Here is a 55,231-nt window from a genome sequence, read left to right on the forward strand (position 1 = left end):
GGCGGCAGTTCACCCTCGGGAAGGTCGAAGGCGGCCACCGCCTCCTTGAACTCGGCGTAGGCCTGGTCGAGTTGGTCGGCGTCGTACGGGTCCCCGCCGAGTCGGCGCATGGTGGCCACGCACTCGAAGAGCGTCAGCAGCACCCACGCCCTGGTCCCGGCGTCCCGGGCGTCATAGGGCCGCCCGTCCGGCCCTGTCCCCCGGATCCGCTTGTGCGCCCGGTCCAGCCGCGCGATCTCCCGCCGCAGCGTCTCCGCGTCCTGGTAGAACAGCCGCCGCCCGCTCCCCAGTGTGTGCTCCACCCGCCGCCACGGGTGCGCCCGGTACGTCGAGTGCTCCGCCATCCCGGCCCCGACCACCGGATCCGCCGCCTGCAGCACCAACAGCCGCCACGCGACCAGGGCGATCCGCCACTCTGAGAGGTCACGCCTGAACGACGCCCCGGGCTCAGCCACGGCGCTCGCCGGTGATCTCCGGCCCGATCACGAAACCCTTGGCCGGGCCCTCGGGGATCACGGCCTCCTTGCCGTAGGGGACTCGGGTCGAGGAGGCGTACGCACCGCGCTCGCGGTCGGGCTCGGTGAGGACGGTGACGGCACCGCCGTCGTCGTAGTCGTCGATGATCACGTACACCGGGATGCCGGCGCGGGCGTAGGCACGGTGCTTGAGGACGTGGTCACGCTTGCGGTTGTCGGCACCGGGCGAGACGGTCTCGACGACCAGCGGTACACCGGATGCCAGGAGCCCCAAGCCTTCGGGGTGCTCGATCTCGTCGACGTCGTCGGGCACGACGAAGACATTCGGAATGAGCACCTTGAGACCGGCGATGACGTTGCCGTCCTGCGCCGGCCCGTAGCCGGAATCCCTCAGATGGTCACAAAGGGCCCGTCCCAGTCGCCTGTTGACAGTGAAGTGACGGGTGCCGCCGGTGGGTGACAACGTGATCGTCCCCTCGATGATCTCCGCGCGAAAGCCCTCTGGCACGTCCATGGACTTCCATGTCTGCCACAGCAACTGGTCCAGGTTCACGACGGTCACCTCAGCAACGAGCGCGCTCACGGGGACACCCCTCTTCCCGTCCAGTGTGGTCAGCCCGTGCGAGTCCGCACAAGCAACGGCAGCACGGTCGCACACGACCGGGGGGCCGGTCGGGTGATCGGCGATCGGTTCACTCGATCGGGGCGTTTGGGGCCCGGAAACGCCGGAACCGCAGGGCGGCCGGGAGGTGGCCGGCCCTGCGGTTCCGGGTGGTCGCGGTGCGGTGCGGTTCGCGGCCTCCTCCCGAGCGGACGCGAACCGGGTGGATCAGGAGGTGGAGCGGGTGGCCGACTTGCGGCGGGAGACGTAGAGGGCGGCGACGCCGAGGCTGATGGCGAGGCCGGAGCCAAGGGCCAGGTACGGGGTGGCCGGGCCGGCACCGGTCGCGGCGAGCTCGGTGGTCGAGCCGGTGGTCGAACCGGTGGTGACCGCCTGCGAGGTGGTCGCGGTGGTCGAGTCGGTCGAGGTCGCCGCCCGGTTCGAGGTGGTGGCGGCCGAGTCCTTGGTGGTGTCCGAGGCCGGGGTGACGGTGGTCGGCTGCTCGACGGGCTTCTGCACCGGCTGCTGCACCGGCTTCTCGACCGGCTTCTCCACGGGCTTCTCGACCGGCTGCTCCACCGGCTTCGAGGCGGCCGCCTTCGCGTCCGCGAGCGCCTTGTCGGCGGCGGTCTTGGTGGCCAGCGCGGTCCTGGTGGCCTCCTGCGCGTCGAAGATCCGCCGGAACGCCTCGACCTTGGCGTCGTCCAACGCCTTGGCGGCCGCGGTCACGGCGGCCTTGGCCTTCTCGTCCGCGGCGATGGCCGCGTTGGCGACGTCGAACGCCTTCAGCATCCGCTCCTTGGCCCCGGGAAGGTCCTCCTCCTTGGCGGAGCCGTACGCCCGAGCCGCGTCCTCGGCCTCCTTGTTGGCGGCGTCCTTGGCGGTGGCGGCCTTCGCCGCGGCGGCCTTGGCCTCCTGGTACGTGCTCAGGTAGGGCTCCGGCTTGTCCAGGAAGGCGGAGACCTCGGCCCTGACCTTGGCCTCGCCGGCCACGGCGGCCTCGTAGGCCTTGGCCGCGTCGGCGGCGGCTTTCTCCAGCTCGGCGATCGAGCTGTCGTTCCCGGTCTGCGCCGCCGGAGCCGATGCCGCGAAGGCGGGTGCCGCGGAGACCATCGCTGCGGGCGAGATCACGGCGGCGATGACGGCGGCCGAGACCAGCGAGCGGCGGAGTTTCACGATGACCCCTTTCGGGTCGGAAAGAAAGCAAAGGCCTTGGTCCGGACGGGTCGTCACGGCCAGGCGGTGCTGATCATAGGCAGACGCTTTCTTTACGCTCCATGCCGGTTTCCGGCAATGATCGCGCCCTCGAATTTCCTGGTCCGCAGCAGAATTGACGAGTCGACAATTCTCCGGGACGGGGCGCTCAGAACGGCCGGTCGCAGTTGTTGGGCAGTTCGACCCGGAACGTCGCGCCCTCGCCGGGCGCGGTGTCCAGGCTGAGGGTCCCGCCGTGCGCGCGGGTGAGGGCGGTGGCGATGGCGAGGCCGAGGCCGGCGCCGCCGCCCTTGTCGCGGCTGCGCGAGGCGTCGACCCGGAAGAAGCGGTCGAAGACCCGCTGGGCCTGCTCCTCCGTGAGGCCCGGGCCGGTGTCGGCGACCTCCAGCAGGCAGACGCCGCCGGGCCCGGCGCCCACCCCGATCCGCACCGGGGTGCCGGCCGGGGTGTGCTTGACCGCGTTGCCGACCAGGTTGGTCACCACCTGCCGCAGCCGTGCCTCGTCGCCGAGGACGGGCGCCGCGCCGGGCGCGCCCGTGCCGGAGGGGCCGGTGAGCGCGACGGGCCGGCTGGGGTCGAGCGCGGTGAGGTCGTGCAGGGCGTCGGCGGCGAGGGTGCGCAGGTCCATCGGGGCGAGGTCGAGCGGGCGTTCCTCGTCCAGCCGGGCGAGCACCAGCAGGTCCTCGACCAGGGCGCCCATCCGGTCGGCCTCGCTCTCGATCCGGGTCATGGTGCGCTTGACGTCCGCCTCAGTGGGCAGCGCGCCCATCCGGTACAGCTCGGCGAAGCCGCGGATCCCGGCCAGCGGGGTGCGCAGCTCGTGCGAGGCGTCGGCGACGAAGCGCCGCATCCGGGCCTCGGACTCGGCGCGGGCCGCGAAGGCCGCCTCGATCTGGGTGAGCATCCCGTTGAGCGCGACCGACAGCCGTCCGACCTCCGTGCCCGGGGAGAGTTCGGGCATCCGGTGCGACAGCTCGCCGGCCGCGATCCGCTCGGCGCCCTCCTCGATCCGCCGCAGCGGCCGCAGCCCGGCCCGTACCGCGAAGAAGCCGAGGGCGGCGATCAGCAGCAGGACGGCGCCGCCGATGGCCAGGAAGGAGGTGCGCAGCTTGCCGAGGGTGGCGTCGATGTCCTCGCGGGAGACGGCGACCATGACGTGGGTCGGGGTGGCCGTCGGGGAGGCGTACGCGTTGGCGCCGACGGCCGGACCGCGGGGGGCCTGGAGCGGCAGCACCAGCACCCGCCAGCGGTGCTCGCCGCGCTGGTCGGGCAGGTCGAAGGGGACGTCGGGGGCGGTCCGCGCCGGGTCCAGGCCGGCCAGCTGCGGCGCCGGGTCGGTGTCCGCGACGGGCTGGCGCATCACCGCCTGGACCTTGCCGTCCGCGGAGAGGTACTGCACCAGGTACTGGCTGGGCAGCATGATCCGCCGGCCGGTGACGGCGGGCCGGCCGGGGTTGGGGGTGGACACCTGGGCCGGGGGCTTGCGGGACAGCGGCAGCCCGTACCGCTGGAGCTGCTCGTCGAGCTGCTCCACCAGCTGGCTCCGGACGGTGCCGACGACGAAGCCGTCGCTGACCGCGAGGCCGGTGGTGACCAGCGCCAGTGCGAGCACCAGCAGCCGGGCGCGCAGCGACAGCCGTGAGGTGAACCGGGCGAACACGTGCGGCGGTACCGGTCAGCCCTGCGGGGGGCGGCGCAGTGCGTAGCCGATGCCGCGCACGGTGTGGATCAGCTTGGGGCCGTGCGCCGGGCCGGAGTCGAGCTTGCGGCGCAGGTAGGAGATGTACGACTCGACGATGGAGAGGTCGCCGCCGAAGTCGTAGGCCCAGACGTGGTCGAGGATCTGCGCCTTGGAGACCACCCGGCCGACGTTGGCCATCAGGTAGTGCAGGAGCTTGAACTCGGTCGGGGAGAGCGAGACCGGGGTGCCGCTGCGGGTGACCTCGTGGGCGACCGGGTCGAGGCTGAGGTCGGCGACGACCAGGCGGCCGTCCTCGGCGGGCCCGCCGGCCCGGCGCAGGATGGCGCGGATCCGGGCGATCAGCTCTTCGAGGCTGAACGGCTTGGTGACGTAGTCGTCCGCGCCCGCGGCGAGGCCCTGGACCTTGTCGCCGACGCCGTCCTTGGCGGTGAGGAAGAGCACCGGCAGGTGGTCGCCGGGGTGCCCGTGCGCCGGCCCGGCTATCTGGCCGCGGCTGGTGCGCTCGCGCAGCTTCTCGACGACGGTGAAGCCGTCGAGGTCGGGGAGCATCACGTCGAGCACGACCAGGTCGGGGCGCTCGGCCGCGATCAGTTCGAGCGCCTCGGTGCCGCTGGCGGCGGAGGCGACCCGGAAGCCGGAGAAGCGCAGCGAGGCGGAGAGCAGTTCGCGGATGTTGGGCTCGTCGTCCACGACGAGCAGGAACGCCTCGCCCTGGCCCCCGGCCACCGTGGAGCCGCCTGGTGTGGTGACAGTGCCTTGCACGGGGCTTCGGCCTCCCGGTCGGACGATGACGTTCAGCATGAGGCTAGCTCTCGGAGGCTACGCGGCATGGATGAATGTTGGATTAACACCTTATCGGTCGGTTTTGCGACGACAAGGCCATAGCGGGGCGCTCGGTGGTGTGCGGACGGGCGTGAACACGCCCGGTGCGCCCCCGGACAACAGTGCCCGCCCCTGCCCGGTCGCCGGTATGACCTGGCTCACTCCCCCGCGCCCGGAGCCCCGACCGGCGGGTGCAGGTCGGCCCACGGACGGAGCTTCTCCGGGTTGCGCACCGCCCAGATGTGGGTGATCCGGTCGTCGGCGATCCGGAAGGCGATCACCGTGACCGTGACGCCGCCCTGCCGGGCGACCAGGCCGGGCAGGCCGTTGACGGTGCACTCCAGCAGCGTCGTCGCGGGCGCCAGGCGGGCGATCTCCAGGTAGGCGCGGGCGATCCGTTCGTTCCCCGACAGCGGGTGCGGCAGGGCGCCGACCAGGCCGCCGCTGTCGGCGATCACGGTGGCGCCGGGATCGAGCACGCCCATCAGCGACCTCAGGTCCTTCGCCTCCCACGCCCGTTTGAACTCCCGCACCACGGCCGCCTGCGCGCCCGTCGGCACCGCCGGGGCCTGCGCGACGCGGATCCGGCGGCGGGCCGAGGTGGCCAGCTGGCGGCAGGCGGCCGGCGAGCGGCCGACGATCGCGGCCACCTCGGCGAAGGGGTACCGGAAGACGTCGTGCAGGACGAAGGCGACGCGTTCGGCCGGCGTCATGGACTCCAGGACGACGAGGAAGGCCATGCTGACCGACTCGTCCAGGGTGATCCGGTCCGCCGGGTCCGCCGCCGCGGTCGTCGCGGCGGACGTCCACTCCCGGCCCTCCGGCAGCGGCTCGGGGATCCACTCGCCCACGTAGCGCTCCCGCCGCACTCTGGCCGAGCCGAGGACGTTGAGGCAGATCCGGCTGGCGACCGTCGTCAGCCAGCCGCCGGGGGAGCCGATCGCCTCCCGCTCCCGCCGGGGCATCGCGTACCAGCGGGCGTAGGTCTCCTGCACCACGTCCTCGGCGTCGGCCAGCGAGCCGAGCAGCCGGTACGCAAGATTGATCAACCGCCGCCGCTCGCCCATGATCGCGCCCGGACCCTCGTCCCGCACCGGCCCCCGCCCCTTCGCCTCGTCGTCGGACTCCTCACCCATCTGACAGGACCGCGCAGCGGAATGTGACGCCTTTGCCGTCACCTCACATCCCGGACCGCTGTCCTGTCGTACCGCTCGAAGGCGAACAACCGAGACGGAGGAACCCGATGGACGACTTCCGAGCGACCGCCGACCTGGTCGAGATCCAGGCGCTGCAGGCCGAGTTCACCGATGCCGTGATGATGCGCGACCGCTCCCGGCTCTCGCGGCTGTTCACCCCCGACGGCGCGCTGCGGATGCCGAACGTCCCGGTCGAGCTGGTCGGCCGCGAGCAGATCCGCGTCGGGGGCGAGAAGCTGCAGGAGCAGTGGGACTTCTTCGTCCAGAACACCCACCCGGGCGCGATCCGGATCGACGGCGACACCGCGACCGGTCGCGCTTACCTGTTCGAGCTCGCCCGTCTGAAGAACGGCTTCCAGGGGCTCAACCACGCCGTCTACCACGACCGTTACCGGCGCACCGAGGACGGCTGGCGGATCACCGAGCGGGTCTACGAGGTGCGGTACCTCGACACCACCCCGCTGACCGGCTCGGCGCCGGAGTCGCCCCGGGTGTCGTTCACCGACCCGGCCCCGGCCGAGCGGCTGGAGCGGGCGGCGGCCGCCCTGACGGCCAACGGCTTCACCGTCGAGGTCCTGGACGGCCTCCCCGCCGCGCGCGCCCGGGTCGACGAGCTGATCCCGGAGGGCGCGGGCGTCTTCACCGGCGCCAGCGAGACCCTCCGGCTCGCCGGCATCGACGAGGACGTCAACGCCGGCATCCGCTACCGGGCGGTCAAGCCGCGGGTGACGGCCATGGACCGGGCCACCGAGGGCGACGGCATCCGGCGGGCGGTCGCCACGCCCGACGTCGTGCTGGGCAGCGTCGCCGCCGTCACCGAGACCGGCTCGCTCGTCGTGGCCTCCGGCACCGGCAGCCAGCTGCCCGCCTACGCGGGCGGCGCCGGCCGGGCGATCTGGGTCGTCGGCGCGCAGAAGGTGGTCCCCGACCTGCCGACCGCCCTGCGCCGGGTCGAGGAGCACGCGCTGCCGCTGGAGTCCGCCCGGGCCGAGGCCGCGTACGGGCACCCCAGCGCCGTCAGCCAGCTCCTGGTCCTCAACGCGCCCGCCCGGATGACCCCGGGCACCGTCCTGCTCCTGCGCGAGGCCGTCGGCTACTGACCGGGCCCCGCAGCAATCGGCCTGTACGCCGGGTTCTGTCTCCCGAGTACCGCACCGGCGCAGGAAGTCGGCCGGGCCGGCTTCCTGCGCCGGGCCCTACGGCTCCAGCCGGTGCGGCCCCCGGAAGAGGAAGGTCGCCTCGCGGATCGACGGCAGGCCGAGGGCGAGCATCAGCAGCCGGCCGAGGCCGAGACCGAGACCGCCGTGCGGCGGGGTGCCGTAGCGGAAGCAGTCCAGGTAGCCGGAGAGCGGCCCGGTGTCCATGCCCTTCTCGTGGGCCTGCGCGACCAGCCGGTCGTACCGGTGCTCGCGCTGGGCGCCGGTGGTGATCTCCACGCCCTTCCACAGCAGGTCGAAGGACTCGGTGACGGTCGGGTCGTCCTCCGGTCGCAGGTGGTAGAACGGCCGCACGGAGGCCGGGAACCGGGTGACGAAGACGAACTGGTGCCCGGTCTCCTCGGCGATCAGGGCGCACAGCGTCCGCTCGCCCTCGGGGTCGAGGTCGTCCTTGACGCCCTCCGGGTCCCAGCCGGTGGCGCGGAGCCGGGCCAGCGCGTCGGCCATCGTGATCCGCGGGAACGGCAGTTCCGGTACGACGACCTCCGTGCCGAAGTGCTCGGCGATCGCCCCGCCGTGTCGCTCGGCCACGGCGGCGAGGACACGGTGCAGCATCCGCTCCTCGAAGGCCATCACGTCCTCGACGCCGTCGATCCAGGCGATCTCGACGTCGACGCCGGTGAACTCGGTGGCGTGCCGGGAGGTGAAGGACGGCTCGGCCCGGAACACCGGCCCGATCTCGAAGACCCTGTCGATGCCGCCGGCGATCGCCATCTGCTTGTAGAACTGCGGCGACTGGGCGAGGTAGGCCGTCCGGCCGAAGTAGCCGACCTCGAACACCTCGGCGCCGGACTCGGAGGCCGTGCCCATCAGCTTCGGCGTGTGCAGCTCGGTGAACCCCTCTTCGGCGGTCACCTCGCGCATCGCCCGCTCGACGGTGGTCTGGACGTCGAACACCAGGTGCTGGGCGGGGCGCCGGATGTCGAGGAAGCGCCAGTCCAGGCGCTGGTCGATGCCGGTCTTCTCGTCGATCGGCAGCTTCGGCTCGGCGAGCGAGACGATCTCCACGCGGGACGGGACGATCTCCAGACCGCCGAGCTTGACCTGCGGGTTCGCGACCACCTTGCCGGTGATCTTCACCGCGGACTCCGGCGTGACCTGCTCGAACGCGGCCTCGATGACGTCGCCGTCGCCACCGCGCGGGTGGGTGACCTGGACGAGGCCGGTGTGGTCGCGGACCAGGACGAACTGGATCCGCCGCTGCAGCCGCAGCGTGTTCACCCAGCCGTAGACGGTGACCGTCTCCTCGATGCGCGCGTGGAGGTCAGCGACGAGGGTGCGCGTCATGGCGGCAACTCCCTGGGTTGCGGGCGCGTTGGTCGCGCCGACGACGAGCGGTAAACGGCCGCTCGGGGGAACGCGCCCACCATAGACGGTCAAGATCGCGGAAGTCGCCCGGTTTTCCGGCGGTACCCTCCCGGCGGCTCGGGACGGTACGGCCTCCTCAGCCCATGCCGAACGAGTCGTGGACCGGGCGCACCTCCACCGCCACGACGTGGAAGTCGAGGACCCGCGCGGCGATCTCCCGCGCCCGCTCCGGGTTCGCGCAGTCGATCACGTAGTAGGCGGTCAGGTGCTCGGCCGCCGCCGCGAAGGGCCCGGCCGTGGCGGTCGCCCCGTCCGGTGCCTGCGACCCGTCCGACCCGTCCGACCCGTCCGACCCGTCCGAACCGCCGCCGTTCCGGCGGAGCGTGGTCGTGTCCGTCGGATACGCCAGCCCCGCGCCGTTCAGCATCTCGCCCGAGCCCTCCAGGTCCCGGTGGAGCGCCTCGTGCCGCCGGAACACGTCCGCCCGCTGCTCGGTGGTCATCGCCGCGGTCGCCGCCGGATCGGCGTACATCAGCACCATGAACCTCATGGCGCGATCCTCGCACCGGAACGCCCGGGTTCCGCGGCTCACCGCACCGGTGGCCCGACGGTCGGATGCGCACCGCGGGCGCGGCTGCCCGGGGTGGTGGCGGTCCCTCGCGTGGGTGGGCACGAGGGGCCGCGGGGGCGGACGGCCCGGGGGCGCGGGTCAGAGGGTCCAGTCGAGGACGGTGCCGTCCGGGGCGGTGTAGCCGATGCGCTGGACGTCCGGACCGGCTTCGAGGGTGAACCACTCGCGGCGAGGGCGGTTGTGGGCGAGCCAGCTCTTGTGGGCGGCGTCGACGTCCCCGGGGGCCGCGAGGGCGTGGAGGCCCGCCCAGAAGGAGAAGCCGGGGTCGTCCAGGACGCGCGGGTCGGCCTCCGGGGCCGCCGGTGCGGGCGCCCCGCCGGGGTGCAGCGGCGCGAGGGCGGCCGGGCGGGGGAGGAAGCGGCCGACCGCACGACCGTCGGGCAGCCTGGTGAGTCGGGCGACCGCGCCGCCGATCGGGACGACGATGAGTCCGCCCGGCGCGCACTGGTCGAGCCAGGCCCGGGGGACGCGGCGGACCTCGCCGGTGGCGATGATCCGGTCGTACGGCGCGGCGGCCGGGTGCCCGTCCACGCCGTCGGCCCGGACGACGGACGGTGCCAGGCCGGACTCGGCCAGGCGGGCGCGGGCGGTGTCGACCGGACGCTCGGTGCGGTCGGTCGAGGTGACGGCGGCCGCGCCGGCGAGGTGGCAGAGCAGGGCCGTCTGGTAGCCGGTGCCGGTCCCGATCTCCAGCACCCGGTCGCCGGGGCGGACGTCCAGCGCGTCGAGCACGTCGGCCAGCAGGCTCGGCAGGGCCGCGGCCGACGTGGCGACTCCGCCGCGCAGGCCGCCCGGCGCGGCGTCCTCCGCGTGCACGCCGTCGATCCCGGTCACCAGCGCCCGGTCGGCGTACACCTCCCGCAGCCAGGAGTCGTCGCCGAAGTCGTCGGCGCGCCACGGCAGATGGAGGCCGCGCTCCTCGCGGTAGAACACCGGGACGAACGGGTGCCGCGGCACCGTGAGGAACGCCTCGACCACCCGGGCGGACAGCCTGGTGCTTCCGCGCTCGATCTCGGAGGCCAAGTCGACCATGGCGCAAAGGAGTTGCTCGTCGGTGTGGAGAACGGTCGGCATGCCCGGTCGGCCCTTTCGTACTCGCGGTCACGGACGTCGGGGCAGACCGGTCAGGTGCTCGACGAAGACCGTCCGGCCGTTTTGCTTTCCCCCGCGACCGGCGCCCCCGATGCTCCCGAAGACGTGAACAGATGGTCAAGACTTGTGAATGGAGGAAATGCTGAATTCGCGGGGCCGGGCGGTCGGTTCGCGTTTCGGGTCTCAGCCGAAGACGGCCGTCGGCTCACCGGTGTACCAGGTGTTGTCGATGCGGAGCCGGCGGATGACCCAGCGGTCACCGTCCCGTACGAGGTCGACCTCGTACGGGTTCTTCAGCAGGGCGTGGGTGCCCCGGTCTGCGGTGAGCAGGTGCTGGGCCTCCACCAGGGCGGTGAGCCGGGCGGTGTCGCCGTCGACGGTGATCCGCGGGTTGGTGACCTGGTGGGTGGTGTCCACCCGGCCGGCGAACATCGCCAGGATGGTGGTGACGATGGTGTCCCGCCCGGACATCAGCGGCGGCTCGGCGCCCCACTTGGCGGCGGCCGGGCGGAAGTCCAGCTCGGCGTCGGCGGCGAAGGCCGAGGCGAACAGCGCCTCGTCCTTGAGGTCCTGTCCCAGGCCGAATCGGTACATCGCGTCGATGATCTCCGCGCGGTCCCTGAGCTCCGCGACGACCGCGGCGGTGTCGTGGGCGGGGGCGGTCAGGGCGCGGTCCCGGGTGACGTCCATGATGTCCTCCTGTGGGGAGCGGTGGGGGCGTGCTGGCGACGCCCTCGATCCTGCGTCGCGCCTGACACGGCATCAACGCGCTCCTGCGCAACGATCGTGAAGTCCCGGTTGACGATGGAGGGGTGGGTGCGCATGCTGGAGCGCCACGAGCTGGAGGCCTTCCTGACGCTCGCCGAGGAACTGCACTTCGGCCGCACCGCCGAGCGGCTGCACGTCTCCACGGCCCGGGTCAGCCAGACGATCGCCAAGCTGGAGCGCCGGATCGGCGTCCCGCTGTTCCACCGCACCAGCCGCCGGGTGGAACTGTCCTCGGTGGGGCGGCAGTTGCAGGCGGAGGTCCGGCCCGCCTGGGAGCTGATCACCGAGGCGTTCGGGCGGGCCGTCGAGGCCGGACGAGGCCTGACCGGGCTGCTGCGGGTCGCCTTCGACGGGCCGGCGGCGGGCCAGCTGCTGGTCGGCGCCGCCCGGGTGTTCCGCGACCGGCACCCGGACTGCGACGTCCGGATCCGCGAGGCGCACCTGCCGGACGTCCTGCCGTGGCTGCGCGCCGGAGAGGTGGACCTGGCGCTGACCGGCCGCCCGGTGCACGCCGAGGGCGTCGCCGAGGGTCCGGTGCTGGTACGGGAGCCCCGCATGCTCGCCGTACCGGCCGGGCACGCCTTCGCCCGCCGCACGGCCGTCTCCGTCGAGGACCTCGCCCGGGTGACCGTGCTGCAGCTCCCCGAGAGCGTGCCGGACTCCCTGCGCGACGACCTCGCGCCGCGCCGGACACCCGCCGGGAAGCCCGTCACGCCCGGCCCGTCGGCCGCGACGCTCAACGAGGCGCTGACCCTGGTCGGCGCGGGCGAGGGCGTCTTCGCCGTCGGCGCCCACGTGCGGCGCTACTTCGCCCGCCCCGACGTCGTCTACGTGCCCTTCGAGGACGCCGCTCCGGTCGAGTGGGGCCTGGTGTGGCTCGCCGAGGGCGCCACCGCCCGCGTCCGGGCCTTCGGCGAGGCCGCCCTCGCCATGGTGCAGGAGCACGCCCCCTGAGCGGTCCGTGGGAAGTCGGCCGGGCCGACTTCCCACGCCGCAGGCGGCTTCCTCAGGACTGCGCCGGCGTGCCGATCGCCCGCGGCCGGCCGGACCACAGCACCGAGCCGAGCAGCATCGCGCCGGGCAGGATCCCGGCGACGACCGCGATCACGGCGACGGGGGCGTCGCAGGCGGCCAGCACCAGGCCGACGACACCGCAGGCCGCCATCCCCGCGGCGAGGACGTGCAGTGCGGGCCTGCGCCAGACGGCCGCGAGGCCGAAGAAGTGCACACCGACCACGAAGGCGATCCACGCGACGCTCGCACGGGGGGTGTGCAGCGCGTTGGAGATCACGAACAGTCCGACCGCGAGGGCCAGCCCCTCGACCGCCACCACGTACCAGTAGCGCCGCCCGAAGCCCGTGCCGCTCGGCGGTCCGCCGTCGCCGACGGCCGCGGCGTCGGTGGTGATGGCGGTGGCGGCGGCAGTAGGCACGGCGGCACGGCCGGCGAACACGATCCGGACGAACGCGAGGATGGCGAGCACCCGCAGCGGAGCGCCGAGGGCGGTCGGCAGGGCCCCCGCGTTCATCTGGACGAAGGCGAGGCCGAAACCGCCGCCGATGAGCCTGCTGACCTGATCTTTTGTCATGATCGTCAGATCTACAGCATGAAGATCATCCCGCATAGCGGGTTCCCGGACTTCCGCCGCTGTCGGCCATCAGGGTCAAGGACGACCCCGCCTTGCTCACCCGCTGGCGTGCCTCGTGAAGCGGCCGAGCCCGTTCGGGCTGAAGTGGTGACACCATTCCCACCCGCCCGGAGAGAACCCCATGAAGATTTCCCGCACGGCGACCGCCACGGCCGCCGCCGTCGCCCTGATCACCGTGGTGTGCGGCGGCTGCTCCAGCAGCACCAAGACGACGACCACGGCGACCACCTCACCCGCGGCGAGCCCCACGGCGACGTCCACGGCGGGCGCCACCGGCAGCCCGACCGCCACGTCGACCTCGACGGAGAGCCCGAGCCCCACCGCCGGAGCCACCGGCGCGGCCGTGGTCGGGGCCGCCACCGTCGGCAAGTTCCAGAACGTCCTGGTCGACTCCCAGGGCAGGACGCTCTACCTGTTCGAGGCGGACACCTCGCCCACCTCGACCTGCTACGACGCCTGCGCCACCGCCTGGCCGCCCCTGCTGACCACCGGCACCCCCACCGCCACCGGCGGTGCCGACCAGGCCAAGATCACCACCACCGCCCGCAAGGACGGCACCTCCCAGGTCGTCTACAACGGCCACCCGCTCTACTACTTCGAGGGCGACACGGCGAAGGGCGACGCCAACGGCCAGGAGTCCAGCGCCTTCGGTGCCAAGTGGTACGTGGTCAACGTCTCGGGCAACAAGGTCGAGGGCGACTGAGCGAATGGCTGACGCCGAACGGCCGTCCCGTCCCCGGCGGCGGGCCCCCGGCCTCCTGTGGGCGCTCCTGCCGGTGGCGGTGACGGCCGGGCTCTTCTGGTACGGCCGGGCGCACACCCCCGACTACACGAGCAGCCTCTTCGGCCGTCGCTACGACGACGCCAACCAGCTCAAGGCCCAGCTCGGCACCGCCCTGCTGGGCCTGGCGGTGGTCCAGCTCCTGCTGGCGCTGTGGATGTACGGCCGGCTGCCGGGCGCGGGCGCCGCGCCCCGCCCGGTCCGGACCGGGCACCGGGTGGTCGGCCTGGGGGCGTTCCTGCTCTCCCTCCCGATCGCCTACCACTGCATCACCGCCTACGGCGTGCAGCTGACGGACAGTCGGATCGCCCTGCACTCGTTCGCCGGGTGCTTCCTCTACGGCGCGTTCGTCGCCAAGGTCATCGTGGTCCGCCACCGCCGCGTGCCGGGCTGGGCCCTGCCCGTCGCAGGTGGCGCGCTGGTCGTCCTGATCGCCCTGCTCTGGTACAGCGCGGCGCTCTGGTACCTCGACGGGGACCACGTGCCCGGCCTGTGAAACCGCCGGCGGCCCCTCGCGAGGAGCGCGGGGCCGCCGGACCGTTCAGCTCTGCCGGGGGAACGCGGAGGTGCGGGTGAGGACCGCGACCGCGACCAGGGCGAGGGCGGAGAGCCCCTGGAGGACGGCGTACCAGGGCGGGCAGAGGCCGGGAATCAGGTCGACGCCGATGAGCGCCAGCGGCATGATCGTCGAGACGGTGCGGAGCCGGTCGAAGTCCCGGTGGGAGCCCTCGGCGGCCCGGTCGGCGAGCCGCAGGAGGAGCGGGGTGACCGCGAGGAGGATCACGCCGCGGAACCACATGAACGAGGTCGCCTCGTGCCCGGTGGACGCCATCACGGCGACCGTTGCGAGGATGACGGCGCTGACGGCGCCGAAGAGCGTGATGCACTTCTTCACCACGGTGAAGCTGTCCCGGGTGGTGGTGGTCGCCATGGTGCTGTTCCCTCCGTGTCGTTGTGGGAACGACGCTACGGAGTGGAGCCGGGCCCCGGTACGGGTCTGGCCCCACCGGCGGGTGGGGCCGGCCACACTCCTCGGGCCGACCCTGCGGGCGCCGGGGGGGTGGTGGTCGGACCGGCACCGCGCCGAGCACGCGCGGAGGCCCTCGACCAGGGAAGGGACGAGGGCCTCGCGCGCGTCAGGCGGGTAAAGGGTCAGCCGCCGGACGGGTTCCTGGGGGCGCCGCCACCGCCACCGGCACCGCCACCGCCGAAGCCACCGCCGCCGAAGCCACCGGCGGCCGCGCCGCCTTCGACGAGCTGGCTGGCGGTGTAACCACCGTTGGCGTCGGGGGTGCCGACGACGGTCACGCTCTGGCCGGGCTGCAGGTCGGCGACCTTGCCCTCCTTGTTGAGCTGGACCTTCGTCGCGTCGCCGGTGGTGATCTTGACGGTGTTTCCGTTGGCGTCGGTCAGGTAGACCGTGGTGCCGTCGACGGCCTTGACCGTGCCCCGGGTGAGACCGGCCTGGCCGCCGCCCTGGCCCTGACCGCCCTGGCCCTGACCGCCCTGGCCGGTCCCGCGGCGGGAACCGTTCTGCCCACCGCCCTGCCCGTACCCGCCCTGGCCGCCCTGGCCCTGACCGCCGTACCCGCCGCCCCCCGCGGGACGCTGGGCACCGGCGGCCGCCGCCGCGGGCCGGGCGGACTTGCCGGCGGAGGAACCGTTGCTCTGCTCGTACCAGACCCCGCCCGCGAACGCGCCGGTGGCGATCACGCCGCCGGCCAGCACCAGGCTGAGCCAGGGCAGCTTCCGCCGGGGCGGCGCGGCCAGCTCGGCGCTCACATCACGGGCGTCCGGCGGGGTGGAGAGCAGGGCGACCTGCTCGGCCGGGGTACTGCTGACCGTGGCGATCTCTTTGCTCATGGGTTGGAGTCCTACTCGTGCCGGAGGGCGTCGATCGGCCGCAGGGAGGCGGCCCGGTTGGCGGGGTAGCTGCCGAAGAACAGCCCGATGGCGACGGCGATGCCGAACGCGCCGAGCACCGATTCGGGGATCACCACCGGCTTGATGCCGACGATGCTGAAGTGCGAGCCGACCATGCCGGCCGCCACGCCCAACCCCGCGCCGATCACCGACAGCAGCGTCGACTCGGTCAGGAACTGCCCGAGGATGACCGCGCGCGGCGCACCGAGCGCCTTGCGGATGCCGATCTCACGCGTCCGCTCGGTGACCGTCACCAGCATGATGTTGGTGATCCCGATCCCGCCGACGAGCAGCGAGATCGCCGCCACCGCGCCGAGCAGCACGGTGAACGTCTTGGTGGTGCTCTCGCGCGCCGTGAGCAGCGAGGCCTGGTTGGTGATCCGGAAGTCGGCCTTGCTCGGGTCGGCGATCGCGTGCGACGCGAGCAGCACCCGGGTGATCTCCGACTGGGCCGCCGTGGTCGAGTCCGCGGAGGCGGCCTGCACCAGGATCTGGTTCACCGTGCCGAAGCCGGTGAAGGCGTTCTGCACCGTCGGCAGCGGGGCGATGACCACGTCGTCCGGGTCGGTGAAGCCGCTGCCGCCCTTGGCCTGCAGCACGCCGACCACGGTGAACGGCGTGCCGCCGAGGACGATCTGCTTGCCGACCGGGTCCTCGGCGTCGAACAGCTGCTTCGCCGTGGTGGCGCCGAGCACGGCGACCTTGCGCGAGCCGAGCACGTCGTCGTTGGTGAAGTACTCGCCCTTCGCGACCTTCTGGTTGGAGGTCTCGAAGTACGCCGGGTAGGTGCCGACGATCGAGCCGGGGCTGTACGAGATGTTCCCGTACAGCGCCGAGCCGGTGGTCGTGACGACCGGGGCCACCGACTTGATCGCCGCGGGGTCGGCGTCGTTCGCCAGCGCCTTGGCGTCGGCGACGGTGAGCTTCTTGACCGAGGACGCGGCCCGGGCGCCGCCCGCCGCCGAACCGGAGCTGACGGTCAGCGAGTTGGTGCCGAGCGAGGTGATCGAGTCCTTGACCGCGACCGACGAGCCGTTGCCGACCGCCAGCAGCAGGATCACCGAGGCGACGCCGATCAGCACGCCGAGCATGGTGAGCGCCGAGCGAACCTTGTTGGCGGCCAGGCCGCCGACCGCGAAGCGGAGTGTCTGCCAGAGGATCACGCGGGCACTCCCAGGTCACGAAGGGCGGGTGGCGGCCCCTCCACCGGAGCCTGCCGGACGTCGCTCACGATCTGCCCGTCGACCAGCCGCAGCACCCGCTTGGCGTGCCGGGCGACCTCGTCCTCGTGGGTGATCAGGACGACCGTGCGGCCGGTGGCGTTGAGCCCGTCGATCAGGCCCAGCACCTCCTCCGTGGAGCGGCTGTCGAGGTTTCCGGTCGGCTCGTCTGCGAGCAGCATCGCGGGGGCGGTGACCAGGGCCCGCGCCACCGCGACGCGCTGCTGCTGGCCGCCGGAGAGCTCGTTGGGCTTGTGCCCGGAGCGCTCGCCGAGGCCGACCAGGGAGAGCGCGGCCAGGGCGCGGCGGCGCCGCTCGGCGGCCCGGACGCCCGCGTAGGCGAGCGGCAGCTCGACCTGGGCGAGGGCGGTGGTGCGCGGGATCAGGTTGAAGGACTGGAAGACGAAGCCGATCTTGCGGTTGCGCACCAGCGAGAGCTGCTGCTCGTCCAGGTGGCCGACGTCGACGCCGTCCAGCAGGTAGCGGCCGGAGGTCGGGACGTCGAGGCAGCCGAGGATGTTCATCAGGGTGGACTTGCCGGATCCCGAGCTGCCCATCACGGCGACGAAGTCGCCCTGCTCGATGTCCAGGCTGACGCCCTGCGGTGCGCCGGTCTCCGGGTCGTCCGGGCCGCGCAGCGCGTGCACGGTGGCGTCGCCGTGCCCGTACGACTTGGTGAGCCGGCGGATCCGGATCACCGGCACGGGCGTCGCGGGGACGCGCTTGTCGATGACGTGACGCATGCTCAGCCCTTACCGCCCCGGCCGCCCCCGCCGCCGCCACCGGCACCGCCCGCACCGCCGCCGCCAGGGAAGACCCCGGCGCCGCCGCCGGCACCGCCGCGGTTGCCGCCGGCGCCCGGGAAGGAGCCGTTCGGGAAGCCGTTGCTGCCGCTGGTGGTGGGGAGTTCGACCTTGTCGCCCTCCTTCAGCCCGGAGACCACCTGGACGGTGCTGTCGCCCTCGACGCCGACCCCGACGGTGACCCGCTCGGTGGCGCCGTTCTCGTGCACCACCGTCGCGGTGCGGGAGGCGCCGGTGCCCGACAGGGCGGAGGTGGGCAGCGAGAGCGCGTTGTCGGCCTCGCCGGTGATCACCTGGACGGTGGCGCTGAGGCCGGTGCGCAGCGCGCTGGTGTCGCCGCTCAGCTGCAGGGTGGCGCCGTACTGGACGGCGGAGGAGCCGGCCGCGCCGCCGGACCCGCTGCTGCTGGGCAGCGAACTGACCGACAGGACGGTCGCGTTGAGCTTGGTGTCGGACTGCGCGTTCAGCGTGACGGTGGCCGCCTCGCCCTTCTTCAGCTTGAGCGAGTCGAGCTCGGAGAAGTTCGCGGTGACCTGCATGCCGGTCGGGTTGGTGAGCACGATGAATCCGCTGGGGGAGCTCGAACCCGTGCTGGTGCCGGTCGACTTGGTGGAGCCGCTGCCGGTGGACCCGGAGGCGGTCGCGCCGACCGTGTCGCCGACCTTGTTGGAGATCGAGGCGACGGTGCCGTCCGTCGAGGCCGTCAGCGTCGTCCCGGCCAGCGCCGCCTGGGCGTTGGAGAGGCTGGTCTGCGCGGTGGCGACCTGCTGCTCGGCCTGGGCCACGGCCGCGTCGTCGACCTTGGTGGTGGTGATGGTGGTGGTCTGCGGGGCGGGCGTACTGCTCCCGCCCGCCCCGCGTCCGCCACCGGCGGTGCCGGACCCGCCCCCGGACCCCCCGGAGGACGGGGCCGGCAGCGGCTCGGTGGTCGTGGTGGTGACCCCGGCCTGCGCCTTGGTGAGGTTGGCGTTGGCCGTGGTGAGGGCCACCCGGGCCGCGTCCACCTGCTGCTGGGCCGCCGTGGTGTCGACGGTGGCGAGCACCTGACCCTTCTTCACGGCGTCCCCGACCGCGACCTTGACCGCGGTGAGCTTGCCACCGGTGATGAAGTCCTGGGCCGCGTCGGTGGGCGAGATCAAGGTGCCGGTTCCGGACACGGTGGCCAGGACCGTTCCCTTGCCGACCGTCGCCGTGCGGGTCGTGGGCTTGGCCGAGGCCGGACCGGAGCTGCCGCTGACCGTGGCGTACACCAGGGCCGCGCCGCCCAGCAGGGCCACGCCGAGCGCGGAGTTGACGAGGACGGCACCGCGCCGCCGTGGGAGCACCTTCATGGCGGACAGCTTCGCGGGGCGCTCTTGCGGAGCCCTGAGCGCAGGCTGGGAGAAGACTGAACGGTCGGATCCGGGCATTCCGGACGGAGTGCCCGCCCCGCGCGACCTGCTTGGCCGCTCCGTGGGCGACCGTTGGCCGAACTCCCAGCCGGCTCCCAGCGATCCACAGCCTTCCGGGAGCGATCCGGGACGGAACCGGGACAACTCCGGGGCGACTCCGGAACGGCCGCGGAACGATTGCGCGAACGACGGCCGAACGGCTCCGGAACGGCTGCGGGAACGGCCGCGGGCAGGAACGCCGCAGGGGCGCGCCGGTGGAGGCGCGCCCCTGCGGGTCCTGCGGGTCCTACGGGTCCTGCCGGCCCCTGCGGCCCCGGAGGGCCGGAGCGGGGGTCAGAGCGACTTGCGGAAGGCCTCGGCCACCGACAGGAAGATCGAGTTGCCCTCGGCCTCCCCGATCGACACCCGCACGCCCTCCGGGAACGGCCGCACGATCACGCCCGCCTCGGTGCAGGCCGCGGCGAACTCCGCCGAGCGCTCGCCGAGCCCGAGCCAGACGAAGTTCGCCTGCGAGTCCGGGATGCCCCAGCCCTGGGCGCGCAGCCCGGCCACCACCCGGTTGCGCTCCTCGACCAGCGCGTCCACCCGCTCCAGCAGCGCCTCCTCGGCGCGCAGCGAGGCGACGGCGGCGTTCTGGGCGAGCTGGGTCACACCGAAGGGGACGGCGGTCTTGCGCAGCGCGGCCGCCACCGGCTCGTGCGCGATCGCGAAACCGACCCGCATGCCCGCCAGGCCGTACGCCTTGGAGAAGGTGCGCAGCACGCAGACGTTGGGGCGGTCGCGGTAGAGGTCGATGCCGTTGGGCACCTCGGCGTCGCGGATGAACTCGATGTAGGCCTCGTCGACGACCACCAGGACGTCGCCGGGGACGGCGTCCAGGAAGCGCTCCAGCTCGGCGCGGTGGATCACGTTGCCGGTGGGGTTGTTGGGGTTGCAGACGAAGATCAGCCGGGTGTTCGGGGTGATCGCGGCGAGCATCGCGTCCAGGTCGTGGTCGCCGGCCTCGGTGATCGGCACCGGGACGGGCGTGGCGCCGGCGATCTGGGTGATGATCGGGTAGGCCTCGAAGGAGCGCCAGGCGAAGATCACCTCGTCGCCCGGGCCGGCCGTGGCGAGGATCAGCGACTGGGCGACGCCGACCGAGCCGGTGCCGGTGGCGATGTGCTCGGCGGGCACGCCGAAGCGCTCGGCCAGCACCGCGGTCAGCTCGCCGACGCCCATGTCGGGGTAGCGGTTGAGCGAGCCGGCGGCCTGGACCGCCGCTTCCAGCACGCCGGGCAGCGGGGCGTACGGGTTCTCGTTCGAGGACAGCTTGTAGGCGTCGGCGCCGGCCGGCTTGCCGGGCTTGTAGGTGGGGATGCCGTCCAGGGTCGGCCGCAGGCGCGGGCCCTGCGCTGACGTACCACTGCTCACGGTCGTACTCCGTTTCCAGAAGTTGCACAACTGTCCGGTGCGCTCGCCCGCCACGGACGGGTTCGCCCCCGTGCCCGGGATCTCCTGACGCGCCCGGACCACCCCGGTCGGGTGCCTTGCACCATACCGACCGCCCTCACCCGTAGGAGTGAGATGCCTGGTCGGGTTACAGGTGCAGATCAGCCATTCTGCCCGGTTCCTTTGGCACATGTCAGAGGTAAGAAGCCTGGTTTCAGGCGGGTATCGAAGGAGCGCACTACGGCTCACTCTTGGAGAAACGTATCTCCGAAGGCTCCCGATGCGCCGGTCACAGACCCTTGTCAGGAGCCATACGATCGGTCCGCCATGACAGCAGCAGCCAACCAGAGCGGTCGGCGACCCACCACCTCACGGCGTCTGGAGCGGGCCGGCATCCGGGATGTGGCGGCAGCCGCCGGAGTGTCGATCACCACCGTCTCCGACGCGCTGAACGGTAAGGGCCGCCTGCCCGACGAGACCCGCAGCCGGGTGCGCGAAGTCGCCGAGCGCCTCGGCTACCGCCCCTCGGCGGCGGCCCGAACCCTGCGCACCGGGCGGTCCGGCCTGATCGGGCTGACCGTCACGACCTACGGCGAAGAGCCCTTCACCTTCACCGAGTTCGCCTACTTCGCCGAGATGGCCCGGGCCGCCACCAGCGCCGCCCTCGGCCGCGGCTACGCGCTGGTGGTGCTGCCCGCCTCCTCGCGCCACGACGTCTGGGGCAACATCGCCCTGGACGGCACCGTGGTGATCGACCCGCCCGACCAGGACCCGCTGGTCAGCGAGCTGTACCGGTCGGGCGTCCCGGTCGTCAGCGACGGCAAGCCGGGCAACTGCCCGGTCACCGCCTGGGTCGACAACGACCACGAGGCCGCCGTCCTCGGCATCCTCGACCACCTCTCCGAAGCCGGCGCCCGCCGGATCGGCCTGCTCACCGGCACCAGCACCGACACCTACACCAGGCTCTCCACCGAGGCCTACCTCGGCTGGTGCACCAAGGTCGGGCAGGAACCGGTGTACGAGGCCTACCCGGCGCACGACCCGGCGGCCGGCGCGGTCGCCGCCGACCGGCTGCTCGCCCGCCCCGACCGGCCGGACGCCGTCTACGGACTGTTCGACCCCAACGGCACGGACCTGCTCGCCGCCGCCCGCCGGTACGGCCTGCGGGTGCCGGACGACCTGCTGCTGGTCTGCTGCAGCGAGAGCGACGTCTACGCGGCCACCGAACCGCCGATCACCACGCTCTCGCTCAAGCCGCGCAAGATCGGCACCACCGTGGTCAACCTGCTCATCGACGCGATCGAGGGCGTGGACTCCGGGACGGGCGTCGACATCGCACGGCTCTTCCCGCCCCGGTTCCGCACCGCCGGCAACAGCCCGCCGCCGGGCACCCTGATGCCGACCGAACTGATCGTCCGCGCGTCCTCCCAACGCCGGAGCCCGCGCACCACCGTCAGCCCGCCCCGCCCCCCGGGCGAGGTCTAGACCGCCGATGCCGACCGGCACCGGCGGGGCACCGGCCGGACGCCTCCCGGGGCGCCGATCGGGGCACGGACCGGGACACCGGCGGGGCCCCCGACCGGCCCCGCCGGACACCGACCGGAGCCGGGCGAGCACGAAAGACGCCCGGCCAGAGCCGACGAGACCATACCGAGCCAGGACAAAACGGACCCTCACGGGCCGCCCGGCTGACGCTCCGGAGGATTGGATGCCCACCAGGTGACGACGGCGGGAGAGTGGTCTTCCTATGATGGGCGAATGACACCCGAGGACCGCTTCCCCGGGCCCGAGCACCCCCACCCGGGCCCCCGCCACCAGCCGGACCTCGACGTGCTGCCGTACGGCACCTATTACGAACCCGAGCCCGCCCAGGCCTACCCCGGCACCCCGTACGACGCCGAGACGTACAGCGGCTACGGCGGCGCCCGCTACCTGGAACAGCACTGGACCACCGACGGGCAGGGGCACACCGTGCACGCCCAGGGGAACACCGCGGGCCACGCCCGGGACCAGGCGACGGCGTTCTCGCACCAGGACCACCCGGGGTACGACGCCCAGGACCGCCCGGCCTACGAAGGCCAGGAGCACGCCGGGTACGACGCGCAGGACCACGGCGGGTACGACGGCCGGGACCACGGCCCGTACGAAGGCCAGGAGCGCGCCGGGTACGAAGGCCAGGACCACGCGGCCTACGACGCGCCCGAACACCCGGCGTACGAGAGCCGGGACACCGGCGGCTACGACGACCGCGCCGGCTACGAGCCGACACTCCCGGACCAGCCCTCCCCGGCCCTCCGGCTCGCCGGCCGCGACGACCCGCCGACCATCGAACTCGGCCCGCCGCTGCCGCTCCCCGACCCCGCCGCCCCGACCTACCCCTACCCGGCCCCCGGCCCCGGCGAGCCCCCCGGCCCGGTGTACGTCGTCGGCGACGTGCACGGCTACCTGGAGGAGCTGCGCGCCGCACTGCACGGCCAGGGCCTGATCGACGCCGACGGCCACTGGTCGGCGGGCCGCGCCCGGATCTGGTTCCTCGGCGACTTCACCGACCGCGGCCCCGACGGCATCGGCGTCATCGACCTGGTCATGCAGCTCGCCGCGGAGGCCGCCGCGGCCGGCGGCTACTGCCGCGCCCTGATGGGCAATCACGAACTGCTCTTCCTCGGCGCCGCCAAGTACGGCGACGAGCCCGTGCAGTCCACCGCCGGCACCGCCTCCTTCCTGGCCGCCTGGCGGCTGAACGGCGGTCAGCAGAACGACCTGGACCGCCTGGAGGCGCACCACATCAGCTGGCTGTCCCGGCTCCCCGCCATCGCGCTGGAGGACGACCACCTGCTGCTGCACTCCGACACCACCGCGTACCTGGAGTACGGCGAGTCCATCCCCGACGTCAACGACGCCGTGCACGGCCTGCTCTCCGACGGCAGCGTGGACGAGTGGTGGGACTGCTTCCGCCGCTTCACCAAGCGCTTCGCCTTCCGCGGCGACGCCGGACCGACCGCCGTCCACGAGCTGCTGGACACCTACGGCGGCAGCCGGATCGTGCACGGGCACAGCCCGATCCCGTACCTCACCGGCGCGGTGCACGCGGACGACGGCCAGCCGCCGCACATCCCCGGACCGTACGTGTACGCGGACGACCTCGCGGTGGCGATGGACGGCGGCGTCACCATGGAGGGGCGGCTGCTGGTCGCCCGACTTCCCGTCAACTGACAGCGTTCGTCGAACGGTTGTTCCCGGCGCCCGGGTCGTCGCGCACGCGCGGCCCGGGGCGCGAAATTCCGGAAACCGACTGTCAGCCCGGGCACACCCGCCCCTACCATGAGGCACACCACACCCGGCCGCCCGTCCGGCGGCCCGCCTCCGCGCCCGTTTCGGCGTCCTGAGGGCGCCCGCGCCCCCGGGGCGGAGCGAACCGGGGTCCGCACGAACGGGGTCCCCATGTCCAACCCCCCGCCGCTGCTCGCCGAGGACCGCCCGGAGTTCGAGCGCCTCCTCGCCGAAGCACTGCGCGACCGCACCGTCCTCACCGCCCTGCGCGCGCCCGGCGCGCTCACCACCGACCAACTGCGCATCCGCGCGCTGCGCGACGCCGACGGCATCAACGCCGCCGCCGGCACCGAGTACGCGCACTACAGCCGGCTGCGCGAGAGCCTGCGCACCACACCCCCACCACCACCCGGCGCCGAACCCACCGCCCCCGGCCTGCTCACCCAGCTGCGCTCCGCGAACGGCGGCGCCGGACTGTTCCCCGTCCTCACCGTGCTCACCCCGATCCTGGCCTGGGCCGCCGCCGTCTTCCTGCTGCTGATCGGCTACCTGCTGCGCGCCGCCGACCCGGACCTCGCCCTCGCCCGCTCGCTCGTCACGGCCGGCTGGGTGGCACTCGCCGCCGGAGTCGCCGCGATGGCCATCGGCATCGTCGGGCTCCTCCTCACCGCCATACGCGACGGCGCCGCGGCCGCGCCGGCCGGCACCGACCCGGAGCTCGCCGCCGAACTCACCGACGCCCGCACCGAGTGGCGCACCGCGCTGCGCGACCGCGGCCTGCTGCCCTACCTGCACGCCGCGCTCCCGCCGGTGCCCGGGCGCGAGCGCGCCGCCGACCCCGGTACCGCCTCCGGCCCGGCGGCCGCCTCCCCCGCCGGCGACCCCGGCACCGCCGAGCGGCCCGACTTCAGCAGCCCCGACTTCAGCAGCCCCGGCTACACCTCGCCCGCCTTCACCAGCCCCGGCCCCGACGGCCTGACCGACCCCGAGGGCCGCACCCCCCGCCCCGCCGCGTTCACCACGCCCGACTTCACCGGCCCCGGGTACACCGGCCCCGGCTACACCCCACCGGCCTTCACCGGCCCCGACGACGTGACCTGACCCGTCGACCACCACCCCCGCGACTCGACCCGAGTTCGGATCCGGGGGATGCATACACCCCCGATCCGGGTGCGACCACCATCGCCCGGGGCACCGCCTCCCCGCCAGGCTGGAAGCACACGAGACCGCCGACCCGGGGGAGGCCGATGATGAGCATCGGACGGACCGGACCACAGCACACCGCGCACACCCGCACCGGACCGACGGCACTGCTGGTCACCGCCCTGCTGCTGGCCCTGCTCGGGCTGCTCCCCGGCGCGGGGCCGGCACGTGCCACCGCGTCGAAGGCACCGAGCGCGACCGCCCCGGGCGCGAGCGCCCCGACCACGAAGTCCCCGGCGGCCACGAACCCGGCCCCGACCCCGGCCCCGACCCCGACCCCGAAGGCACCGAGCGCCGCCCCGGCCGCCGCGGGCGACCCGGTCGAAACCCGGGTCGACTTCGCCGGCGCCGGCGGCACCGTCCTGCACGGCCTGGTGCTGACGCCGCCCACCGCCACGGCCCGCCACCGCGGACCCGGGCTGGTCATGGTCCCCGGAGCCGGTCCGGGCCCGCTGGGCGAACTGCGGCCGGCCGCCGAGGCGTACGCCCGACGCGGCATCACCACGCTGATCTTCGACAAGCGCACCGACGGCTACTCGATGACCCACCGCGACTACGGGCAGCTCGCCGACGACGCCCTCGCCGCCGTCCGGCTGCTGCGCGCCCGGCCGGAGGTCGCACCGGGCCGGGTCGGCCTGTGGGGCCTCTCCGAGGGAGCCTGGGTGGTCTCGCTCGCCGCCGCCCGCTCCGGCGACGTGGCGTACCTGGTCACGGCCGGCGCGGTCGGCCTCACCCCGGCCCGTCAGCAGGCCTGGGCGTACGACGGCTACCTGCGCCACGCCGGCGTCTCCGGCTCGCTGCGCACCGCGCTGCCCGACAGCTCGGTCCGGGTGCTCGCCGCCGCCGGGCTCTTCCCGGAGGCCGACTACGACCCGGTGCCGGTGTGGGAGCGGGTCCACCAGCCGGTCCTCGCCGAGTGGGGCACGCTCGACCGCGAAGCCGCCCCGGAGGAGAGCGCCGCGATCATCCGGCAGGCCCTCGACCACGCCGGCAACACCCACTACACGCTGCGGACGGTCCCCGGCGTCCGGCACAACCTGCACCTGACCGACGACGACGGGTACGACCGGCCCGACCGGCTGCCGCCGGACTACGCCGAGGCCGAGACCGCCTGGATCCAGCGGCTCGCCACCGCGCTCCCCGCCGCCTCCGCCGATCCGGCCCCGCACCAGGACACCCTCAGCCACGCGCTCGCCCCGCTGCCCTGGTACCAGCGCACCTGGGCCGAGGCCGCCGCCACCCTGCTCTGCCTGACCGGCTTCGCCGGCTACGCGCTGACCGGCGCCGCCCGCCGGATCCGCCGCCGACCGCGCTCCGCCGCCCTGCCCCGCGCCGCCCGTTGGGCGGCCGCCACCGGCACCGCCGCGCTGCTGGGCGGGCTCGGCTACCTGTTCTTCCTGATGGTCACGGCCGCGATGTTCCCCGGACCGGTGCTGTTCGGACGTCCGGTGGTCTGGCTGGCGGTGCAGCTGCTCGCCGTGGTCGCGGTGGGATCCGCGGGCGTCGCCGCCTGCACCGCGCTGCGGCGGCGGGCCGCCCTCGCCGCCACCCGCGGCCTGGACCGCGCCCGGCTCGGCGCGCTGCTGCTGGCCTCGGCGGTGTTCGTGCCCTGGGCCCTGTCCTGGGGCCTGCTGCTGCCCTGACGGTGCTGCCCTGACGGCGGACCGGACCGGCACCCGCTCCCCCGCTGGGGGGCGGGTTCGCCCGTGCGGGCAGGGCGCCGGTCAGACCCGCGCCCCGTACGGGCAGGGCGCCGGTCAGACCGCGCCGGCCCCGTGCGGGCAGGGTTCGGCGAGCGGCCCGTCCCCGAACCGGCTCGGCCACGGCGGGTGCTCCCCGCCCGGCAGCCCCGCGGCCACCGCGTTCCAGCGCTCGGCCCAGGGCCGGGCCAGGTCGGGGCAGCACCACACCCGGTCCAGGTTCCAGTACGGGCTCCGCCACCTGGCGCGCCGCACGGCCGGGTCGTGCAGGCGCCTGACCCGGAAGCCCTCCAGGTGGCGCCGCCGGATGATGATGCTGATGTGGCGCCTCCCGCTGCCGCGGTGCAGCCCCACCACGTGCACGTCGCCGTCCTCGTCCGGGTAGCGGGGCGGGGACACCCAGAGCCGCGCCCCCGGCGCGAAGTGCCTGAGCCCGGACCTCACCTGCGCACCGTCCGGTCCGTGGGTGGTCGTGGCGGCGACGTTGGCCACCACGCACCACTCCGGCGGCGCGCCCGCGCCCTCCGTCTGTTCGGACATGCGGGGAGTCTGCACCCGGGCCGCGCCCTCCCACCAGCGCTTTTCCCCGCTCAGCCGGCCGCCGCCGCGACGCACGACGGCGCTGCCCCGGCAGCCGGCCCGCCGGCGGCGTCCGCCGCCGCCCGGACGAACGCCAGGACCCGCGCGGTCGAGTTGCCCTCCCGCCAGATCGGGCCGCGTTCGATCGGCGGCGCGTCGTGGATGGGCACGTAGGCGACGTCCGGGCGCGGGTAGTAGCGGCGGGAGTGCTCGCCGACCGGCAGCACGCCGCGGCCCAGGGCGACCAGGCTGAGCATCTCGGAGAACGTCCCGCCGGACGGGCCCCTGGTGACCGGACGACCGGACGGCGTGTGGTCGGGGGTGCGGTCCCGCTTGAAGGCCGCCGAGGTGACGGCCGGGTACTGCACCACCGGGTGGTCGGCGAGCACCTCGATCGACACCGACCGCTCCGCGGCCAGCGGGTGCCCGGCGGCCACCGCGAGGACCCGCTGCTCGGTCAGCAGCACCGGCCCGCAGGCCATGCCGTCGAACGGGTAGGAGGCGATCAGGACGTCCACCGAGCCGTCCACCAGGCTCGCCCGGGAGTTGGAGAGCTGGACCTCGCGGACGTCGACCCGGCAGTCGGGGTGCCGCTCGCCGAACAGCGCGACCGCCTTGAGCAGCAACGGAGCCGTCCACTCGCCGAGGAACGCGACCCGCAGCTCCCCGGTCACCCCGCGACTGGCGTCCTCCGCCCGGCGCAGGGCCGCCGCCATCGCCTCCACCACCGGGGCCAGGTCGTCGGCCAACTGGCTTCCCACGGCGGTGAGTCGCACCGTCCGGCTGGTACGTTCGAACAGCGGGCCGCCGATCCGGCGCTCCAGCTTCTTCACCACCTGGCTGACCCGCCCGGTGGTCAGGTGCAGACGCTCGGCCGTCCGGCCGAAGTGCAGCTCCTCCGCGAGCGCGAGGAAGACCTCGACCTCCAGCCGCTCCAGCATCCGCCCGCCCCGCCCCTCGATCGTTGAATCCGGCTCAACGATCGTACGTCGATCATGCGTTGATGGCGGGTCCGTTCCGGAGGATCGTGGAACACGTCACCGACCGCGCGGAACAGCCCGCGGCGATCCCCCGAGCCACGCCCGGAGCCCCCATGACCAGCGCCGCCGACCCGGCCGCCACCACCGCCGCCACCGACCCCGCCGGCACCGGGCGCCGGATCACCGCGGGCCTCTTCATGTCCCTCGACGGCGTGGTCGAGGCCCCCGAGACCTGGCACTTCCCGTACCTGAACGAGGAGATGGGCGCCGTCGTCGGCGGCCTCGCCGCCGCGGCAGACACCCTGCTGCTCGGCCGGCGCACCTACGAGACCTTCGCCGCCACCTGGCCGCAGCAGACCGGCGGCATGGCGGACGCTCTCAACGCGATCCCCAAGCTGGTCGTGTCCACCACGCTCGACAAGGCCGAGTGGAACAACTCCACCGTCCTCTCCGGCGACCTCGTCGCCGAGCTGACCGAGCTCAAGCACCGGCCGGGCCGCGACATCAGCCTCTCCGGCAGCATCATGCTCACCCGGTCCCTGCTGCGCGCCGGGCTGATCGACGACCTCCACCTGCTCGTCCACCCGATCGTCCTGGGCTCCGGCATCCGCCTGTTCACCGAGCAGGACCGGATCCCGCTGAAGCTCGCCCACTCGGCCGCCTTCCGCACCGGCGTGGTCCACCTGCACTACCGCCAGGCCTGACCACCACCCACGACACCCCCACCCACCGGAGGACCCACCATGCGCGTCATCGCCTTCGACCACCTCGTCCTCAACGTCTCGGACGTCGAACGTTCCCTGGCCTTCTACGTGGGCCTGCTGGGCCTGGAACCCGTCCGTGTCGAGGAGTGGCGTGCCGGCAAGGTGGGGTTCCCCTCCGTCCGCGTCACCCCCGAGACCATCATCGACCTGACCGACCGCCCCCGGCAGGAGTCCAACGTCGACCACATCTGCCTCACCGTCGAGCCCCTCGACTGGCAGGAGGTCATCGACGCGGGCACCTTCACCGTCCTCGAAGGCCCCGTCCCCCGCTACGGCGCCCGCGGCACCGCCACCTCCGTCTACGTGCGCGACCCCGACGGCAACACCGTCGAGCTCCGCTGGTACCCCGAGGACGCCGGCCACTGACCACGGTGCCGCCCCGGCCCCACGGGGGTGGGCCGGGGCGGCGCCGTCACCGGCGCGCCCGGTGCCCGGTCCGACGGTCGAGGCGTTGGCGGGTGCTCCGGGCTGCGGTGAGCTGGCGCACCAGTTGGTGAAGCGAGATCACGCCGGTGAGCGGGGGGAGCCCGGCGACGACGACGGCGGACAGCGTCCAGGGCACGTCGGCGACGCACAGTCCGGCCGCGAGACCGGAGAAGAGCACGACGACGACCCAGGAGTGGAACGGCTGACGTCCGTGCTGGACGGCGCGCAGGACCGACAGACAACCCGCGAGCCACGGTCCGTAGACGACCACCGGCCACAACCGCGACAGTCCGCGCGGCACGCTCGCGAACGCCATTTCCTGCAGCGGTCCGTAGGAGAACACCCAGCCCATCACACAGGCCGCGGTCACCGTCACCGCTGTCAGGACGCCGAACACGGAGCTGATCAGGTGGGGCCAGGCCGGGCGGGGGAAGGAAGACCGTCGACGGTGCCGGGAGGCCGACGGACCGGCCGGGTGGTCGGCCGGGGGCGGGCCGGGCGGGCGGTCGGGGGCGGCCGGGACGGACCGGTCGACCGGCGCTCGCGGAGGCGGCACGAAAGCCGTCTCGTCGTCCCAACCGCCGACCGACGTGACGAGGGCGCCGAACGCCTGCGCGTCGCCGTACGCGGTACCGAGATCACGGGCGAACCCGTCGTCGTACCAATCGCCCTCCGGACGGGCCGTCACACGGACGTGGTCACCGGGAACGCCCCATGCCTCGTTGTCCGGCTCACCGTAGGCGCGTTCCCCGTACGCGCCGAGAAGACCGGTCACACGCTCGTACACGGCACGCTCCCCACGTGGTCGCCCGGCCACGGCTCGATCCGACCGCCGGCCCGGGCCCGTACCGGGGGTCGCGGTGCGGCCGGCGGCATCATGATCCGTCCGAGACGAGCAGGTCGCCGATCCGCGTGGCGAACTCGCTCTCCAACCGGCTGATCTTCCGCACGAGGTCGGCCAACGGGCGCGAGGTGTACGACAGGACGACGCGCTCGCCGTTGCGCGACAGATAGCCGGTGGACACGTCGCCCACGGCGTTCCGGCGATCGGGGACGAACAGCCACCTCCCGAGCGGGGAGACCGGTTCCCTCACGGGAGGTGACGAGGCGTAGGGCAGGCATCGTGAAGTCACGGGTTCATCAACGAGAAGCGGCGACCCCGGTTTTTACGACATCCGGGCGTCCTTCCATATTCGATATCGGAGATGCTTCGCAAAATTACCCGCGGAGGTGGCGCGAGGGGTGAATATTTTCCCGCCGCCCACAGGATACTCACAAACGGGGGCCGGGAACGGGTAATCCCATACTCACCATGGGCACCGCTCGCCAGAATCCCCACGTAAAACAATCGCAAGAGAAACGTTTCTCCTTCCTGCGCGATGCTATGTTTCCCACTTGCCCTCGGCATATGCATGGACCCGTACCGGCCGGCTCGGCCCCTGGGAGGCCCCTTGATCAGCTGGAAGGAATATCTGGAAGCGGTTTGTCTTCACCGGCAAGGATGGTCGATAATCAAGATCTCCCGGCATCTCGGGCGCGATCGAAAAACAATCAGGTCCTACCTCCGCGGCGAGCGGACACCGGGCGTCCGAATTTCTTCCCGGGACGGCTTCCTCCAATTCCTGCCGTACTGCCGCCAGCGCCTCGCGGAGGACCCGCACCTCGCCGCGACCGTCCTCCACGACGAGGTCGTCGAACTCGGCTACGAGGGCGGCTATTCGACCTTCACCCGGGCTCTGCGCAGACATCGGGCCCGGCCGCGCTGCGAGCGGTGCCAGGACGCGACCACCACCGCGAGCAGCCACCCCGCTGCCGAACGGAGCGCGGCGGCCGTCGAGTTCGACTGGATCCGGCTCCCCGGGCCGCCGGCCAGTTGGGGCTACGGCGAGCGGGCGTGCCTTCTCCTGGGCTCGCTCACCGGCACGGGCGCGGACAGCGGCACGGACGCGGACGGCGGCACCGCCCGCTGGTCAGTGGCGCTGGCGGAGGACCAGGAGCTGCCCCACCTCGTGGAAGCCGTCGACCTCGTGCTGAGGCGGCTGGGCGGCACCACCGGGCGCTGGCGATTCGGCAGGACGCCGACCGTGTGGTGCCCGCGGACCGACCGGGTGACACCGGCCTTCGGGCAGGTGGCCGGACACTACGGCGTGCGCGTCGAGTGCCGCCTGCCGACCGACCACCGTTCGCGCACTCGCCGGGCCCTGGACGAGGCCCTCCGCTCCTGGTGGCGCGGTCTACCGGACGGGACCACCCTCCAGGAGGCCTGGCACAGTCTGGGCCGGTTCGCCCTGCGCCTGGACACCCGGTGCGGGAGCACCGGGTGCGTACGCCCCGAGGCCGGCGGTCCCACACCCGGCACCACAGCACTCCGGGAGCTGCCCGAGTTGCCCTACCCGGTCCGCGTCCGCGCCCGCCGTACCGTCACCGCCCAGGGCCTGGTGCCCTTCCGCGGCAACTTCTACGCACTGCCGGACCACCTGCTCGGCGCTCCGGTGGAGGTCCGCCAACGCCTCGACCAGTCCCACCTGTCCATCGCGACGCCTGCCGGAGCCGTCATCGCCCGCTGCCCGCTCGCCCCGGCGGGGGCCGGGCTGACGGTGGTCGAGCACAGCAGCGCGATCGCCGTGCTGGAGCGGCACCCGGCCCCGGTGCCCACCGACGGCCCGTTCTGCCGACGGACCACCCCGCGTCCGCCGTCCCCGCGGGCCCTGGCCGAAGCCGACGCGCTACGTGCCAGGTCCGGCGTCCCGCCCACCCGTCGGCCCGGCGAGGAGCGGAACAGCACGCCGCCACGGGTTCCCGTCCAGCGGGACTGCACGGCCGACAACGCCGGGAGCTGAGCAGCCGGCGCACGGTCCACAGGGCGCCTCCCACCCCCGACGACGTCCACCTCGTCCCCCCGACGGGCCGCCACCGGACCGGGGGGACGAGCAGGCATCGCCCAGTCCTCCGCCCGGCACGGGAAACGGGTGTGACCCGGGGGTTCAAGCCCCGGGCCACACCCGTCCCCGAGGTCAGTCGGCCAGCGGGAGGTAGACGCGGTTACCCCGGGCCGCGAACTCTTCGGACTTGGCCCTCATGCCGGCTTCGGCCTCATCGTCGCTGGTCCCGGCCATGTCGTCGCCGTAGGTGTCCATGATGCTCTTGCTGATCTTCATCGAGCAGAACTTCGGGCCGCACATGGAGCAGAAGTGGGCCGTCTTGGCGGGTTCGGCGGGCAGCGTCTCGTCGTGGAAGTCGCGGGCGGTCTCCGGGTCGAGGGCCAGGTTGAACTGGTCCTCCCAGCGGAACTCGAAGCGGGCGTCGGAGAGCGCGTCGTCCCATTCCTGGACGCCCGGGTGGCCCTTGGCGAGGTCGGCGGCGTGGGCGGCGATCTTGTAGGTGATCACGCCGGTCTTGACGTCGTCCCGGTTGGGCAGGCCCAGGTGCTCCTTGGGCGTGACGTAGCAGAGCATCGCGGTGCCCCACCAGGCGATCATCGCGGCGCCGATGCCCGAGGTGATGTGGTCGTAGCCGGGGGCGACGTCGGTGGTGAGCGGGCCGAGGGTGTAGAACGGCGCCTCGTCGCAGATCTCCTTCTGGAGATCCATGTTCTCCTTGATCTTGTGCATCGGGACGTGGCCCGGGCCCTCGATCATCACCTGGACGTCGCGCTCGCGGGCGATCCGGCCGAGCTCGCCGAGGGTCTGCAGCTCGGCGAACTGCGCCTCGTCGTTGGCGTCCGCGATCGAGCCGGGGCGCAGGCCGTCACCGAGCGAGAAGGTCACGTCGTAGGCGGCGAGGATGTCGCAGAGCTCCTCGAAGTTGGTGTAGAGGAAGTTCTCCTGGTGGTGCGCCAGGCACCAGGCGGCCATGATCGAGCCGCCGCGCGACACGATGCCGGTCTTGCGGCGGGCGGTCAGCGGGACGTAGCGCAGCAGCACGCCGGCGTGGACGGTCATGTAGTCGACGCCCTGCTCGCACTGCTCGACGACGGTGTCCCGGTAGACCTCCCAGCTCAGCTCCTCGGCCTTGCCGTCCACCTTCTCCAGGGCCTGGTAGAGCGGCACGGTGCCGATCGGCACGGGGGAGTTGCGCAGGATCCACTCGCGGGTGGTGTGGATGTTGCGGCCGGTGGAGAGGTCCATGACGGTGTCGGCGCCCCAGCGGGTGGCCCAGGTCATCTTCTCCACCTCCTCCTCGATCGAGGAGGTGACGGCCGAGTTGCCGATGTTGGCGTTGATCTTCACCAGGAAGTTGGTGCCGATGATCGCCGGCTCCACCTCGGGGTGGTTCACGTTCACCGGGATGACGGCCCGGCCGCGGGCCACTTCGTCGCGCACGAACTCGGGCGCCAGGCCTTCGCGGAGGGCCACGAACTCCATCTCCGGGGTCACCACGCCCCGCTTGGCGTAGGCGAGTTGGGTGACGGCCGCACCGCCGCGGCCGCGCAGCGGACGGCGCGGGCGGCCGGGGAAGACGGCGTCCAGGTTGCGCAGGTTCCCGCCGCGCGGCGCGGTGTGCTTGATCCCGTCGTCCTCGGGACGCGGCTCGCGGCCGTCGTACTCCTCGACGTCGCCGCGCTGGCGGATCCAGGCGTCGCGCAGCGCGGGCAGGCCGCGCCGCACGTCGGGCTGGTACGCCGGGTCGGTGTACGGGCCGGAGGTGTCGTACAGCGGGACGGACCTGCCGTTGGTGAGCCGCACCTCGCGGTAGGGGACCCGCAGGTCGGGGCGGGATCCCTCGCGGTAGGCCTTGCTCCAGGCCGGGGTCGGGTAGCCGGTGCGCTCGCTGCTGGGGGCGCTCCGGACAGACTGCGGCTGTGCGTCGAACGTGGTCATCTGACCTCTACTCCCTACGCCGGCATTACCCGGTCAGGTTCCTGCGGTCGACGCAGCCGTCGGTCCGTCCGTCGACGTCCCGGTCAGCGCCCTCTCAGCCCGGTGCTCCGAGCTCCCGCGTCGCAGGCGGTGTTGCCTGCACATGACGCCCAACACGGTAGCGAGCCGATCGCCGCTGGTCCAGAGCGGGTCCACGGGCCGGGAACGGCCGAGGCCCGGTCCCCGTGACGGGGACCGGGCCTCAGGGCGGCGTTCGGGAGAGAGGTCAGCTCTTGGCGGCCTTCTTCACCAGGATCACCACGGCGGCCGCGATGCCGACCACCACCAGCAGCTTGATCGCGAAGCCCAGCAGCGTCCCGATCACCCCGAAGACGAAGGCCACGATGTTCCAGGCCAGCACCAGGACCAGCACCGGGATGACGATGTTGCGCACCCAGGAGGGCAGCGACTTCCAGAGCTCAGCCATGTCCGTTCCTCTTCTCCCCTCGGGCCGGCCGCCGTCCGGTGCCGGATCCCGCTTGCTTTCGATACTTCGATCGTACGGGGGCCCGAGTGCCGGAACGAGGCCCAACGGCCCGGAGAGAACCCCGAGATCACCCCGACCCCGACCCCCGGGGAACACCCCCGGGGATCTACGGGGACACCCCCTGGAAGGCCCCCGCCGAACGGCCGGGAACCGGTCCGCCGCCGGTCAGACCGGCCAGCGCTCACCGCGCCAGGCGGCGTCCCAGAACATCCACTCGTAGCGCGAGGTGGTCACGAAGTGCTCGACCACCTTGCGGCGTTCGACCGCGGAGAGCTCCTCGCCGATCCGGTCGGCGAGCGCCAGCACCCGGCGGACCACCGACTGGAACGCCTCGTCGCCGTAGGTCGCGATCCACTTGGCGTAGAGCGGGTCGGGGGAGCCCTGGGCGAGCAGGGCCCCGCCGACCCGGGCGTAGATCCAGTAGCAGGGCAGCACCGCGCCGACGGCCTCGGCGAAGGAGCCGCCGTAGACCGTGGCCAGCAGGTAGCTGGTGTAGGCCCGGGTGGTGGGCAGCACGGGTTCGGCGGCGGCCTGCTCGGCGCTGCCGCCGAAGGCGGTCAGGAACTCCGCGTGCATGCCCTGCTCGGCGGCCAGTGCGCCGACCGCGTCGTCGGCGAAGGCCCGGACGTCCTCCTCGCCGGGCGCCTTGGCGGCGCAGACGGCGAGGGCGCGGGCGTAGTCGCGCAGGTAGTGCGAGTCCTGGACGACGAAGTGGCGGAAGGCCTCGCGCGGCAGGGTGCCGTCGGTGAGGCCGGCGAGGAAGGGGTGGGCCAGGATCTCGGCGTAGACCGGCTCGATGGCCGCCCAGAGCTCTTCGGTGAGACTGCGTTCTTCGGTGAGGCTGCGGGTCATGCGGACGACCCTAGACGAGTCGTTCCGAAGTGATCGTGATCAGCTTGTCGCTGGGCCGAGGGGCCGTTCGATGGCCTGCTGCCGGCCCGTGGACATGCACGCCTCCTGTGCCGAGGCGGGCTTTGCCACCCTCGACAAGCCAGCGAAGCAGATGACGCTCGCCGCACGATGGGGGCCGGAGCTGGTGCTGCTTGTCCCGAGCCGCTCACGACAGCTGCCGAATCCCTCCCCGGGGTTCAACTCAGCTGGTCGCGCACGAGATCAAGGAATGCCTGTCGGCTCGGATGTATGTGTGCCCAGACCTTCTCGTCCTGTGGCTCTCCCGGGTCTGCGGGGCCCTCTCTGATCACCTCCTGCAGTGCGAACGCGAGGCTGCGTGCCGCTTCGCTGACCTCGGACGGGCACAGTACGTGGATCGTCTTCTGCATCACCCACACCCTGTCGAGGACCTGCCTCGCCCGGGCCTGCCACTGCTCGTCAGCCAGGTTGTGGTGATGCCGGTCCACCGCGACTCGTTCTGCTTCCTGCACCGCAGACAGAAATTCGATGAGGTGAGTGAGACGCTCGTTGCGGCGCGCCTCGGCAAGTTCACGAACACTGCGGCGCGCCTCGCCGCGTTCCAAGGCGCGTCCTGCCGAGCGCTGGGCCAGCATCGACATGAGCCCGCCGAGGAGGACGCCGATGAGCGGCGCAAGCGTTGTCCACACAACGTCCGACTATGACACCGACGGCATGAATACGGCACGGGGTTCGGGCGATATCGGGCCGGGACCGGGACGCGAGGGCGGCCAGGTCGTCGCCGCCTTCGACGGCGGCGGCCCAGCAGACGGCGGCCGAGATCGTTCTGTGACGAATGACCTGGACACCCTGCTCACCGCACTGCATGTGAAGATCGACGACGAGATCACGGACACCCGGTGGCTGGGACGCCCTCCCCGGCTGTCCGATTCCGAGCTCGTCGGCCGCCGTCGCCCAGGCAATGCGGGCTTCACCTCGGAGTCCAGGTGGCTGCGGTTCGCCCACTCCCGCCTCGGCACGACGTTCCCCTTCGTGCCGGAGCAGCCGGGCTGGAACAAGCGGCTGCGCGCTGCATTGCTGCTGGTCAAGGGGGGCATACGGCTCCTTGCGACCGGGAGAGACGCCGCGAGGGCGAGTCACTGCTGAAATCGGTGCGGCAACTGATCGAGTCGGTGAACGCCCCCGGCGGCGGTCCCCGGCCACGGGCCGGACGTCGGGGCTCCGGCGGCGGCGGTCCCCGGCCACGGGCCGGTCGGCCGTCCTCCACCGGCGGGAGCGGGCCTTCGGCACCAATCCGCCGTGTGGTGGTTCCCCCGGGCGGTGCCGCCTGCCAGGCTTGGGCGGTATGAAGGGTTTCGTCATCAAGACACTGATCAACGCGGCGGCCATCTGGGCCGCCGCCTGGATCGTCGCAGGCATCCAACTCGCCCAGGGCAACGCCGACTGGCAGCACAAGGCGCTCACGGTGCTCGGCGTCGCCGTCGTCTTCGGCGTCGTCAACTGGCTGATCAAGCCGGTGGTCAAGCTGTTCTCGTTCCCGCTGTTCATCCTCACACTGGGCCTGATCACCTTCGTGATCAACGCGCTGATGCTGATGCTGACCTCGTGGGCGTCGGGGAAGCTGCAGCTGGACTTCCACGTGACCGACTTCTGGGCCGCGCTGTTCGGTTCGCTGATCATCAGCTTGGTGGCGTGGGGCCTGCACCTGGCCCTGGACGACGACTGACCGCCGTCGTGCGGGGTGCGCGCGAGGGGCCCGTACCCGGGTGGACCACCCGGGTACGGGCCCCTTCGTCGTGCCGCGCACGTGCCGCGGGGCACGACGGGGATCGCCGCGGGGCACGCCGCGGGCGTCCTCCTCGGGCCGCCTCAGCCCGCGTTCTCCCGCCCGCGGAGGATGGCCGCGAGCTTGGCGTCGAGCTCCCGTCCGATCAGCTCCTGCCCCACCGGCACCAGCCGGTCGGTGCCGGCCAGGAAGGCGAGCAGCGGCGCGGACGGGGCCCGCAGCACGGCGTCGCCGGCGGGGGAGCGCAGCAGGATGCGCACCTCCGTGGCCGCCTCGTCGACCGGGTGGATGTGCACGTCGCCCTCGCCCGCCGGGCCGGTGATCCCGTCGAGCAGCAGCTCCCGCGCGAAGAACCAGGTCACCGGCGCGTCACCGGGCAGGTGGAAGGCGAACCGGACGGCGTACGGATCACCGGCCTCGTAGACCGCGTCCACCGGGACGCGCACGGAGAGCTCGTGCGAGACCACGAGGTTCATCACCAGGTGCCCCTGGACCCTGCTGTGCTGCATGGCGCCAGTCCTCTCGTTCTGCCCCGGTCGGGCTTCGACCCGCGCCCGGGATCCCGACGCATTCCCGGGGTTTCGCCCATTCCCGGGGTTTCGACGCATTCCCGGCGCGGGAGACTCCCGCACAACGCCCCAGCCCCGGAGGTGGCCATGGGCCCCGACAACCGAACCCCGCCACCGCGCCCGGTCGTGAAGCGGACGGCGCGGGCGATCCTGCTGGAGCTGGACCCGGACGATCCGTACGGCCCGGCCTCGATCGTGCTGATCCGGCGGGTCCGGCCGGGCGCGCCGCACCCGTACTGGATCACGCCCGGCGGCGGGGTCGAGCGCGGCGACCGGACGGTGGTCGAGGCGCTGCACCGCGAGGTGGACGAGGAACTCGGCGGCAAGGTCGTGGACGTGGTGCCCGCCTTCGTCGACACCATCAGCCACACGCACCACGACGACGGCACCCTCCTGCACCCGCACGGTGTCAAGGTGCAGCACTTCTTCGTCTGCCGGCTCGCCTCGATGGACCTCAGCCGGCGGCACGGGCCGGAGGTGACGGAGCCGAACGGCGAGTACGAGGTGGTCCGGCTGCCGTTCACCCGCGAGGGGGTCACCTCGGTCAACGTGGTCCCGCCCCGGCTGCGGGCGTACCTGGCGGCCAACATCGAGGGCATCCGCGCGCTGCTCGCGCCCGATCTCGGGTGATCACCCGGCGGCCAGGTCGCCGACCAGGTCGTGCCGGATCCGCTCGGCCGGCACGCCCGCGCGCAGCAGCACCCCGACGCCCCGGCGCACCATCGCGGGCGGCCCGCTGAGCAGCGCGTCGCGGCCCGCCCACGGGCCGAACCGGCCGACCACCTCGGGGAGTTCGCCGGTCAGCGTCCCCAGGGCCGGCCCGTTGCCGCTGCCGGACAGCACCGGGTGCACCGTCAGCCAGGGGTGGACCCGGGCCAGCTCGCGCAGCCCGTCCAGCGCGTACAGCTCGGCGGTGCGGCGGGCGCCGTAGAACACCTCGACCCGGCGGCCGGGCGCGCCGTGCCCGGCGATCTCCTCGACCAGTGCGCGGATCGGCGCGATGCCGGTGCCGCCGCCGAGGCAGAGCAGGTCCGCGCCGCCCGTGCGGTCGACGGTCATCGCGCCGGCCGCCGGGCCCAGCCGCAGCACGTCCCCGGGTGCGGCCCGGTGGACCAGCGCGTTGCTCACCCAGCCCGCCTGGACGGCCTTGACGTGGAAGGTCAGCAGCCCGTCCGGGCGGGGCGCGGCGGCGAAGGAGTAGTGCCGCCAGACCCGCGGCCACCAGGGCGTCTCCAGGCTGGTGTACTGCCCGGCCCGGAACGGGTACGCCTGGTCGGGGCGGACGGTGATCACCGCGACGTCCCGGGTGGGGCGCTCGTGCCGGACCACCTCGCCCTGCCACCAGGGCGGCGAGGTGCGGGCGGCCTCCTCGGCGGCCTCGATCATGATCGAGGAGATCAGCCGGTAGGCGCGCCGCCAGGCCAGCTCCGTGTCGGTGTCCCAGCGCCCGCCCGCGTACCTGGCCAGCGCCTGCACCAGGCACTCGCCCACCGGGGCGTAGTGGCCGGTCAGGGTGCCGTACCGGCGGTGGCCGCGGCCGAGAGCGCCCAGCCTGGCGCGCAGGGCCACCGGGTCCTCGGCGCCGCGGGCGGCGGTGAGCAGGGCACGGAACAGCCGGTCGCGCTGGACGTCCATGGCGGCGGGGAAGAGCGAGCGGACCTCGGGGTGGTGCAGGAAGAGCAACGCGTAGAAGTGTGCGGTGGCCCGGTCGGCCACCGGCTCGACGGCCGCGAGGCTGTCCCGGATCAGCTCGATGTCCCGCGCGGTGAGCGGCAGTTCGACGGCGGGGACGAGGGCCTGTCCGACGCCGGGGTTTGCGGACGGCAGCGCGGCCGGCAGCGCGGACGGCGCCGCGGGGGGTGCGGGCAGTGCGGCCACGGGCGTCGCCGGAGGCTGCCCGGCCGGGGTCGGCGCGGCCCAGGCGTCGCTCCAACTGTCCCCAGGTCCGGCCCAGTTGAGTCCGGGCGCGTCGGCGAACAGCGGGCGGAAGGCGGGCGAGCTGCCGGTGACCGAGACCGCCTCCGGGTAGCTCGGCGCCGGATGGTCCGGCGCCGGGAAGCTCGACCCGGGCGAGCCCGGCGCGGGGACGGTCGGCGGCTCGGACGGCATCGCCGGGATCACCGGGCGGAGGTGCTCCGCCCCACGAGCGTCCGGCGCCGGCGGAAGGACGGCCGCGGGCGCGCCCGCCGGCGGCACCGGCGGCAACGTCAGCACCGGAGGCACCGGCGGCGTCGGCAGCACCGGTGGCAGGTCCGGCGGGTCCAGTGGCATCGGCGGCCGGACGGCCCGCGTCTGCGACGGCGCCTGCGGCACCGGAGTCCCCTCGGGCGGGAGCTCCGGCAGGCCCGGGACGGAGGCGGCCCCCGCCGAGCCGTGCCCGGTGCGGACCAGAAGTGTTCTGCGGGACTTCACCGCTACGTTTCGAGTACCCAAGAGAATCGTTTCGCCTCCGGCCGGCCCACGCCACCACCTGGCTTGTCTCTGTTGACGCCTAGGCAGCGTGGCACGCCCGAAGTGCTCATCCGACAAATCACGCGAAGCCCGGACACCCGGCCCGGGAACGCGCTACTCTCACTCGATCGCGGTTGCCCTGAGTGGCCCCCCGTCCACCCAGGGCAACCGTCGTCACTCGGCGGCGCGGCTCCTCAGAGCTGCCGCAGCAGCATCCCCGGCTGCTCCACGCAGTCCGCGACGAACCGCAGGAAACCGCCCGCCGTTCCGCCGTCGCAGACCCGGTGGTCGAAGGTGAACGACAGCTGCGTCACCTCGCGCACCGCCAACTCCCCGCCGTGCACCCAGGGTTTGGCGACGATCCGGCCCACCCCGAGCATCGCCGCCTCGGGGTGGTTGAGGATCGGGGTGGAACCGTCCACCCCGAACACCCCGTAGTTGTTCAGCGTGAAGGTGCCGCCGGTCAGCTCGGCCGGGGTGAGCGCGCCGCTGCGCGCCGCCTCGGTCAACCGGCCCAGCTCCTCGCCGAGCTGCTCGGTGCTCCGGGCCTGCGCGTCCCGCACCACCGGGACGACCAGGCCGCGCTCGCCCTGTGCGGCGAAGCCCAGGTGCACCGCCGAGTGCCGGACGATTCCCGAACCGTCCTCGGTCACCGAGGAGTTGAGCTCGGGGAAGCGCGCCAGCGCGACCGTGCAGATCCGCGCCAGCAGAGCCAGCACGCTCACCTTCGGGCCCGGAATCGCGTTCAACTGCCGCCGCAGTGCCATCAGTTCGGTGGCGTCGGCATCCACCCAGCAGGTCGCCGCCGGAATCTCCCGGTGGCTGCGGCTGAGCTTCTCGGCCACCGCCTTGCGCAGCCCGCGCAGCGGGACGACGCCCTCCGGCACCGCGGTCGCGGCGGGCCGGGCGGCGACGACCGGAGCGGCCACCTTGGCCGCGACCGCCCGTTCGACGTCCGCCCGCATGATCAGCCCGTCCGGTCCGCTGCCGGTGAGCGCGGCCAGGTCGACGCCCTGCTCCCGGGCCAGCCGCCGCACCAACGGCGAGATCACCGGCACCACGACCGGCGCGGCCGGAGCCGGAGCTGCGGCCGGAGCCGGAGCCGGAGCCGCCGCAGGCGCCGTCACCGCCGGAGCGGCCACCGGAGCAGCCCCCGCAGCGGCCACGCCGACCCGGCGCCGCCGACCGCCCTTCCCGGTCTCCGCGACGCCGTACCCGACCAGCGGCCGCTCGACCTCGGCGGAGGCCGCGGGAGCGCGCCCGGCACCCGAACCGGCCGAACCCGCCGACCCGGCGGAACCCACCGGCTCGTCGGAGGCACCGCCCGGCGCCGCCACCGCGACCGTCACCAGCGGAGCGCCCACGGCGATCTCCTCGCCCTCCTCGCCGTACCGCGCGGTGACCACCCCGCCGTACGGGCAGGGCACCTCCACCACGGCCTTGGCGGTCTCCACCTCCACCACCGGCTGGTCGACGGCGATCACCTCGCCGACCTCGACCATCCAGCGCACGACCTCCGCCCCGGTGAGTCCCTCACCGAGGTCGGGCAGCCGGAACTCCCGCACGACGGGCATCATGCTCAGTCCTCCCACTGCAGCCGGGCGACCGCGTCCAGGATCCGGTCCACCCCGGGCAGGTGGTGGTGCTCCAGCATCGGCGGCGGGTACGGGATGTCGAAGCCGGTGACCCGCAGCACAGGAGCGGCCAGGTGGTGGAAGCAGCGCTCGGTGACCCGTGCGGCGATCTCCGCGCCGGTGCCGCCGAAGCCGGTCGCCTCGTGCACCACCACGGCCCGGCCGATCGAGCGCACGACCCGGCAGACCGTCTCGTCGTCGAACGGCACCAGGGTGCGCAGGTCCAGCACCGCGAGGTCCCAGCCCTCGGCCTTCGCCGTCTCGGCCGCCTCCAGGCAGACCGGCAGCGAGGGGCCGTAGGTGATCAGCACGGCGGACGTCCCGGTGCGCCGCAGCACGGCCCGGCCGATCGGCTCGACCGGCGCCGCCGGGTCGAGCTCGGCCTTGCCCCAGTAGAGCCGCTTGGGCTCCAGGAACACCACCGGGTCGTCGGAGGCGATCGAGGCGCGCAGCAGCCCGTACGCGTCGGCGACCGTCGCGGGCGTGACCACGTGCAGGCCGGGGGTGCTGGTGTAGTACGCCTCGGAGGCGTCACTGTGGTGCTCGACGCCGCCGATGCCGCCGCCGTACGGGACGCGGACGGTGATCGGCAGCGGCAGCTTGCCCGCCGTGCGGTTGCGCATCTTGGCGACGTGCGAGAACAGCTGCTCCAGCGCCGGGTAGGCGAAGGCGTCGAACTGCATCTCGACCACCGGGCGCAGCCCGTACATCGCCATGCCGATCGCGGTGCCGAGGATGCCGGCCTCGGCCAGCGGGGTGTCCAGGCAGCGGTCCGGGCCGAACTCGGCGGTCAGCCCGTCGGTGATCCGGAAGACGCCGCCGAGCGCGCCGACGTCCTCGCCGAGGACGTGCACCGCGGGGTCCTCGCGCATGGCGTCCCGCAGCGCGGAGTTGAGTGCCTGCGCCATGGAGGCGGTGCGCACGGGGGTGGCCGTCTGACTCATCAGTGCTGCACCTCGGCCTCGGCGGCCAGCTCGGCGGACAACTGGGCGGCCTGCTCCCGCAGCTGCGGGGTCGGCTCGGCGTAGACGTGGGCGAACAGCGCCAACGGGTCGAGCTCCGGGTCGGCGTGGAACTCGGCCCGCATCCGGGCCGCCAGCGCCTCCGCCTCGTCCGCGGCCTCCTGCACCAGCCGGTCGTCCAGCACGCCGAGTTCGCGCAGCGCGCGCTCCATCAGCAGGATCGGGTCGTGCTCCCGCCAGGCGTCCACCTCGGGCTCGGTGCGGTAGCGGGTCGCGTCGTCGGCGTTGGTGTGCGCCTCGATCCGGTAGGTCAGCGCCTCGACCAGGGTCGGGCCGCCGCCGGTGCGGGCCCGCTCGACCGCCTCGGCCAGCACGGAGTGCACGGCGGGGGCGTCGTTGCCGTCCACCAGCCGGCCCGGCATGCCGTAGCCGACGGCCTTGTGGGCCAGGCTGGGCGCGGCGGACTGCGCGCTGAGCGGGACGGAGATCGCGTAGCCGTTGTTCTGCACCAGGAAGACCACCGGCGCGTTGAGCACGGCCGCGAAGTTCAGCGCCTCGTGGAAGTCGCCCTCGCTGGTGCCGCCGTCGCCGAGCATCGCCAGCGCGACGGCCGGCTCGCCGCTCAGCCGGGCGGCGTGCGCCAGCCCGACGGCGTGCGGGGCCTGGGTGGCGAGCGGGGTGCAGAGCGGGGCGGTGCGGGTGGCGCGCGGGTCGTAGCCGGTGTGGGCGTTGCCGCGCAGCAGGGTCAGCGCCTCCAGCGGGTCCACGCCGCGGGAGACCACGGCGAGGGTGTCGCGGTAGCTGGGGAACAGCCAGTCGCGGTCGCGGAGCACCAGCGCGGCGGCGACCTGGCAGGCCTCCTGGCCGGTGGACGCCGGGTAGACGGCGAGGCGGCCCTGCTTGGTCAGGGTGGTCGCCTGCTGGTTGTAGCGGCGGCCGACGACCAGGCGTCGGTAGAGCTCGCGCAGCAGTGCCGGGTCGTACTTCTCCAGCGCGGGGGTGCCGAGCACCCGGACGGGGGAGAGGTCCGGGAGTAGGGGGGCCGGGTCGGTGCGCGGGGCGGTGGCCCCGGGCGACCAGCCGGGCACGAACGGGTGGTGTCTGTGGTCGAGAACGGTCATCTCGGGGCACCTCCAGGAGTGGCGGGGGCTCCCTACCGATTGTTCGGTCGTCTGTTCATCTTGACCAGAAGCGTGACAAGGTGGTGGACATTCGGCCTGCGGAGCGGTCGACTGGTGGCAGTGTGTCCAATCGGTGAGGGTGGGGGGTCATGTCGGCTGAACAGATGTCCAGACTCGACCGGGTCGACCGTTCGATCCTGCGGCTGCTGCAGCAGGACGGTCGCGCCTCGATCCGCTCGGTCGCCGAGCGGGTGCACGTGTCCCGGGCCAACGCGTACGCCCGGATCTCCAGGATGGTCGAGGACGGCATCATCCGCGGCTTCACCGCCCGGGTGGACCACGAACGGGCCGGTCAGGCCGCGTCCGCGTACATCACGCTGAAGATCGTCCAGAACTCCTGGCGCACGGTCCGCGAGCAGCTGCTGGAGCTGCCCGGGGTGGCGCACATCGCGCTGGTCGGCGGGGACTTCGACGTCCTGCTGCTGGTGCACACCGCCGACAACCGGACCCTGCGGGAGCTCGTGCTCAACCGCATCCAGTCCATCCCCCAGGTGCTCGGCACCCGCACCATGCTGGTCTTCGAGGAGACCGACCAGGTCCCCCCTGACCCGCAGACCCCCTGACGCCCCCGACGCCCCCTGCCCGGCCCCCGGGCGACGACCGGCTACCGCGCCCGCAGCCCGTCGAAGGCCAGGTGCACCACCGCGTCCGCGACCCCGTCGGCGGCCTTGAGCCCCGGCCGGTACCACTCCACGATCGAGTTGATCATCCCGAACAGCAGCCGGGTGGCCAGCCGGGGCTCCACGTCCGCCCGCAGCGCGCCGTCCGCGACCGCCGCCCGCAGCAGCTCCGCGACCTGGTGGTCGAAGTCCCGGCGCCGCTCCAGCGCCCACAGCTCGGTGGCCGTGTTGCCCCGCACCCGCAGCAGCAGCGTCACGTACGGCAGCTCCGCCAGCAGCACCTCCGCGGTGCGCCGCACCACGTGCTCCAGCCGCTCCACCGCCGGGCCCTCCACCGCCGCCGGCTCGACCAGGATCGCGAACAGCCCGTCCAGCGCCCGCCCGACGGCCAGCCGCAGCAACTCCTCCTTGCCGCGCACGTGGTGGTAGATGGAGGACTTGGAGATCCCGGCCGCCCGGGACAGGTCCTCCATCGAGGTGCCGTCGTAGCCGCGCTCGTTGAAGACGTCGACGGTCACCGCGAGCAGTGACTCCACGGTGTAGGCGGTGCGCGTGGTGTGATCGGCCATCCTCCGAGTATCCCCGGCCGCCCCGGGCGGTACGCGATCGGGTCCCTCTGGTCCACACCACCCGCGCGGCCGGGCCCACCCCGGCCAGGAGGCCCAGGCCCTAGACTCTCCGGACGATCCGTCCACGTGCAGAGCAGGCTGGGGTCCACGGCTGATGAACGCAATACCGGCAGTCGCCTCCGACGTGCCCGAGCAGCGCAGCGGGGATCCGGAGCACTCGCGCACCTGGCAGGAGCGCGCCCGCGCGCTGGTGGTCCGCTTCGGACCGGCCGTGTGGTGCTACGCGGTGCTCAAGCTGGTCGGCTTCACCGTGTTCATGAAGCTGCTCTCCTTCGCCGGCGACTACGCCAGGAAGCCGGCCCGGTTCGGCGGCGGCGCCAACCCGTGGGACGTCCTGGCCAGCTGGGACGGCTGGTGGTACCAGCAGGTGGCCCAGTTCGGCTACCACCCGGCGCTGGTCCCGGTCGCGGGGACGGAGGGCATGAGCGTCGAGCAGAACTCGGCCGCCTTCTTCCCGCTCTACCCGGGCCTGATGCGGATGACCTCGGACGTCACCGGCCTCGGCCTGTACGGCGCCGGGATGCTGGTCTCCGTGGTGGCGTCGCTGCTCGCCGCCGCCGGCATCTACGCCGTGGTGGAGAAGCTGTCCGGGGACGTCCGGGCGGGCGTGATCGCGGCCGGGATCTGGGCGATCGCACCGGGCTCGGGCGCCGAGTGGGCGGTCTACTCGGACTCCACCTTCGTCGCGCTGGCCGCCTGGGCCTGCTACTGCGTGATGACCAAGCAGTGGGTCGCGGCCGGGGTGATCACCCTGGTCGCCGGGCTCAACCGGCCGACCGCGGCGGCCCTGATCGGCGCCGTGGGCCTGGCCGCCCTGGTCGAGCTGTACCGGCGGGACAGCGGCGTGCTGCGCCCGCTGACCGCGATGCTGCTGGCCCCGATCGGCCTGCTCGGCTACGTCGGCTGGGTGGGCTGGCGGATGGGCGAGTGGGGCGGCTACTTCCGGCTGCAGCACGACGCCTGGCTGCACTACTTCGACGGCGGCCAGGGCACCTGGCACGCGGTCCGCGGCGTCCTGCTGGGCCGCAACGACTACCCCTTCGCCTTCCCGGTGCCGGACCTCCTGGCGACCCTGATCGTGCTCACCCTGCCGGTGCTGATCACGCTGATGATCCGGCTGCGCCCACCGCTGGTGCTGACCGCCTACACCCTGGCCACGATCGTCTCGGTGCTCGGCAGCCTCGGCATCTTCGGCAACACCTCGCGCTACCTGCTGCCCGCGTTCCCGCTGCTCATCGCGCTGGCGCTCGGCATGCGCAAGCTGAGCTGGCCGGTGCTGGCCGCCGTGCTGGGCACCGGTGCGATCGCCTCCGGCTGGTACGGCGGGTACGTGCTGTTCGAGCTGGGCGTGCCGTAGAGCCGGTCCACCCGAGCCCCGGAGGGCGCGTCCGCCACGGACGCGCCCTCCGTCCGTTCCGGCGGATTCCCACCCCTGCACCCTCTTGAGCCGACCGATCGTTCGGTTACTCTGTGACGTGTCCCGTCCTCCCCTCTGAGGAGCGCACAGATGTCCGCAGCGGTCACCCACCCCCTCGTCAGCGAGCTCGTCGAGCGCCACCAGGCCACCCTGGACGCCGCGCTCGCCGCCGCCGCCAAGCGCGACTACTGGTCGCCCTACCCCGAGTTCCCCAAGGCGTACGGCGAGAGCGGCCCGGCGGACGGCAAGGCCGCCTTCGACGCCCTGCTCGGCAAGCCCTTCGCCCTGGCGGGCCACCCCACCGACGGCGACCAGGTCGGCGGCGAGGCCTCCCCGTACGGCGTCGAGCTGGGCATCACCTACCCGCACGCCGACCCGGACGCGCTGATCGGCGCGCTCACCGCCGCCCGCCCCGGCTGGGCCGCCGCCTCCCCGCTGGAGCGCGCCGCCGTCTGCCTGGAGATCCTGCACCGGATCAACGCCGCCTCCCACGAGTTCGCGCAGGCCGTCATGCACACCACCGGCCAGGCCTACGGCATGGCCTTCCAGGCCGGCGGCCCGCACGCCCAGGACCGCGGCCTGGAGGCCGTCGCCTACGCGTACGCCGAGCAGACCCGGCTGCCGCGGCAGGCCGACTGGACCAAGCCGCAGGGCAAGCGCGACCCGCTGGTGATGACCAAGGAGTTCACCGTCGTCCCGCGCGGCCTCGCGCTGCTGATCGGCTGCAACACCTTCCCGACCTGGAACGGCTACCCCGGCCTGTTCGCCTCCCTCGCCACCGGCAACCCGGTGCTGGTCAAGCCCCACCCCCGGGCCGTGCTGCCGCTCGCGCTGACCGTCCGGACCGCCCGCGAGGTGCTCGCCGAGGCCGGCTACGACCCCAACCTGGTCTGCCTGGCCGCCGAGCACGAGGGTGGAACCGTCGCCGCGGCCCTCGCGGTCCGCCCCGAGATCAAGATGATCGACTACACCGGCTCCACCAGCTTCGGCGACTGGCTGGAGGAGAACGCCAAGCAGGCCCAGGTGTACACCGAGAAGGCCGGCGTCAACGCGGTCGTCATCGACTCCACCGACGACTACAAGGGCATGCTGTCCAACCTGGCCTTCGCGCTCTCGCTCTACAGCGGCCAGATGTGCACCACCCCGCAGAACGTGCTGATCCCGCGCGGCGGCATCAGCACCGACCAGGGCGACAAGACCTACGACGAGGTGGTCGCCGACCTCGCCGGCGCGATCGAGGGCCTGCTCTCCGACGACGCCCGCGCCGCCGCCATCCTCGGCGCCGTGGTCAACCCCGGTGTGCTGCAGCGCTCGGCCGCCGCGGCCGGCGGAGAGTACGGCGAACTCGCCCTCGCCCCGCGCGCGGTGACCTCGCCCGACTTCCCCGGCGCGACCGTCCGCACCCCCGCCCTGGTCAAGCTGAACGCCGACAAGCCGGACGACCGCTCGGTCTTCCGCAGCGAGTGCTTCGGCCCGGTCTCCTTCGCCGTCGCCGTCGAATCCACCGCCGCCGGCATCGAGCTGCTGCGCACCACCGTCCGCGAGAAGGGCGCCATGACGGCCTCCGGCTACACCACATCCCCCGAGGTGGAGGCGCTGCTGGTCGAGGCCGCGCTGGACTCCGGCGTCTCCCTCTCGCTCAACCTGACCGGCGGCGTCTACCCCAACCAGACCGCCGCCTTCTCCGACCTGCACGGCACCGGCGCCAACCCGGCTGCCAACTCCGCCTACTGCGACGGCGCGTTCGTCGCCAACCGGTTCCGCACGGTCGAGATCCGCCGGCACAGCTGAGCGTTCGTACCGGCACACCACCCCTCCCGGGCCCCGGCGGTCATCGACCGCCGGGGCCCGGCGGTTCACAGCTCCCGCCGGGCCCGCGATGATGGAGGCTGGGAGAGCGCCGGGAACGGCGTCCAACCACCCTCCGAACACCGGGAGCTGAATACATGGCCGTGAAGCCGACGACCGAAACCGACGTCCTGATCGTCGGCGCCGGACCCACCGGACTGCTGCTGGCCGGCGACCTCGCCGCCGCCGGCGTCGGCGTCACCGTGCTGGAGAAGCGGGCCGCCGAGTCCAACCTCACCCGGGCCTTCGCCGTGCACGCCCGCAGCCTGGAGCAACTGGACGCCCGCGGCCTGGCCGAGGAGCTGATCGCCACCGGCCGCCCGCTCGGCTCGCTGAAGATGTTCGACCGCTTCCGCATCGACCTCGGCGCGCTGCAGACCCGCTTCCCGTTCGTCCTGATCACCCCGCAGTACAACGTCGAACGGCTGCTCCTGGACCGCGCGGAGAAGGCCGGCGCGACCCTGCTGCGCGGCGCCGAGGTCACCGGGCTGCGCCAGGACGCCGACGGCGTGACGCTGGAGACCGCCGACGGGCACACCCACCGCGCCGCGTACGCGGTCGGCACCGACGGCGTCCACTCCGCCGTCCGCGACCTGCTCGGCATCCCGTTCCCCGGCGAATCGGTCGTCGACTCCGTGGTGCTGGCCGACGTCCGGCTGGAGCGCGAGCCCAGCGACGCGATCACCGTCGGCGCCAACGAGACCGGGTTCGCCTTCATCGCCCCGTTCGGCGACGGCTGGTTCCGGATCATCGCCTGGGACCGCAACGAGCGCTTCCAGGACGGCACCGTCCCCACCACCGAGCAGCTCACCGCCCTCACCTCGGCCATCCTCGGCGAGGACTACGGCCTGCACGACGTGCGCTGGAGCTCGACCTTCCACAGCGACGAGCGCCAGGCCCCCAACTACCGCTCCGGCCGGGTCTTCCTGGCCGGCGACGCCGCCCACTGCCACTCCCCGGCCGGCGGCCAGGGCATGAACACCGGCCTCCAGGACGCCGCCAACCTCTCCTGGAAGCTCGCCGCCGCCGTCGGCGGCCACGCCACCGACGCCCTGCTGGACACCTACCAGACCGAGCGGCACCCGGTCGGGAAGACGGTGCTGCGCACCTCCGGCGCGCTGATCCGGCTCGCCCTCGCCGAGTCCGCCCCCACCCGCGCCCTGCGCGGGGCGCTCACCGCACTGGGCAACCACCTCGACCCGGTCACCGGGCGCGGCGCCCGGCTGGTCTCCGGCATCGGCATCTCCTACCCGGCGCCCAAGGACGCCCACCCGCAGGTCGGCAAGCGCGTCCCGGACCTGCGACTGACCGCCCTCAGCAAGCCCGTCGAGGGCACCCCGGCCGCGCCCGAGCGGCTCTACGAGGCGCTGCGCGCCGGACGGTTCGTCCTCGTCAGCAACGACGAGCTCGTCGCCGCCGAACCGTGGGCCGACCGCATGGTCTCCGCCGCCCCCGCGGACCCGCACGGCAAGCTGCGCGACACCGTCCTGCTGATCCGCCCGGACGGCTACGTCGCCTGGGCCGCCGTCGACCCCGGCCAGGGCGAACTGCGCGCCGCGCTCACCACCTGGCTCGGCAACCCGGCCTGACCCCCGTTCGGGCGGGCGCCCCACGCCCCGCGCCCGCCCGAACCGGCCTCACCGCAACCCCGCCACGACCGTCCCGGGCCCGTGCAGCGGCCGCCGCCCGGCCCGACCCATCGTTCGGTCGTCCGTTAACCCCGCGCCTTCTCGTAGTGCCGCGCCGCCTTCGCCCGATTCCCGCACACCGCCATCCGGCACCACCTCCGGCGCCCGTTCTGCGAGGCGTCGAAGAAATGCAGAATGCACGCCTCGTGCGCGCACTGCTTCACCCGCTGCGCCCCCTGCCCGAGCAGCGTGAGGAAGTCGTCCGCGGCCAGCCAGGGCGCCAGCCACTGCGGCCGGTCGACCTCGACCCGGTCCTCGGCCCCGCCCGGTCCGGCCGTCCGCCGGATCCGCCCGTGCGCCAGCACCGCGTCCAGTCCCTCCCGCGCCGCAGTGCTCAACTCGCCCTGCCCGTGGGCGTCCTGGGCGGCCAACCCGATCGCATCGCGGACCTGGCGGATCGCCGCCAGCCCGGCGTCGTCGGCCTCACAACGGGCGCTCAGCCCGGCGGAGGAGAGCCAGATCCCGTACCCCTCGACCCCGGTGAGCAGGTCGTTGACGGGCGTTCCGGCCCAGCGCGTGTTGAGCAGGTCGAGCGCGAGCGGCTCGCCGATCAGCGGTCGCGGGTCCCTCGGGTCCGCCTTCACGTCAGTCATCGTTCTCCCTCGGCTCCGTCCGATTCTACGTCCGCGTCCCGCCGCACGAATTGGTATGGACCGACTCCTGAATTCCGCTCATTCACTGTATGGATTCCGCGAGTTTCCCGGCCTCCACACTTGACTGTTTTTTAGCAACGAATTGCTTGATCATGAGCCACTTCGCACACCGGTTCTGTCATGTTCGAGCCAGCGTTCTCGACCCCGGAACGCCTGGCCCCTTGCCGGCCCCCACAGCCGGCCGGAGGAGGATCCGTTGCGCCCCCGCACCCTTGCCCTTGCCGCGGCGATAGCCGTCCTGCCGCTGACCGCCGTCTCGCTCGGCGTCTCCGCCGCGCAGGCCGCCACCCCCAACGCCGCCCCCCGCGTCGCCCTGCCGAACACCGTGAACCCCGCGGTGGCCCACTCGGAGAAGAAGGGCGACGTCCCCGCCGAGCAGCAGATCTCGGTGGCCGTCAGCCTGAAGCTGCGTGACACCGACGCCCTGGACCGCTTCCTCACCGCGGTCGCCACCCCGGGCACCCCGGAGTTCGGCAAGTACCTGACGCCGGAGCAGTTCACCGCCCGGTTCGGCCCGACCCAGGCCGACGTCGAGCAGGTCAAGGCCTACCTGGCCCAGCAGGGCCTGACCGTTTCGGACGTGAGCGCCAACCGCCAGATCGTCAACGCCCGTGGCACCGCCGCGCAGGTCTCGCAGGCCTTCGGCACCCACGAGAGCGCGTACGTGGACCCGCAGATGCAGCGCTCGTTCTTCGCCAACGACGCCGCCGCCTCGATCCCGTCCTCGCTGGCCGCCGTGGTCCAGGGCGTCAGCGGCCTGGACAACCACCCGGTCCGCAAGACCCACCTGGTCAAGCCGGGCTCGCTCAGCCCGAACGCCGCCACCGCGGGCCCGACCGGAATGTCCCCGGCCCAGTACACCGGCGCGTACAACCTGAACAAGACCGGCGCCGACGGCACCGGCGTGACGGTCGCGCTGTGGGAGTTCGACGGCTACAGCAAGTCCAACCTGACCACCTACGACTCGCAGTTCGGCCTGACCGGCCCGGCCGTCTCCACGGTCTCGGTGGACGGCGCCAACTACGACTCCAAGCCCGGCGAGGGCCAGGGCGAGGTCGAGCTGGACAGCGAGATCATCCGCGGTGCCGCACCCAAGGCCACCCAGCTGCTGTACGAGGCCCCGAACAGCGACCAGGGCGAGATCGACATGGCCAACAAGATCGTGGCCGACAACCGCGCCTCGGTCATCTCGATCTCCTGGGGCTCCTGCGAGCCGGACACCACCCCCGCCTCGATGACGGCCGTCGACAACGCCTTCAAGCAGGCCGCCGCCCAGGGCATCTCGATCTTCTCCGCCTCCGGTGACGACGGCTCGCGCGACTGCACCCGCTCCACCAGCGGCTCGACCGTCAAGGCGGTCGACTTCCCGGCCTCCAGCCCGCACCAGACCGGTGTCGGCGGCACCAACCTCAAGGTCGGCAGCGGCAACACCTACTCCTCGGAGAGCGCCTGGAGCACCGCCGGCGGCGGCGTCTCCACCGTGTTCAGCAAGCCGAGCTGGCAGACCGGCACCGGCGTCAGCGGCACCATGCGCACCGTCCCGGACGTCGCCTCCAACGCCGACCCGCAGAGCGGCTTCTCGATCTACACGGCCGGGGGCTGGCAGGTCTACGGCGGCACCAGCGCGGCCGCGCCGCTCTGGTCCGGCTACGCGGCCCAGTTCAACCAGAAGGCCAAGGCCGCCGGGCAGCCGGTCCTCGGCGAGGCGAGCCCGCGGCTGTACTCGGTCGCGAACAGCAGCAACTACGGCAGCACCTTCCACGACGTGACCACCGGCGCCAACCAGGACTTCTCCACGAAGACCGGCTACGACCAGGTCACCGGCTGGGGCTCCCCGGTCGCCGACGCCCTGACCACCGCCCTGCTCGGCGGTGGCGGCACCACCCCGCCGCCCACCGGCGGCTGCACCGCGGCCCAGCTGGTCGGCAACGGCGGCTTCGAGACCGGCAGCGCCGCCCCGTGGACCACCTCCAGCGGTGTCGTCGACAACAGCTCCTCCGAGGCGGCCCACGCGGGCTCCTGGAAGGCCTGGATGAACGGCTACGGCTCGACCCACACCGACACCGTGTCGCAGACCGTCTCGATCCCGGCCGGCTGCACCTCCGCGAAGCTGACCTTCTGGCTGCACATCGACACCGCGGAGTCCGGCTCCACCGCGTACGACAAGCTGACCGTCCAGGCCAACAGCACCACGCTGGCGACCTACTCCAACGTGAACGCCGCCGCCGGGTACGTGCAGCGCACCCTGGACCTGACCTCCTTCGCCGGCCAGACCGTGACCATCAAGTTCACCGGCACCGAGGACTCGTCCCAGCAGACCAGCTTCGTGATCGACGACGTCGCCCTGAACGTCAACTGACCACCGCTGACGATCACCGCACCCGGTCACCGGGCGGCGACGCCCGGTGACCACCGGGAGCAGCAGTAGCACCGCACAGCAGCACCGAGACCCCCGCCGGGGCGGCGCCGAGAGGGCCCGCCCCGGCGGTGTCGCGTCCGCCGGACCGACCCGGACCGGGGACTCCGGTAAGGGCGGTGTTTCCGGAGTGTTTCAAGATCGCTAACCATTCGGTCGACCTGCCGTGACCACTGTCATACGCACGACTGATGACGTAGCCTCTCGACCGTGCATAGGGTTCCCCAAAGCTCGGTGAAGCCGCTGGCGGCGCGCCCCGGCGTCGGCCCGGTGCCACCGAACTCACCTGGTGGGGAGGGTCACCGCATGGCCGCACAGCAGCCTCAGGACGCCGCGCGACTGCGGCTGGTCGGGTCGCACACGGAGCGCCCCGGGCCTCCCGCACCCGCACCGGCCCCGGCACCGGCACCGCCCGCCGCCCGGCTCGCCCCGGTCGGCGGCTTCGCGGACACCCTGCACCTGGCGATCGAGGCCAGCGGCCTCAGCCTGGACCGGATCCGCGCGGCCCTCGCCCAACGCGGCGTCAGGGTCAGCGTCACGACGTTGAGTTACTGGCGGCGCGGCCGCAGCCAGCCCGAGCGGGCCAGCTCGCTGCGCGCCGTCCACCTGCTGGAGGAGCTGCTCGGGCTGCCGCACAGCGCGCTCTCCTCCCTGCTCGGCCCGCCCCGCCCGCGCGGCCGCTGGGCCGCCGCGGCCAACACCCTGCACCTCGGGCTGGAGGACGTCTGGCCGGGCGAGCAGGAGATCGCCAACATCTTCGCCGAGCTGGACGCCCCGCCGGCCGGCGAGCTGGAGCGCCTGAGCATCCACGACTCCTACTACGTGGACGCCGAGCGGCGCGGCAACCTGCTGCGGATGCGCCAGGTGGTGCGCGCCACCGTCGGCGGCGTCGGCCGCTGCCTGGTGGTGCACATGGCCGACGAGGAGGCGGCCGGCTGCCCGGAGATCACCTCGGTGCGGCACGGCCGGCTGGGCCGGGTGCGCCGCCGCCCGGAGGCCGGGCTGACCGTGGCCGAGCTGATGCTGGACCGCCCGCTCGGGCTCGGTGACAGCACCGTCTTCGAGTACGAGGTGGAGATCCCGCCGGGCGGTCCGACCCTGGAGTACAGCCGCCGCTTCGCCACCACGGTGCGCGAGTACGTGCTCCAGGTGCACTTCGACCCGGCCGCCGTCCCGGCGCACTGCGAGCGCTACGACCGCGAGCCGGGCGCCGACGTCGACCACCGGCGCGAGCAGCTCTGGATCGGCGCCTCGGCCAGCGCCCACGTCCTGGCCCCGGACCAGCAGCCGGGCCACATCGGCATCCGGTGGGAGTGGGCGTAGCCCCGCCCGCCCCTCCTCCGCCTCCCGAGCCCCGTCGGACCGCCAGGTCCGGCGGGGCTTTCGCGTGCCCTCCCCGGACCGCCTAACCACTTCAATGCCGCTCACTGGTTGACGCCTCATCACCTAACTCCTACTCTCATGAGTACCGGTTAGGCACGAGTCTCGCCGGAAGCCCCAGCCACGGGAGTGACCAGGCATGTCCAGCACCACCCTGCTCCGCACCCTGCAGACCGGCCACGTGGGCCTGAACGTCACCGACCTGGCCCGCTCGATCGACTTCTACCGCGCGGTCCTCGGCCTCCAGGTCACCCACGAAGGCACCGACCCCGAGCGCCGCTTCGCCCTGCTCGGCCGCGACGGCCGCCTGGTGGTGACCCTCTGGCAGCAGAGCGCCGGCACCTTCGCCACCACCAACCCGGGCCTGCACCACCTCTCCTTCGAGGTCGAGAGCCTCGACGAGGTCCGCGCCGCCGAGCGGCTGCTGCGCGAGCTCGGCGCCGAGTTCGCCCACGACGGCGTCGTCCCGCACAGCGAGGGCTCGGCCTCCGGCGGCGTCTTCTTCACCGACCCGGACGGCATCCGGCTGGAGATCTACACCCGCACCGGCGTGGACGAGACCGAGGCCAAAGCCCCCACCACCGACGCCCCGACCTGCGGCTTCTTCTAGACAGGACCGACCATGACCGCCACC

At 73.2% G+C, this 55,231-nt stretch carries 53 protein-coding genes and 1 pseudogene (2 of these 54 only partly in view); 22 read left to right on the forward strand and 32 right to left on the reverse strand.

Translation table 11 applies throughout. The features are described 5' to 3' along the window. From ACZ7KX_RS09640 to sigJ, 6 genes are all read right to left on the reverse strand, one after another. A protein-coding gene (locus tag ACZ7KX_RS09640) for an oxygenase MpaB family protein (RefSeq protein WP_470326010.1) crosses the window boundary here: on the reverse strand, positions 1-455 show its beginning. It extends 910 nt beyond the left edge of the window; 455 of the gene's 1,365 nt are visible here — the first part of the coding sequence; its start codon is at positions 453-455; its stop codon lies beyond the left edge, outside the window. Beyond that, a complete protein-coding gene (locus tag ACZ7KX_RS09645) occupies positions 448-1,059 on the reverse strand; it encodes a Uma2 family endonuclease (RefSeq protein WP_470326011.1) in 612 nt (203 codons plus the stop codon). The genes ACZ7KX_RS09640 and ACZ7KX_RS09645 overlap by 8 nt, the downstream gene beginning before the upstream one ends. A gap of 246 nt (positions 1,060-1,305) precedes the next feature. Then, entirely contained in the window at positions 1,306-2,253 is a 948-nt protein-coding gene (locus ACZ7KX_RS09650; RefSeq protein WP_470326012.1) for a hypothetical protein, read from the reverse strand. Between the two features lie 187 nt (positions 2,254-2,440). Then, positions 2,441-3,952 (reverse strand): sensor histidine kinase, encoded by a 1,512-nt coding sequence (locus ACZ7KX_RS09655; protein ID WP_470326013.1) that lies wholly within the window; start codon positions 3,950-3,952, stop codon positions 2,441-2,443. 15 nt (positions 3,953-3,967) lie between these two features. After that, positions 3,968-4,795, reverse strand: coding sequence for a response regulator transcription factor (locus tag ACZ7KX_RS09660; RefSeq protein ID WP_396551085.1), 828 nt, complete (start codon positions 4,793-4,795; stop codon positions 3,968-3,970). A gap of 179 nt (positions 4,796-4,974) precedes the next feature. Next, a complete protein-coding gene (sigJ, locus tag ACZ7KX_RS09665; RefSeq protein ID WP_470326014.1) occupies positions 4,975-5,952 on the reverse strand; it encodes an RNA polymerase sigma factor SigJ in 978 nt (325 codons plus the stop codon). Between the two features lie 107 nt (positions 5,953-6,059). Between sigJ and ACZ7KX_RS09670 the strand changes: the two genes are divergently transcribed. After that, a complete protein-coding gene (locus ACZ7KX_RS09670; RefSeq protein WP_470326015.1) occupies positions 6,060-7,112 on the forward strand; it encodes a nuclear transport factor 2 family protein in 1,053 nt (350 codons plus the stop codon). Positions 7,113-7,208: 96 nt separating this feature from the next. On the opposite strand, the gene aspS is transcribed toward ACZ7KX_RS09670, so the two are convergent. From aspS to ACZ7KX_RS09690, 4 genes are all read right to left on the reverse strand, one after another. Next, on the reverse strand, positions 7,209-8,516 hold the full coding sequence (gene aspS / locus ACZ7KX_RS09675) for an aspartate--tRNA(Asn) ligase (RefSeq protein ID WP_470326016.1): 1,308 nt from the start codon (positions 8,514-8,516) through the stop codon (positions 7,209-7,211). A 157-nt stretch (positions 8,517-8,673) separates the two neighbouring features. Further along, entirely contained in the window at positions 8,674-9,087 is a 414-nt protein-coding gene (locus tag ACZ7KX_RS09680) for a YciI family protein (RefSeq protein ID WP_470326017.1), read from the reverse strand. A 159-nt stretch (positions 9,088-9,246) separates the two neighbouring features. Then, entirely contained in the window at positions 9,247-10,242 is a 996-nt protein-coding gene (locus ACZ7KX_RS09685; protein WP_470326018.1) for a methyltransferase domain-containing protein, read from the reverse strand. Positions 10,243-10,443: 201 nt separating this feature from the next. Further along, positions 10,444-10,950, reverse strand: coding sequence for a nuclear transport factor 2 family protein (locus tag ACZ7KX_RS09690; protein WP_470326019.1), 507 nt, complete (start codon positions 10,948-10,950; stop codon positions 10,444-10,446). A gap of 132 nt (positions 10,951-11,082) precedes the next feature. Between ACZ7KX_RS09690 and ACZ7KX_RS09695 the strand changes: the two genes are divergently transcribed. After that, a complete protein-coding gene (locus ACZ7KX_RS09695; protein ID WP_470326299.1) occupies positions 11,083-11,982 on the forward strand; it encodes a LysR family transcriptional regulator in 900 nt (299 codons plus the stop codon). 52 nt (positions 11,983-12,034) lie between these two features. Here ACZ7KX_RS09695 and ACZ7KX_RS09700 read toward each other — a convergent pair whose 3' ends face one another. Next, positions 12,035-12,616 (reverse strand): hypothetical protein, encoded by a 582-nt coding sequence (locus ACZ7KX_RS09700; protein ID WP_470326020.1) that lies wholly within the window; start codon positions 12,614-12,616, stop codon positions 12,035-12,037. A gap of 181 nt (positions 12,617-12,797) precedes the next feature. On the opposite strand from ACZ7KX_RS09700, the gene ACZ7KX_RS09705 reads away from it, so the two are divergent. Together ACZ7KX_RS09705 and ACZ7KX_RS09710 are read left to right on the forward strand one after the other, a co-directional pair. Then, complete coding sequence (locus ACZ7KX_RS09705; protein ID WP_470326021.1) at positions 12,798-13,379, forward strand: COG4315 family predicted lipoprotein; 582 nt, start codon at positions 12,798-12,800, stop codon at positions 13,377-13,379. Positions 13,380-13,383: 4 nt separating this feature from the next. Further along, positions 13,384-13,953: a DUF6529 family protein gene (locus ACZ7KX_RS09710; RefSeq protein WP_470326022.1), complete on the forward strand. Its 570-nt coding sequence runs from the start codon at positions 13,384-13,386 to the stop codon at positions 13,951-13,953. Between the two features lie 45 nt (positions 13,954-13,998). Here the strand turns inward: ACZ7KX_RS09710 and ACZ7KX_RS09715 are convergent, their stop codons facing one another. From ACZ7KX_RS09715 to hisC, 6 genes are all read right to left on the reverse strand, one after another. Beyond that, positions 13,999-14,388 (reverse strand): hypothetical protein, encoded by a 390-nt coding sequence (locus ACZ7KX_RS09715; RefSeq protein ID WP_470326023.1) that lies wholly within the window; start codon positions 14,386-14,388, stop codon positions 13,999-14,001. A 221-nt stretch (positions 14,389-14,609) separates the two neighbouring features. After that, a complete protein-coding gene (locus tag ACZ7KX_RS09720; protein WP_470326024.1) occupies positions 14,610-15,320 on the reverse strand; it encodes a hypothetical protein in 711 nt (236 codons plus the stop codon). An 11-nt stretch (positions 15,321-15,331) separates the two neighbouring features. Beyond that, positions 15,332-16,543, reverse strand: a complete 1,212-nt coding sequence (locus ACZ7KX_RS09725) for an ABC transporter permease (protein WP_470326025.1) — start codon at positions 16,541-16,543, stop codon at positions 15,332-15,334. After that, positions 16,540-17,343, reverse strand: a complete 804-nt coding sequence (locus ACZ7KX_RS09730; protein ID WP_470326026.1) for an ABC transporter ATP-binding protein — start codon at positions 17,341-17,343, stop codon at positions 16,540-16,542. Before ACZ7KX_RS09730 ends, ACZ7KX_RS09725 begins: the two co-directional genes overlap by 4 nt. Positions 17,344-17,345: 2 nt before the next feature. Continuing rightward, a complete protein-coding gene (locus tag ACZ7KX_RS09735; protein ID WP_470326027.1) occupies positions 17,346-18,734 on the reverse strand; it encodes an efflux RND transporter periplasmic adaptor subunit in 1,389 nt (462 codons plus the stop codon). Positions 18,735-19,127: 393 nt separating this feature from the next. Then, on the reverse strand, positions 19,128-20,207 hold the full coding sequence (gene hisC, locus ACZ7KX_RS09740) for a histidinol-phosphate transaminase (RefSeq protein ID WP_470326028.1): 1,080 nt from the start codon (positions 20,205-20,207) through the stop codon (positions 19,128-19,130). Between the two features lie 345 nt (positions 20,208-20,552). Here hisC and ACZ7KX_RS09745 point away from each other — a divergent pair, with 345 nt between their 5' ends. The 4 genes from ACZ7KX_RS09745 (at position 20,553) to ACZ7KX_RS09760 (ending at position 26,341) form a co-directional block, all read left to right on the forward strand. Then, positions 20,553-21,710 (forward strand): LacI family DNA-binding transcriptional regulator, encoded by a 1,158-nt coding sequence (locus ACZ7KX_RS09745; protein WP_470326029.1) that lies wholly within the window; start codon positions 20,553-20,555, stop codon positions 21,708-21,710. Positions 21,711-21,983: 273 nt separating this feature from the next. Then, positions 21,984-23,438 (forward strand): metallophosphoesterase, encoded by a 1,455-nt coding sequence (locus ACZ7KX_RS09750; RefSeq protein ID WP_470326030.1) that lies wholly within the window; start codon positions 21,984-21,986, stop codon positions 23,436-23,438. 228 nt (positions 23,439-23,666) lie between these two features. Next, positions 23,667-24,596, forward strand: coding sequence for a hypothetical protein (locus ACZ7KX_RS09755; protein ID WP_470326031.1), 930 nt, complete (start codon positions 23,667-23,669; stop codon positions 24,594-24,596). 146 nt (positions 24,597-24,742) lie between these two features. Continuing rightward, positions 24,743-26,341, forward strand: a complete 1,599-nt coding sequence (locus tag ACZ7KX_RS09760; protein WP_470326032.1) for an alpha/beta hydrolase family protein — start codon at positions 24,743-24,745, stop codon at positions 26,339-26,341. Positions 26,342-26,455: 114 nt separating this feature from the next. Here the strand turns inward: ACZ7KX_RS09760 and ACZ7KX_RS09765 are convergent, their stop codons facing one another. Then, positions 26,456-26,938, reverse strand: a complete 483-nt coding sequence (locus ACZ7KX_RS09765; RefSeq protein ID WP_470326033.1) for a hypothetical protein — start codon at positions 26,936-26,938, stop codon at positions 26,456-26,458. Positions 26,939-26,988: 50 nt separating this feature from the next. Then, positions 26,989-27,918, reverse strand: coding sequence for a LysR family transcriptional regulator (locus tag ACZ7KX_RS09770; RefSeq protein WP_470326034.1), 930 nt, complete (start codon positions 27,916-27,918; stop codon positions 26,989-26,991). Between the two features lie 152 nt (positions 27,919-28,070). Here ACZ7KX_RS09770 and ACZ7KX_RS09775 point away from each other — a divergent pair, with 152 nt between their 5' ends. Both ACZ7KX_RS09775 and ACZ7KX_RS09780 read left to right on the forward strand, forming a co-directional pair. After that, positions 28,071-28,661, forward strand: coding sequence for a dihydrofolate reductase family protein (locus tag ACZ7KX_RS09775; protein ID WP_470326035.1), 591 nt, complete (start codon positions 28,071-28,073; stop codon positions 28,659-28,661). 39 nt (positions 28,662-28,700) lie between these two features. Continuing rightward, positions 28,701-29,087 (forward strand): VOC family protein, encoded by a 387-nt coding sequence (locus ACZ7KX_RS09780; protein WP_470326036.1) that lies wholly within the window; start codon positions 28,701-28,703, stop codon positions 29,085-29,087. Positions 29,088-29,133: 46 nt separating this feature from the next. On the opposite strand, the gene ACZ7KX_RS09785 is transcribed toward ACZ7KX_RS09780, so the two are convergent. Continuing rightward, the gene (locus ACZ7KX_RS09785) at positions 29,134-29,934 is read right to left on the reverse strand and encodes a DUF2637 domain-containing protein (RefSeq protein ID WP_470326037.1); all 801 of its coding nucleotides are present in this window, start codon (positions 29,932-29,934) and stop codon (positions 29,134-29,136) included. Between the two features lie 88 nt (positions 29,935-30,022). Then, positions 30,023-30,172: a hypothetical protein gene (locus ACZ7KX_RS09790; RefSeq protein WP_470326038.1), complete on the reverse strand. Its 150-nt coding sequence runs from the start codon at positions 30,170-30,172 to the stop codon at positions 30,023-30,025. A gap of 426 nt (positions 30,173-30,598) precedes the next feature. On the opposite strand from ACZ7KX_RS09790, the gene ACZ7KX_RS09795 reads away from it, so the two are divergent. Continuing rightward, entirely contained in the window at positions 30,599-31,987 is a 1,389-nt protein-coding gene (locus tag ACZ7KX_RS09795) for a Mu transposase domain-containing protein (protein WP_470326039.1), read from the forward strand. A 174-nt stretch (positions 31,988-32,161) separates the two neighbouring features. On the opposite strand, the gene thiC is transcribed toward ACZ7KX_RS09795, so the two are convergent. The 4 genes from thiC to ACZ7KX_RS09815 form a co-directional block, all read right to left on the reverse strand. Further along, positions 32,162-33,967 carry a phosphomethylpyrimidine synthase ThiC gene (gene thiC / locus ACZ7KX_RS09800; protein ID WP_470326040.1) on the reverse strand — a complete coding sequence of 602 codons (1,806 nt, stop codon included), beginning with the start codon at positions 33,965-33,967 and terminating at the stop codon, positions 32,162-32,164. Between the two features lie 265 nt (positions 33,968-34,232). Beyond that, the gene (locus tag ACZ7KX_RS09805) at positions 34,233-34,433 is read right to left on the reverse strand and encodes a DUF5326 family protein (RefSeq protein ID WP_350523657.1); all 201 of its coding nucleotides are present in this window, start codon (positions 34,431-34,433) and stop codon (positions 34,233-34,235) included. 225 nt (positions 34,434-34,658) lie between these two features. Further along, complete coding sequence (gene tenA, locus ACZ7KX_RS09810; protein ID WP_470326041.1) at positions 34,659-35,345, reverse strand: thiaminase II; 687 nt, start codon at positions 35,343-35,345, stop codon at positions 34,659-34,661. Positions 35,346-35,581: 236 nt separating this feature from the next. Beyond that, on the reverse strand, positions 35,582-36,004 hold the full coding sequence (locus ACZ7KX_RS09815; protein WP_470326042.1) for a hypothetical protein: 423 nt from the start codon (positions 36,002-36,004) through the stop codon (positions 35,582-35,584). Positions 36,005-36,191: 187 nt separating this feature from the next. On the opposite strand from ACZ7KX_RS09815, the pseudogene ACZ7KX_RS09820 reads away from it, so the two are divergent. Further along, positions 36,192-36,485 (forward strand): annotated as a pseudogene (locus ACZ7KX_RS09820) (IS982 family transposase); the annotation flags it as partial. Between the two features lie 223 nt (positions 36,486-36,708). Continuing rightward, a complete protein-coding gene (locus ACZ7KX_RS09825; RefSeq protein ID WP_350523655.1) occupies positions 36,709-37,089 on the forward strand; it encodes a phage holin family protein in 381 nt (126 codons plus the stop codon). A 143-nt stretch (positions 37,090-37,232) separates the two neighbouring features. Here the strand turns inward: ACZ7KX_RS09825 and ACZ7KX_RS09830 are convergent, their stop codons facing one another. Continuing rightward, positions 37,233-37,658 carry an SsgA family sporulation/cell division regulator gene (locus ACZ7KX_RS09830; protein WP_470326043.1) on the reverse strand — a complete coding sequence of 142 codons (426 nt, stop codon included), beginning with the start codon at positions 37,656-37,658 and terminating at the stop codon, positions 37,233-37,235. A 147-nt stretch (positions 37,659-37,805) separates the two neighbouring features. Here ACZ7KX_RS09830 and ACZ7KX_RS09835 point away from each other — a divergent pair, with 147 nt between their 5' ends. Beyond that, a complete protein-coding gene (locus ACZ7KX_RS09835) occupies positions 37,806-38,348 on the forward strand; it encodes an NUDIX domain-containing protein (RefSeq protein ID WP_350523653.1) in 543 nt (180 codons plus the stop codon). On the opposite strand, the gene ACZ7KX_RS09840 is transcribed toward ACZ7KX_RS09835, so the two are convergent. From ACZ7KX_RS09840 to pdhA, 4 genes are all read right to left on the reverse strand, one after another. Next, positions 38,349-39,827 (reverse strand): globin domain-containing protein, encoded by a 1,479-nt coding sequence (locus ACZ7KX_RS09840; RefSeq protein WP_470326044.1) that lies wholly within the window; start codon positions 39,825-39,827, stop codon positions 38,349-38,351. Between the two features lie 536 nt (positions 39,828-40,363). After that, on the reverse strand, positions 40,364-41,743 hold the full coding sequence (locus ACZ7KX_RS09845) for a dihydrolipoamide acetyltransferase family protein (protein WP_470326300.1): 1,380 nt from the start codon (positions 41,741-41,743) through the stop codon (positions 40,364-40,366). Between the two features lie 5 nt (positions 41,744-41,748). After that, positions 41,749-42,747, reverse strand: coding sequence for an alpha-ketoacid dehydrogenase subunit beta (locus ACZ7KX_RS09850; protein WP_470326045.1), 999 nt, complete (start codon positions 42,745-42,747; stop codon positions 41,749-41,751). After that, positions 42,747-43,886 (reverse strand): pyruvate dehydrogenase (acetyl-transferring) E1 component subunit alpha, encoded by a 1,140-nt coding sequence (gene pdhA, locus ACZ7KX_RS09855; protein ID WP_470326046.1) that lies wholly within the window; start codon positions 43,884-43,886, stop codon positions 42,747-42,749. Before pdhA ends, ACZ7KX_RS09850 begins: the two co-directional genes overlap by 1 nt. Before the next feature lie 164 nt (positions 43,887-44,050). Between pdhA and ACZ7KX_RS09860 the strand changes: the two genes are divergently transcribed. Beyond that, positions 44,051-44,509 (forward strand): Lrp/AsnC family transcriptional regulator, encoded by a 459-nt coding sequence (locus ACZ7KX_RS09860; protein ID WP_396551035.1) that lies wholly within the window; start codon positions 44,051-44,053, stop codon positions 44,507-44,509. A gap of 41 nt (positions 44,510-44,550) precedes the next feature. Here the strand turns inward: ACZ7KX_RS09860 and ACZ7KX_RS09865 are convergent, their stop codons facing one another. Continuing rightward, positions 44,551-45,135: a TetR/AcrR family transcriptional regulator gene (locus ACZ7KX_RS09865; protein WP_350523648.1), complete on the reverse strand. Its 585-nt coding sequence runs from the start codon at positions 45,133-45,135 to the stop codon at positions 44,551-44,553. Between the two features lie 154 nt (positions 45,136-45,289). Here ACZ7KX_RS09865 and ACZ7KX_RS09870 point away from each other — a divergent pair, with 154 nt between their 5' ends. The 3 genes from ACZ7KX_RS09870 (at position 45,290) to ACZ7KX_RS09880 (ending at position 50,049) form a co-directional block, all read left to right on the forward strand. After that, the gene (locus ACZ7KX_RS09870) at positions 45,290-46,552 is read left to right on the forward strand and encodes a hypothetical protein (RefSeq protein ID WP_470326047.1); all 1,263 of its coding nucleotides are present in this window, start codon (positions 45,290-45,292) and stop codon (positions 46,550-46,552) included. A gap of 150 nt (positions 46,553-46,702) precedes the next feature. Next, on the forward strand, positions 46,703-48,403 hold the full coding sequence (gene paaN / locus ACZ7KX_RS09875; protein ID WP_470326048.1) for a phenylacetic acid degradation protein PaaN: 1,701 nt from the start codon (positions 46,703-46,705) through the stop codon (positions 48,401-48,403). Positions 48,404-48,558: 155 nt separating this feature from the next. Beyond that, positions 48,559-50,049, forward strand: a complete 1,491-nt coding sequence (locus tag ACZ7KX_RS09880) for an FAD-dependent monooxygenase (RefSeq protein WP_470326049.1) — start codon at positions 48,559-48,561, stop codon at positions 50,047-50,049. Between the two features lie 125 nt (positions 50,050-50,174). On the opposite strand, the gene ACZ7KX_RS09885 is transcribed toward ACZ7KX_RS09880, so the two are convergent. Next, entirely contained in the window at positions 50,175-50,741 is a 567-nt protein-coding gene (locus tag ACZ7KX_RS09885; protein WP_470326050.1) for a CGNR zinc finger domain-containing protein, read from the reverse strand. Positions 50,742-50,997: 256 nt separating this feature from the next. Here ACZ7KX_RS09885 and ACZ7KX_RS09890 point away from each other — a divergent pair, with 256 nt between their 5' ends. The 4 genes from ACZ7KX_RS09890 to ACZ7KX_RS09905 all read left to right on the forward strand — a co-directional run. Further along, on the forward strand, positions 50,998-53,160 hold the full coding sequence (locus ACZ7KX_RS09890; protein WP_470326051.1) for a S53 family peptidase: 2,163 nt from the start codon (positions 50,998-51,000) through the stop codon (positions 53,158-53,160). 363 nt (positions 53,161-53,523) lie between these two features. Continuing rightward, entirely contained in the window at positions 53,524-54,540 is a 1,017-nt protein-coding gene (locus ACZ7KX_RS09895; RefSeq protein ID WP_396551022.1) for an XRE family transcriptional regulator, read from the forward strand. A gap of 196 nt (positions 54,541-54,736) precedes the next feature. Then, a complete protein-coding gene (locus tag ACZ7KX_RS09900) occupies positions 54,737-55,207 on the forward strand; it encodes a VOC family protein (RefSeq protein WP_470326052.1) in 471 nt (156 codons plus the stop codon). 12 nt (positions 55,208-55,219) lie between these two features. Next, positions 55,220-55,231, forward strand: the start of a protein-coding gene (locus tag ACZ7KX_RS09905) for a pyridoxamine 5'-phosphate oxidase family protein (protein WP_470326053.1). The gene runs 900 nt beyond the window's last position; 12 of the gene's 912 nt are visible here — the first part of the coding sequence; its start codon is at positions 55,220-55,222; its stop codon lies off the right edge, out of view.

It is taken from the genome of Kitasatospora sp. NPDC038210 (assembly GCF_055600605.1).

Excerpts from the sequence above, each read along its gene's own strand:
- ACZ7KX_RS09680 (WP_470326017.1), bottom strand. The coding sequence starts at position 9,087 with ATGAGGTTCATGGTGCTGATGTACGCCGATCCGGCGGCGACCGCGGCG.
- ACZ7KX_RS09660 (WP_396551085.1), bottom strand. The coding sequence starts at position 4,795 with ATGCTGAACGTCATCGTCCGACCGGGAGGCCGAAGCCCCGTGCAAGGC.
- ACZ7KX_RS09775 (WP_470326035.1), top strand. The coding sequence starts at position 28,071 with ATGACCAGCGCCGCCGACCCGGCCGCCACCACCGCCGCCACCGACCCC.
- ACZ7KX_RS09895 (WP_396551022.1), top strand. The coding sequence starts at position 53,524 with ATGGCCGCACAGCAGCCTCAGGACGCCGCGCGACTGCGGCTGGTCGGG.
- ACZ7KX_RS09735 (WP_470326027.1), bottom strand. The coding sequence starts at position 18,734 with ATGAAGGTGCTCCCACGGCGGCGCGGTGCCGTCCTCGTCAACTCCGCG.
- ACZ7KX_RS09695 (WP_470326299.1), top strand. The coding sequence starts at position 11,083 with ATGCTGGAGCGCCACGAGCTGGAGGCCTTCCTGACGCTCGCCGAGGAA.
- ACZ7KX_RS09780 (WP_470326036.1), top strand. The coding sequence starts at position 28,701 with ATGCGCGTCATCGCCTTCGACCACCTCGTCCTCAACGTCTCGGACGTC.
- ACZ7KX_RS09710 (WP_470326022.1), top strand. The coding sequence starts at position 13,384 with ATGGCTGACGCCGAACGGCCGTCCCGTCCCCGGCGGCGGGCCCCCGGC.
- ACZ7KX_RS09715 (WP_470326023.1), bottom strand. The coding sequence starts at position 14,388 with ATGGCGACCACCACCACCCGGGACAGCTTCACCGTGGTGAAGAAGTGC.
- ACZ7KX_RS09835 (WP_350523653.1), top strand. The coding sequence starts at position 37,806 with ATGGGCCCCGACAACCGAACCCCGCCACCGCGCCCGGTCGTGAAGCGG.
- aspS (WP_470326016.1), bottom strand. The coding sequence starts at position 8,516 with ATGACGCGCACCCTCGTCGCTGACCTCCACGCGCGCATCGAGGAGACG.
- ACZ7KX_RS09900 (WP_470326052.1), top strand. The coding sequence starts at position 54,737 with ATGTCCAGCACCACCCTGCTCCGCACCCTGCAGACCGGCCACGTGGGC.
- ACZ7KX_RS09745 (WP_470326029.1), top strand. The coding sequence starts at position 20,553 with ATGACAGCAGCAGCCAACCAGAGCGGTCGGCGACCCACCACCTCACGG.
- ACZ7KX_RS09750 (WP_470326030.1), top strand. The coding sequence starts at position 21,984 with ATGACACCCGAGGACCGCTTCCCCGGGCCCGAGCACCCCCACCCGGGC.
- ACZ7KX_RS09720 (WP_470326024.1), bottom strand. The coding sequence starts at position 15,320 with ATGAGCAAAGAGATCGCCACGGTCAGCAGTACCCCGGCCGAGCAGGTC.
- tenA (WP_470326041.1), bottom strand. The coding sequence starts at position 35,345 with ATGACCCGCAGCCTCACCGAAGAACGCAGTCTCACCGAAGAGCTCTGG.
- ACZ7KX_RS09825 (WP_350523655.1), top strand. The coding sequence starts at position 36,709 with ATGAAGGGTTTCGTCATCAAGACACTGATCAACGCGGCGGCCATCTGG.
- ACZ7KX_RS09885 (WP_470326050.1), bottom strand. The coding sequence starts at position 50,741 with ATGACTGACGTGAAGGCGGACCCGAGGGACCCGCGACCGCTGATCGGC.
- ACZ7KX_RS09860 (WP_396551035.1), top strand. The coding sequence starts at position 44,051 with ATGTCCAGACTCGACCGGGTCGACCGTTCGATCCTGCGGCTGCTGCAG.
- ACZ7KX_RS09840 (WP_470326044.1), bottom strand. The coding sequence starts at position 39,827 with ATGCCGTCCGAGCCGCCGACCGTCCCCGCGCCGGGCTCGCCCGGGTCG.
- ACZ7KX_RS09730 (WP_470326026.1), bottom strand. The coding sequence starts at position 17,343 with ATGCGTCACGTCATCGACAAGCGCGTCCCCGCGACGCCCGTGCCGGTG.
- ACZ7KX_RS09770 (WP_470326034.1), bottom strand. The coding sequence starts at position 27,918 with ATGCTGGAGCGGCTGGAGGTCGAGGTCTTCCTCGCGCTCGCGGAGGAG.
- ACZ7KX_RS09830 (WP_470326043.1), bottom strand. The coding sequence starts at position 37,658 with ATGCAGCACAGCAGGGTCCAGGGGCACCTGGTGATGAACCTCGTGGTC.
- ACZ7KX_RS09880 (WP_470326049.1), top strand. The coding sequence starts at position 48,559 with ATGGCCGTGAAGCCGACGACCGAAACCGACGTCCTGATCGTCGGCGCC.
- pdhA (WP_470326046.1), bottom strand. The coding sequence starts at position 43,886 with ATGACCGTTCTCGACCACAGACACCACCCGTTCGTGCCCGGCTGGTCG.
- paaN (WP_470326048.1), top strand. The coding sequence starts at position 46,703 with ATGTCCGCAGCGGTCACCCACCCCCTCGTCAGCGAGCTCGTCGAGCGC.
- ACZ7KX_RS09865 (WP_350523648.1), bottom strand. The coding sequence starts at position 45,135 with ATGGCCGATCACACCACGCGCACCGCCTACACCGTGGAGTCACTGCTC.
- sigJ (WP_470326014.1), bottom strand. The coding sequence starts at position 5,952 with ATGGGTGAGGAGTCCGACGACGAGGCGAAGGGGCGGGGGCCGGTGCGG.
- thiC (WP_470326040.1), bottom strand. The coding sequence starts at position 33,967 with ATGACCACGTTCGACGCACAGCCGCAGTCTGTCCGGAGCGCCCCCAGC.
- ACZ7KX_RS09765 (WP_470326033.1), bottom strand. The coding sequence starts at position 26,938 with ATGTCCGAACAGACGGAGGGCGCGGGCGCGCCGCCGGAGTGGTGCGTG.
- ACZ7KX_RS09845 (WP_470326300.1), bottom strand. The coding sequence starts at position 41,743 with ATGCCCGTCGTGCGGGAGTTCCGGCTGCCCGACCTCGGTGAGGGACTC.
- ACZ7KX_RS09690 (WP_470326019.1), bottom strand. The coding sequence starts at position 10,950 with ATGGACGTCACCCGGGACCGCGCCCTGACCGCCCCCGCCCACGACACC.
- ACZ7KX_RS09670 (WP_470326015.1), top strand. The coding sequence starts at position 6,060 with ATGGACGACTTCCGAGCGACCGCCGACCTGGTCGAGATCCAGGCGCTG.
- ACZ7KX_RS09850 (WP_470326045.1), bottom strand. The coding sequence starts at position 42,747 with ATGAGTCAGACGGCCACCCCCGTGCGCACCGCCTCCATGGCGCAGGCA.
- ACZ7KX_RS09760 (WP_470326032.1), top strand. The coding sequence starts at position 24,743 with ATGATGAGCATCGGACGGACCGGACCACAGCACACCGCGCACACCCGC.
- ACZ7KX_RS09815 (WP_470326042.1), bottom strand. The coding sequence starts at position 36,004 with ATGTCGATGCTGGCCCAGCGCTCGGCAGGACGCGCCTTGGAACGCGGC.
- ACZ7KX_RS09685 (WP_470326018.1), bottom strand. The coding sequence starts at position 10,242 with ATGCCGACCGTTCTCCACACCGACGAGCAACTCCTTTGCGCCATGGTC.
- ACZ7KX_RS09705 (WP_470326021.1), top strand. The coding sequence starts at position 12,798 with ATGAAGATTTCCCGCACGGCGACCGCCACGGCCGCCGCCGTCGCCCTG.
- ACZ7KX_RS09805 (WP_350523657.1), bottom strand. The coding sequence starts at position 34,433 with ATGGCTGAGCTCTGGAAGTCGCTGCCCTCCTGGGTGCGCAACATCGTC.
- ACZ7KX_RS09700 (WP_470326020.1), bottom strand. The coding sequence starts at position 12,616 with ATGACAAAAGATCAGGTCAGCAGGCTCATCGGCGGCGGTTTCGGCCTC.
- ACZ7KX_RS09870 (WP_470326047.1), top strand. The coding sequence starts at position 45,290 with ATGAACGCAATACCGGCAGTCGCCTCCGACGTGCCCGAGCAGCGCAGC.
- ACZ7KX_RS09755 (WP_470326031.1), top strand. The coding sequence starts at position 23,667 with ATGTCCAACCCCCCGCCGCTGCTCGCCGAGGACCGCCCGGAGTTCGAG.